We start from the raw sequence: 57,241 nt of genomic DNA, 5'->3' as shown, positions 1-57,241 counted from the left end.
GGGTATTATCTGCACACATGAGCCCAGGTAGTCACCGGACCTCTCCTTGTTGATGACAGAGAGGTAAACCTTACCTGTGGTTATGTTGGCCTCACCTGGGAGGTCTGCGTCCAGAAAGCGCTCATAGTGACCCAGGTCAAGGTCCGTCTCCATACCGTCATCTGTAACAAAGACCTCACCGTGCTGGTAGGGGTTGAGGGTCCCCGAGTCCCAGTTGAGATAGGGGTCTATCTTGATGGCTGTCACGGAAAGCCCGTATGATCTCAGTATCCTCCCAATTGATGCTGCTGTTATCCCCTTTCCTATAGAACTTACAACTCCTCCTGTTACAACAATGTATTTGGCCAGATGAACCAACTCCTCATTGGTTGAATAAGATTAATGGATAGTCTATGTGTCTTTGAGTGAATAAGATTAATGGAATAGTGTATGTGCCTCATCAGTATTAAAAATTCGTGCCCTGAAGCCGGAACCTAGAGGGTTTTCATGACCTCTATGAGTCTGTGGCCCTCCCCGAGACCCAGTGAACCCTCCCTGACAGAGAATTCATCGTATGATTTTACACCATCAGGTACAACACCATCACCTGCAAGTATGTAGGGTACAGGGTCAGGTACATGGGTTTTAACCTCAACGGGTGTCGGGTGGTCCGGGAGCACGGATATCCTGCAATCGTATTCTGTCATGGCATCAAGTATCCTTCCCAGTACGAAGTGGTCTATGTTCTCTATCGCCTTTATCTTCTCCTCAACGTCACCTGCGTGTCCGGCCTCATCGGGTGCCTCCACATGGACAAAGAGGAAGTCGTATTCCTCAAGGGCATCTGCTGCGTACCTGCCCTTGGCCCTGTAGTCGGTGTCAAGGTAGCCTGTTGCGCCGGGGACATGGATGTTTTCAAGGCCCGCGTATACGCCAAGGCCCTTTATGAGGTCAACGGCTGTTATTGTGGCCCCCTTCAAGCCATATTTTTCAGCGAATGGTTCCATTGATGGCCTGGTGCCCTGTCCCCAGAGCCAGATCATGTTTGCCGGTCTCTTTCCCCTGGCCATCCTTTCATGGTTGACCCTGTGTGACTCAAGGACCTCCCTTGACCTGAGCATGAGATCCCTTATATGGTCGGCCTCCGGTGACCCACCTGGGATGTGCTGGTCCACGGGTTCACCCACGATGTCATGGGGGGGTTCGACTCGCACATCGGCATAACTGGAACCGGTGATGACAAAGAGGTTCCTGTAGCTCACTCCAGCATAGAATCTTCCCCTGGTTTCAAGGTGGGTGTTGAGGGCATCTATGAGCTCTGCCGCATCATCTGTTTCAATGTGGTCGGCGTTAAAGTCCACTATCCTCTCATCTGCGTTTATCAGGTTGCACCTGAATGCAACGTCCTCAGGGGAGAGCTCCACACCTATACTTGCAGCTTCAAGGGGTCCCCTCCCTGTGTAGTACCTCCTGGGGCTGTAACCCATTATGCTGAGGTTTGCCACATCTGAGCCCGCCTCCATACCCTCCGGCACCGTCCTGAGGAGTCCGCATGCGCCTTCCTCTGCAAGCTGGTCCATGTTGGGTTTATCCGCAACCTGGAGCGGTGTCCTGCCATCAAGTTCATCAAGGGGATAATCTGCCATTCCATCTCCAACAAGAATAACATACTTCATGATAATCACTGTAGGATTAAAACGTAATTTCATTACTGCTGGGATTAAAATCATTAAAATATTATCTTGTATCTCTGTGCCTTCGCCATATGGTGAGGGTGTCTGTTAGCATTGCCGAGGCTGTCTCCAGGGATCCGGCCCCCCTCCCAACGGCTGTAACCTCACCTGCAAGGTCTGTCCTGAGGGTTGCCATGTTGAGTGTCCCGTCAACAGCGTAGGGGGACCCCATCCTCACGAGCCTCGGGCCCACCTCCAGTGTATCATCTGATATCTCAGCGATGAGCTTTATGAGGTAACCCTCCTGGGCCGCCAGTTCAATGGCCCCCTGGGTTATGCCTGTGATACCCTCCACACTGACATCCCTGAGGGTGCATGGCCTCCCCAGGATTGCATTGGCAAGTATCACCGCCTTGCATGCGGCGTCTGTACCCTCAACATCCTGTGCAGGGTTGGTCTCTGCTATACCAAGCTCCTGTGCCTCAAGGAGGGCCTGCTCATAGGATGAACCCTCTGAGGTCATCCTAGATAGTATGAAGTTTGTGGTGCCGTTCAGTATCCCTATAACCGATTCTATGCTGCAGGATGTGAGGGTCTCCCTTGCAAGGTTTATTATGGGCATTGCCCCCCCAACTGATGCCTCAAACATGAGCTCGGCACCGGCCTCTGAGGATAGCTCCATGAGTTCAGAGTAGAAGAGTGCCAGGTGCCCCTTATTGGATGTTACAACGTGTTTACCATCCCCGAGGGCCTTCATGAGGAGTGATCTGCCTGGTTCACCATCCGTTATGCTGGTGGGGGTTGCCTCAACCAGGCAGTCATATTCAACCTCATCCAGGAGTTCAAGGCCGCTCATACCCTCAACTCCCATGGGGTGTCTGCCGACACCATCCATCTTCTTGTGTCTGAGGATTTCAGCTATATCAATACCGTTTCCATCATGAATTGCCCCTGATGAATCAGCAATCCCGGTAAAGGTTAGCTCCAGACCATACCTTTTCTTGAGGTATTCAGCCTTGAGCTGGGCCGCCCTGAGGAATCCCTGACCCACCGCTCCAAGACCAACCAGACATATCCTCACTCTCATCACCCCTAGACCTCTGTTATGAGGAGGAGGTCATGCCTGCTGGCGGCCTCCTGGATCCTCTCAAGGACCATTTCCCTGGTTCCATGTTCGGCCTCAACGGTTATCCTGGCTGACTGTCTTTCCCCGGACATTCTGAGTGAAAGGTCAGATACAGAGGCCCCCCTGACGCTGTTTATTGCCTCCACAGCCTCATGGAGGTCTCCCTCTGAGATTTCACCTATGAGTATGCTTGTGAATTTCTCCCTGAGGGGGGCGCCGTCCATCTCGATTATGTTAACACCCCTCTCCTGGAGTTTGCTGATGGCAGCGTCAAGGGTTTCCCTGTCACCCTCCACCGTGAGCTGTACAGGTACCATAGGCCCGTATTCACGGTCCCTTTCATGTATAACCGTCACTATATTGGCACCGGAGCTTCCCAGGGGCTCCAGTACGGATAAAAGCTGGCCGGGGGCATCCCGGAGTTCAATCACCAGGTTTAACCGCATCCTTAACACCTACTGGGTCCATTCACCCCTCTCAACAACTATGTTGCCGTCCTCATCAACCGGGGCGTTTCTGAGGATCTTCTCAGGGTCGGTCTTCTCAACCTCATCCTCGCTTGTCCTGTTAAGGTTATCGACGATGTAATATGTTTCCTCAAGTTCAGGGACGTCTTCAAGTGCCCTTGAGAATTCCTCGAGGATCTTCTCAGCCTCTTTCTCTATCTTCATGCAGGATTCCTCCTAGTGATGGGTAATCGTGAATGTGAACATATGAGTCTACTATTGATGTGCAGTGATATAAATGCTTAGATCCAAGACACGACAAATTTAGAGAGGCGAACCCCTGATGGGATCATCGCTGAACGACCCCACCTTCATTCATGAGTCTCCTCAGGAAGGACTCATGGTCGAATCCAGGGAGCACCCTCCTTCTAAGTATTCTATCAATACCTGAACCGTACTGGGCTGCCTTCTTGGGCCTTGTTGCAATGTACTCAGGGACTCCCATCTCAGCCGCCACCTCCCTGAGTATGTGCTTTCTCATCTCATCATCGGGGCCAGTTATCTTGAAGCAGGTGGGGACCCTGAGGGCTAACTCTATAACCTCCAGGTCAAGGAAGGGGACCCTGAGTTCCACCGAGTTTGCCATTGTAACAGCGTCATCCCGTTCAAGGTTGACATGGTAGATGTTTTCCAGGTCGCGCGTCAGCGCCTCTTCAAGGTTTCCATCCTCAAGGAGCCTCCTGTAGCGGTGGTACCCTGCGAAGAGCTCATCGGCTCCCTGCCCTGAAAACATGACCCTGAAGCCTGCAGCCGACGCCTCCCGGGATGCAAGGTAGAGGGGCATGGCAATGGCGATCTGCATGGGATTGTAAACCTCAATCGCAGCGAGGACATGGGGGAGTGCATCCCTCACAGCCTCCTCTGTAACCTCAATTACCTGGAGGTCCATGCCAAGGTCCTCTGCTGCCCTTGATGCGAATTCAACATCCGCCGATCCCTGTGTGCCCACGGTGTAGAGGGTGATGTTCAGGTATTCACTGAGGAGCGCCGCAAGGAGGGTGCTGTCCACACCACCTGAGAATACAAGTGCAGCCTTCTTAAGTCCGCGGGTCCTCTTTTTTACCGATCCCCTGATGGCAGATTTCAGGAGACCTTTAAGTTCATGGGGGCTTTCGGTGCATTTTCTTGGCTGGGGGAGTCCCCGTAGCTTCACCATCCTCCCATTTATGATGGCATGACCCGGTGGAAGGCTTTCCACGTTCCGCAGACCTATACTCCATAGGGCCTTTCTCTCCGAGGCAAATGCCTCCCCTGCATAATAGAGGGGCTTAACACCCACAGGGTCCCTCACCGCTGCAAGGTTCTTTCCATCGGTGTAGATGAAGGCGTAGTCCCCGTCAAGTTCACTGACTGCAGATCGGATTGCATCCTCAAGGTCGCCGCCGTGGCCCTCTATGAGGTCCAGTATGATGTGGGCATCACCCCCTCCAGATGTGGGCTCATGACTGTAGATTTCACCGTTGAAGACCAGAACACCGTCACCTGCAACCGGCTGGGGTCCGCCCACTATTGAGAGGAGGTTGTGGCCCAGTGCAATGTCCTCTGAGGGAGGGGCCTCAAGCACATCCTCCCCCTCACCGGTTTTTATAGTGATCCTGCCGTCATGGTAGAGGCCCCTTGCATCCGGGCCCCTGTGTCCGATGGTGTTGAGCATTGCAGCGACCCTGTCCCTGGCGCCAGCTCCCCTGAACCCTGCTATGCCGCACATTGATTTCACTCTGGGGGCTTCAGGCCACCTTTTCACCGGCCTCTGGTCCCGGCTTTACTGAGTATATTTCCTCAACAGTCATGAGTATGGCGGATTTTGGTTCAAGTTCTGTCATGACGTTCTGGGCCCATTCAACGACCATGTCAAAGTATTTGCCTGATTTGAAGATTTCAACTGTTCCCTTGAACTGGTATGGGCATTCCCTGGCGTTCTGTGGTATCAGTGCCATCTTTGGGTTTTCATGGAGGTTTCTTATTGTCTTCTTCATGTAGTTGTCTGCAATGAGGATGGTCTTCTCATCAAGTGGCCTTGCGAATCCTATGGGGACCACGTTTGGTGTGCCCTCCTCATCGGCGGTTGCAACAAAAACGAGTTCCTTTTCGATGGCATCCATCATCTCACGACTCATCATATAATATCACCATTTACCTATTACTCAATGATCAGTAGATAAAGTTAACCCCGTTCTTCAGGATTGCTATTGTGCCCCTGAATACGTTTTAAACCGTTATGAGACGTTATATAGGCCTATAAAGCATCAAGCTCCTTTCTAATGCCTCCTGAATTGAGTGTGCCCCCTGAGGATTATATGGGCCAGACGCCATGGCACGATGAATCACCTCTGGAGAGCCCATATACTTAAAATGGAATCCCATTAAAATCCGGCTGCAATATTAGGTTCTATATGTGCCTTTCAGCTGGATAAAGGATTGAAAATTGTCATTCAGCCCATTCTGGAGATGGAGAGAGCATATTCATCTATCATGAAAATAAAAAGATTTCATAAAGCCTATTTTGATTTAAAAGGTTCATATAAGGCTTTTTTGAGTCAAATAAACCAAAATATTTATATATAACCTTAAATTCAAGTTTTTAATGTCACAGTGACCCTACCGGGCACTGTGGATTGGAGGCGGTAAAATTTCGGTAAACATGAGACTGGTGTGCATGCTCACTGCATGCATGCTCCTCATGAATACAGCAGGATATGCAGTGGCAGCTGATGATACAGCCGAGGTTGAAATGGAATCTGGAGAGTCACTGGATCAGTGCTCAAATTTAAATGAAAATTGCAGTAAAGAGCTGGTGGACAGTGACAGCGACGGCACATTGCCTAGCGGGGCCGATCATCTGAGTGCAGATAACACCGAGCCCCCTGTTTCAGTGGACAGAGAAGTGGATACACCTAATAACACGACAAAACCTGTAGTGGCAGATGCAGACATGGAAAACGCCAGTGGCAATTCAGGCAGCCAGTTCCAGGCTGCAGGTGATAATTCAGGTGTGAACCATGCGAACATACTGAGCGCTGCAGTTAACCTCAGGAAGTACATTGAAACCTACGGTAAGCTGCCATCAACAGTATCAGTGGGAAGCCAGAAGCTGACAGTTGCACAGTTCCTTGACCTGATGTTAAAGGACCTCCTTAAAAGTGCAGGGAAATCAGCTTCACTCACAGTGCGTTCAGTGAAAGCCGCGCCGAACCCATCAGGGTCAGCGACGGGGCAGCTTTCAAAGTCAGCCTACATCAAACTTGCAGAGAATGTGCTGAAGTTCATAAACAGTAACAGCAGGGCACCCAACTATGTGAGTTCTGCCATCGGCAGGGTATCCTGTGATAACCTCATATACGCGGTTTCAAGGATCCTTGCATTTCACGCTGAAAGTGGCAGACTCCCCAACTACGTCACGGTGAAGAAGATCAGTGCCACATCAACGACCCCATCATCATCACTTAAGAAGAGACCTGAGAATGACCCATACAGCGGTGAGGGCACCTCCCGGTACCTTTCGGCAACAGCAAACTGCCAGGTGAATGACCCGGCAATAAGGTCACTGGCAGCCAGCCTCACCTCAGGTCTCAGCTCTGCATGGGACAAGGCAACAGCGATATTCAACTGGGTACGCGACAGCATCAGCTACAGCTTCTACTACAACACAAGGCACGGTGCAACAGGGACACTTAAATACAGGACAGGTAACTGTGTGGATCATTCACACCTCCTGGTGGCCCTCTTCAGGGCTGCAGGGCTCGCTTCCAGGTACGTGCATGGTACATGCACCTTCACCTCAGGTAACACCTACGGCCATGTCTGGGCCCAGGTACTTGTGGGTGACACCTGGTACGCTGCAGATGCCACGAGTTCACGAAACAGTCTCGGCGCTGTATCAAGCTGGAACACTGCAACAGCAAAGATTAAGGGAATATACGCAAGTCTTCCCTTCTAGTGGTTTTTAAACCACTATTTTATTCTTTTTTTAGTGATCTGATTCGAGTTCTGAAAATATATGGCAGTACATCAGTACCTTGCAATAAGCAGACTGTTCACAAAAAAATATGGTTTGAATAGCCTCAGTACCTTGCAATAAGCAGACTATTCACTAAAAATAATAATGATTCTGAATAGGCCTCAGTACCTTGCAATAAGCAGACTATTCACTATAACAAAGAGCGAGAGGCCCATATCACCCACAGCAACCGCGACCCAGAGGGGTACCGAGCCTGTGACAGAGAGGACTGCAAGGGATAGTTTAACAGTAACCGTTAAAGCGGTGTTGATCCTCACGGTGCGGATGGTCCTCCGGCTTAGATCCATGAGTTCATCTATCCTCTCAAGGTCATCCTCCACAAGGGTTATGTCGGCTGTTTCAAGTGCAACATCCGACCCCCGGACACCCATGGCTATCCCCACATCTGCAGCTGCAAGGGCCGGTGCATCATTAACACCATCACCCACCATTGCAACGGGTCCCCCTTTTCTGACCTCATCAATCACCTTCATCTTATCCTCAGGGAGAAGACCTCCATGGTAACTTTCAACTCCAAGTTCACCTGCAACCTCAGCTGCAACCTCCTCGCTGTCCCCTGTCAGCATCATGACCCTGATTCCCCTGTCCCTGAGTTCTGAGATTGTCTTACTGGCGGAATCCCTGATTTTATCTGCGAGGGTTATCCTCCCTGCTATTCCCCCTGGCCCCTGAAGGTAGACTGTGGTCCCCTTACCTGGACTGGCACCGACAAGTTCAGGGCTTCCAATGGTGTACTTCACCCCGTTGATGTAGCCTGAAACACCCTTCCCGGGCATGGACTCAAATTCACTGACCTCATCTGTTTCTCCATGGTAGGAGTCCACTATGGCCTCTGCGATGGGGTGACCTGACCTCCTCTCAAGGGAGGCTGCGATCCTGAGGACCTCCTCCCTCCTCTCAGCGGGTTCAACCGAGGTGACCCTGGGGGATCCCTCTGTGAGGGTTCCGGTTTTGTCGAAGATTATGTTTCTCACCGAGGCCATTGCCTCCAGAAACTCCGAGCCCTTGATGAGTATACCCCTTCTTGCAGCGGCGGTCATCCCTGAGACCATTGCAACCGGTGTTGATATGAGGAGTGCGCATGGACATGAGATTACAAGAAGGACAAGGGCCCTGTACACCCATGTCCCGATGGATCCCCCCATTATGATGGGAACCGCTGCTGTTAGAACCGCGAGGGCTATGACAGCCGGGGTGTAGACTGATGCGAAGCGTTCTATGAACCTCTCCCTGCGGGACCTTCTGGTGGCAGCCCTTTTAACGGTTTCAATAACACCTGCAAGCACCGTGTTATCTGCTTCCCTGATAACCCGAACCTCCAGGTATCCGTCAAGGTTCTGGGTACCTGCAAATACCTCACTGCCCTCCTGGACAGTTATTGGAAGGGACTCCCCTGTTATATTTGACTGGTCCACCTTTGACCTGCCCCTGATGACTGTTCCGTCGAGTGGAATGGTTTCACCGGGTTTTATACCGATTATTGATCCAGCAGTCACCTCCTCAACCTTAAAAATTTTCTCCCCATCACCGAGGACCCTCGCTGTTCTTGGCCTGAGTCTTACGAGCGATTCCACTGATCTGTGGGATCTTCTGTGGGCGTACTCCTCAAGGTACTCTGCAATATTATACAGGACCGTTACCAGGGCCGCCTCTGTATAGTCACCAAGCGCAAGGGCACCGGCGACTGCTATGAGTATGAGGAAGTTCACTGTGAAGCGTCCCCTGAGGACTGATCTGATTGCTGAGGGGAATATCCTGTAGCCGGCAGCCGCCACTGCGGCAAGTAGCAGTGGGATTGATATCAGACTGCCTGTGAAGCTGAGGATGATCCCTGCTATTAGGAGTGTGCCTGATGCTGCGATGACCTTTATATCTTTATCCCCCTCCTCCGGGGAGCATGAGCTGCATTCACATCCCATACAATCACCTGAACATATGAATACACATTCATATGTATTCATATTATATAAGTGTTCCTTAATATCGGTGATGCCATAGGTGTCAGGACAAAAACCTTCGAGTCCTGAAGGGAAGTAATGAGATAAAAAAAAGAGAGGGATTATTTCCTTGCCCTTGCAATCTTCCTTGCAATCACAAGTTCACCGATGGCTATCAGACCGACAAAGAACTTTTCAAGGCCACCTGTAGCCCATATGGCCTCGCCAAATGTGGAGTTCCTGATCCTCTCCTCGTACTCCTTAGGCTTGATCCTCTTACCAGTGCGCCTCCTTGTGATGATTGCAGCGGCCTCCATGAGTTCGTCCCAGCTAACACCCTTGAGTTCACGGTTCATTGCCTCGAATATCTTGGAGACCTTGATCTCATAGAGCTGCGAGAGGGTCTCAACGATGTCAAAGGACCTCACAACACCGACAACCCTTCCCTCATCGTCCAGTACAGGGACACTAACAAGTTTGTGGTGGGCTGTTTCAAGGACCGCCAGCCGCGCCGGGTCGTTCTCATTGACGTGGACTATCCTCTCAGGGGGCTGCATAACGTCGGATACAAGTTCAACTCCATCCCTGAGCCCCCTCATAACATCAAAACTTGTAACCCATCCAACAAGTTTTCCCTCATCATCCACAACTGGTGTTGTGAATTTCCTTGTCTTCTCCATCTTCAGGGAGACATCAACAACCCGGTCCCCAGGGGAGACGGCTATAAACTCCTTATCCATTATCTCCTTAACTTTCATCTGACAACCTCTCCAGTTTAAGTGCTGCCACAGGACACTTAGACGAACAGACCTCACAGAGGATACATTTATCTCCATCAACAATAACTTCCCCATCCTCGATCCTTATGGCGCCGGTGGGGCAGTTCTCCTCACATACAAGGCACTCAACACATGCATCCTGATCAACGATGAGCCTGCGGGTCTCAATGACAGGCCCAAGTTCCCTTTCAAGTTTTATGGCATCTGAGGGGCACACGTTGACGCAGGCACCACACCCTATACAGATGGACTCATCGACCGCTGCAGTTTCCCCCACCCTTATTGCGCCTGTGGGGCAGAACCTCTCACAGGTGCCGCAGGCTGTGCATTTGTCTGTAACCTGAATATCCCTCATGCGGAGTTTTCTGTGGGGAATCCTCAGGTATTCAAGGTTGTATGTGACATCCTCATCAATGGTGGCTGTGCTCTCAACAACATTTATGCATCTCACGGGACAGGTCTGGGCACATATCTCACATTTAACACAGTTATCGAGTATTCTGGCGGCCCGTGAGGCAGATGAATCTGATATGGCGTCAACAGGGCACTCCTCAACGCAGAGGTTGCACCTGACGCACTTTGGTGTTATGTCTATGAATTTATCACGAACACTGCACCTTCCAAGTTCCACCCCGACTTCCTCAGGGCTCTCCTCAAGGTCCATCGACTTCAGTGCAACGTCCCTCTGGAGATCATCAAGTTTCTTTTTAAAGACAATATCCATGATACAACCCCGGTATTTGTTCAATCCTTAAAGAGATTAACATGATCCTCCTCTATTAGTTTAAACATGTTCACTTAAATTATTTTCCAGAATCGCCGCGTGTATTCGAATTGACATTCCCCCTGAGGTATCCCTCCAGAACCTCAAGGGCCTCCCTCCCTGGGAGGGACGATGTGGCACCGTAGCCCTCTATGCACCTTGATGCCAGGTAGTTTCCAAAGAGGCATGATACCTCAAGTCCATGTCCTGAAAGCCATGCATAGAGGAAACCTGCATTGAATGCATCCCCGGCGCCTGTTGTATCCCTGCAGGTGGTCTCGAGTGCCTCAACCATCACCTCGGAACCATCAAATGCCCTGACACCCTCAGAGCCCATCTTCATGACAACCACGTCAACACCCAGTTCAGCCGATGCCCTGGCAGGGTCAGGGGATCCTGTCATGAGCTCCAGTTCCCTCCGGTTGATCAGGAGGATGTCTGTCCTCTCAAGGATACCCTCAAGTTCAGATGCACCCCGCTCCGCATAGAGGTGGCCCGGGTCGAGGCTCACTGTCACAGAGTCATCGATGACCTCCAGGACCTCCCTCTGGACCCTGATACCTGATCCTGCAAAGGATGTGAGGTGCAGTAGCCTGGTTTTCAGTGCCTCCTCCTGGACCTCATCCATGCTGAGGGTGTCGTTAACCCCGGGGTCCACGTAGAGTGCCCTGTTTCCCTGGGGGTCAACGAATCCCATGACCCGGCCGCTTCTTCCCTCATCTGAAACGGCAACGTAATCTGCCACACCCTCCCCCTGCAGGTTCTCCCTGAGGATGGAACCCTCCCTGTCAGCTGCGACCTTGCCTATGAAGGCCGTCCTCAGGCCGAGCCTCGCAAGGCCTATTATGGTGTTGGCTGCTGATCCACCGCAGGACTCCACTGTATCGCGGACAAAGGTCTCCTCGTCGGGTCCTGCTATCCTCTCAACCATGTGGAGCTGGTCCATGTTAAGGGCCCCGAGGCCCACTGCATCAAATAACATCAGAGAACACCGTGAAGGTCTATCCTGTGGTCCCCCAGTTTACCATCATAGTTACCTGCTGACACCATGAGGACGCCGTCGTAGCGGCAGACAGCCTCTATACCCGCCCTCATGGCCTCCTCAAGGGCCTCCAGGGACAGGCCATTTATGACTATCTCAGGTATGTACCCGACGCCCTCAGGGACCCTTGACTCATCACCCAGCAGGTCCTTCAGGCTTGGACAGTAGGGGTGGTTGGTTGTGGGGCCTATCCAGGGGTAATTGGTCTCAGGCTTGGAGGCGGCCGAGCAGATATCGAAGGGTGTTACAACACCCTCAACCTCACCTATGGCATTTATGGCAGCCCTTCCGGCCTCAAGGACGGTTTCAGGGTCCCTGCACATGTACCAGAAGTTGGCTCCCATGATCGCATCCCTGTAACCCAGCTTTGATTCAATCTTAAAGTCCGGAACCGCTATTGGGATGTTTATCATTTCACGCCCATCAAACTCCTCAATCCACTCATAACCGTCCCCGCAGTGGCCCACATGCTTCATCATATCCATGTACCCCTCGGGGTCGGGTGTGGAATCGTAGAGGGCTGTGAATGGCTTCACAAGTATGTCCTGCCTGATCCTGTAGGAGAGTTCAACCTGGAACTTCTCCAGGTCGGGGAGGGCGTAGTAGAACTGTACAGTGGCCCCTGGCCTCCCATCTGGTGTTTCATCACCTGAAAGGAATGATTCAACGCCACCCTCAACTCTCCCTATGACCGCACCTGGGGTTGCAGTTGAATCGTAGGCCGCCCTCCTTACGGTTTCCATGTCACGGGCCGTTATGGTGGCCCTCACACACCTTCCGGTGAAGGCCTCTGAGAATGTATCCTCGATCACCGTTCCGTTAATCTCCATAATCAACACCTGACGATCCATTCAGCCCAGGGAGCCCACATCCTCCCCTCTGATCCTCTTCCTGACTGCGAGGCTCTCCTCAACGAGTTCATCGGTATCATCCACGGGTGTGATGGTGGGGTAGGCGTCCCTGAAGATGTTCTCGAATCTCTCGGCAACCCTGAAGTCCACCCTGAAGGATTCAAGGGCCCTTTCAGGATCATCTGAGTAGGCCTTAACGAACTCCATTACGTAGTTTCTCCCGAACCTTGAGTGGAGGTCCACGAGTGGCAGGAGCGCCCTTGCGTCCTGGGATATGACGGCCACCTCTGCCTCCCTGAGGGCATAGCTGTTGCCGTTGAATGAGATGGGTATGCCCTTTCCCCTGAGTTCCCTGAGGGGCTCGACGTCTGTTATGCTGTCACCCACGTACATGGCCGCCTTCTCTGTTAAACCAAGTTCAGAGAGTATCCCCCTGAGGGCGACCCTCTTACCGTCCCCACCAACAGTCCTGACCTCATCAAGGAGCCTCCCTATCCTCATCTCCGGTATTTTCTGGAAGAAGATCTCATCCAGGTCCTGGAAGTCACCATCAATGACTTCCTCCCTGAGTTTCATGAGCATCTCCCTTTCATCATCCCCTATCTGGACGTTGAGGGTGAGGGTGGTGTGGCGGGTGTTCTCAATGGGAAAGCCTGTGCGCCTGCAGAGGGCCTCTATGTAGTGCCTGTAACTTGTGCTTATGATGTAGGATGGCATGAGCTGCATGGCAAGCTCGAGGGTCTCCTCTGCCCCGGGTACAAGTTTGAGGGTCTCCTCTGAGAACTCAATGAGCCTCTCATCGGTGACACCATAGGCCACCAGGAAGGGTACTATGAGCTTCAGGGTGTCCCCTGCATTGTAGCCTGGCCTCTTTATCTCATCTGCCAGTATGTCATCAAATTCGCTGACCTTCCTGAAGAACCTGTCACCTTCGGGCATGAAGTGGGCCGCGGCCTCGAAGGCATTGTCGTTCAGTGAAACCGGGCCCTCGCAGTCTGTTACAAAGACCCTATTCAAGATTATCATCCTCCAGGTTAAGTTTCACTGCGGTGACCGGGCATATATCCTGGCATTCACCGCAGAGTATGCAGGTTTCATCATCAACCTCCACCTCACCATCCAGTGCCATGGCATCAACGGGGCAGTGGTTGACGCAGACGCCGCACCTCTGGCAGATGACATGATCCACCTCCACTGAACCTCTTCTTGGCCCCCTGAGTATTCTCCTCTCAAGGTATATCCTGCCATCGGATGCCCTGAAGCCCTCCTCTGTTATTTCAATCGCGTCAACAGGGCAGACTCCCCTGCAGCGGCCGCAGAAGACGCAGCCATCCTTTATCTCAACAGGGGCTGGTGTTACCGGTTCTATCACTCCAACCGGGCACTCATCGATACATAGTCCGCACCCGATGCACCTATCCTCAAGGACCCTTATGCTTCTCTTTGGCTTTGTGAAGTCCACTATATGGTTGAGTTCAAGGATTTCGAGGTCCGAGTCAACGAGTTCCTCTATACCGTCCCTTATCTCATCTGTGACATCCACCCTGAATTCGGGTTCATCCCTGGTGAACCTCCTCTTCACGCTCCTCAGAACCGAGTCTATCCTTCCAAGGTTCCTCACGAGTTTCTCTGATTCCCTCTCAAGGATTTCCCCTGCTATCTCCATGTTATTGAGTTTTGAGAAGTTCTCGTAGGCCCTCTTTCTGGAGGAGTACTTTATGGCTGCTGATGGGCAGACATCCATGCACTCCTCACACCTTGCACAGTATGACGGGTCTATGTAGGGGAGCCTGTTGATCTTACCCACCTTTATGGCGCCCCTGGATGGGCAGACCCTGGTGCAGGTCATGCATCCTATGCAGTCCCTCTGGTTAACCACAACGGCCTTTCCACCCACCACAGACCTCGGGAGGATCTCACCGTATTTTATGGCCTCTGTGGGGCATGCCCTTGCACAGTAGCCGCACCTGACGCATTTATCCTCGTCTATCTCACTGTGAACTCCTGTCTCCCCTGATGAAGCCAGGTGTATTGCCCCTGTCCTGCATGCGGATACGCAGGCACCGCAGCCACGGCAGATCCTGGGGTTTATCACAGGGACGTTCTCCCTTATGGGCTCCCCGAGGATTGTCTTCATCTTTATGGCATCGTAGGGGCAGGCCTCCCTGCAGAGGACGCAGCCAAAGCAGCGGTCATCGATTTCAACCTCCCCTGTGTCCGGGTCGATGTGCACGGCATCCACGGGGCATACATTCAGGCAGGGCTTATCAGGGCAACTCCTGCATTTCTCATGGTCGATTTCATAGTCAACGTCAACTTCCCTCAGGGGCTTTACGGGTTTTGCTGCAGCTGGAATGTTATCATCTCCTCATCACTTTACAGAAGCGCCGCAAGTTATTATGATTCTGATGTTATCATCTCCTCATCACTTTACAGGAAGCGCCGCCGGTTTTATGGTGATCCTGATTACCTCTTCACCGTTGGACTCGTCAATGAGGAACCTTGCAACGTAGTACCCGGCAACACCGAATGGGCAGGTCTGGTAGCATGTGCTGCACCTGAGGCACCTTTCAGGGTCCCTTACGACTCCCTCATCCTCCGAGTAGGTTATGGCACCTGATGGGCACTCATCGACGCACAGTCTGCACTGAACACACTTCTCGGGGCTCCATGTTATGATCCTCATCTTCAGGCGATCCGTTATCATCTCGAGGATGTCCCTGGTGATCTCCTCATCGGGCAGAATCTCAAGGGCCCTCTCAAGGAGGGGTGCCAGGGGTTGGTTCATCCTGTAGACCTCACCGGCCCCGAGTTTCTTTATATCATCACTGCGCTCCTCGATGGCCGCCTCCAGTTCATTGACAGCCAGGTTTATAACCATCTTCTGCTCCTCAACGTATGCCACGTGTATCCTCTTGAGGGCGCCCTTCACGGGACACTTCTCGAGGCAGTCACCGCATGCTATGCACCTGCTCTGGTCAATCTCGACCCTGCCGTCCTCCTCAACGATGGCGTCAACCGGGCAGGCCTTCAGGCATTTCTTGCAGCGTATGCAGAGGTAATCGTCTATCACGTAGAGCTTCTCGGAGGGTACGATTGTGAACTCTTCCCTTATGAGGTGGTTTTCACCGCATTCTATGGTCTTGGGGTCGGTTGGGCAGACCTCGGCGCAGAATCCGCACCTGATACATGCCCCCTTCACTATCACCGGGTAGGTCAGGCCCTCCTCCTCAGAGGTATCAGTATCCCGGACCAGTTTTATGGCGCCAGGGGCAGGGCATGCTGTGGTGCAGGCTCCGCAGCCTATACAGTACTCCTTATGTACTGTGGGGAAATCCCTGAACCTTTCGGGTTTTTCAAGGATCTCGTGTTCTGTATGTGCATTTGCAAATTTCTCTGCCCATGATTTACGGGCAAACTCGTAGAGGTACCATATTACAGAGGACATAGGACATCAACATGATCAATTTTTTAGAGCATTATCTCCCTCTTTCCCTCATCTTCATCCAGGACCACGACCCTCTCTGCACATGCTATGCATGGGTCTGCACTGGCATAGGTTGCAACGGCATCTGCAACGGTTGCAACGTCCCGTAGCATGTACTTTGCACAGGCGTCGATGTTCATGATGCTGGGGGTCCTTATGGAGATGTTCTTTATGAGGTTGCCGTTGGTCTCAATCATGTAGGCCACCTCGCCACGGGGTGCCTCGTTTCTCCACTCCCCGTAGCCCGCCTTCACATCCACCTTCCTCCTCACAGGACCGGATGGGATATTGTCTATCACCTGCTTTATCAGGTCAATTGAGACCCTTATCTCATCGAATCTGTTCATGACCCTTGCAAAGTTGTCTCCCTCGTCCCTCCAGATTGTCCTGAAGTCCAGGTGGTCCCGGTAGGTGGGGTGGTCCTCCCTGAAGTCATACCTTATACCTGAGGCCCTTCCTATGGGCCCCACTGCACGGGCCTTCTCTGCCTCCTCCTGGCTCATGTAACCCACGTCCCTTGACCTGAGCCCTATGAGTGGCCCGTGTTCGAACATTTCAACGTAGCGGTCGAATTCCCTTTCAAGGTCCACTATGATCTCCCTTATCCTTGAGAGGTGATCCTCTGAGGCGTCCATCCTCACACCCCCCACAACGTTCCAGCCCATGTTGACACGGTTACCTGTGAGTAACTCGATGGCATCCATGACAGGCTCCCTGAGGGCCAGCATGTACATGAACATGGTCTCATGGTCAAGGGCCTTGAAGTAGGTTGAATTTGCGATGAGGTGGCTCTGTATCCTGTCAAGTTCGTTTGTCAGGGCGCGGAGGAACTGGGCCCTCGGCGGGGCCTCCACCTCAGAGATGGCCTCGAAGGCCTCTGCGAAGGTCTGTGTGTGTATGTATGAGCATATCCCGCAGACCCGCTCAGAGAGGTATATGGCCTTCTGCCAGGTCTTGTTCCTCATGACCCTCTCTATTCCCCTGTGGACGTATCCGTACTCTATCTCGGCCTTAAGAACCTTCTCACCCCTGGTCTTCACCTTGAGCCTTATTGGCTCCTTGTAGCCGGGGTGCATGGGTCCGAGTGGCAGTATCATCTCTTCCTCCCCCTCTCTGCTATTGCATCGGGTGCCACCGATAGTATGGCCTCAAGTATCTCAGATGGTCTTGGAGGGCAACCAGGGACCTCGGCGTCCACCGGTATGAAGTCGGAGACCGGTGCATAGACGCTCCCACCCTCCTGGTTGAACACGTCCCCTGAGATGGGGCAGTTGCCCAGGGCCACCACTATCTTTGGCTCAGGTGCCTTGCTGTATATCCTCTGAAGCTTCTCCCTCCACTGCTCTGTAACGGCACCGGTCACCAGTATCACGTCAGCCTCCCTGGGGTTCTGGTGGACGTATATACCATACTGTTCAAGGTCATATCTGGGTGAGAGGAGTGCAAGGACCTCTATGTCGCAGCCATTGCACCCCCCTGTATTCACAAGACACACATGGATTGATGTTTTCCTCAGAATACTTTTAAGGGCATCCAACATTTCTTTACCTCTACATCTACTCTTTTATGATCACGTTAATCATTAAGGTCGTCCAACATTACCTCTTCTATTATCACGTTAATCTTCGGCTCGGAGTATCTCATGGAGCCTCCTCTTCCCCTCGGCAAGGGCCTCCCGGTATTCGGTTCCCGCAAGGATCATCTCGGTTATCTCATCCTTGAGTGTTTCTGCATCTTCAGCATCCACGATCTCCATGACATCCACGAGCCAGCAGAGCTGGAGGTCACTGTGCAGCCTCTCCTTTATGCACCTTGGCCTTGCAGACTCGAATCTGGGGTGGAGGGCCTCAAGGCTGGACATGTCCAGTTTATCCATGAGTATCTCCTGGAACTCCTCCAGGTCAAGTTCAAGTTCCCTAGAGAGTGGTTTCACAACATCCTCCTGCCACCGGTAACTTTCAATTATCCTCCTCTTCATGAGCCTCATGAGTTCTCCTTCATCCATAACTACCACCCCGGGGTCCCGGCCAGGAGCCATATGATGAATGCCACCGCAGCCCCAGTGACCGTCTCGTATCTACCATACCCTGGCCTCATACCGGCGACCAGGGCCACCATGAAGAACCCCGCTGTCCTTAAAAGGGGGGTGAAGGGTGCCAGGGCCGCATTCACAAGCACAGCCCACCCCACGAGGGCCACTATAAGTGCCAGTGGGTCTATTTTTTCCTTCACAAATGGCTCCCTGTACTTCCTGTAACTTAAGAGTAAACCGATTACCGAGCCAGCGATAAAGGAAACCGTGTATACCAGGTACATTTCATACAATGTTATCACCAGTGATTGATTATACCGGTCTGTAGAGGACCAGGAATGAAATTATGAAGAGTGCCAGTACCGCGAAGAATGCAACCCTTTCAAGTTCCTCTGAGAGTTCAGAGAACCTTTCACTGCCAGACATGAGCAGGAGAACCATGAATATTGCTGCAAGAACTGTGACCGGCATTACAGATATCCCCTGCATGATGGCTGCAAGCAGGCTCACGATTATTACTCCACCTGCAACAAGTGCCGTGAGTACCGTTAGACCTTTCTCCATTAAATCCCCTCTCTAATATTACTATCACATTACGAGCATAAGAATGATGGACCCTGCTATACCTACAAATGCCAGGATGACCTGTATGGCCACAGAGTGGTTGGGGTTCAGCATGGGTGTTGTTGCGTTTATGAATGCCGTCACCGCCGTGATTATCACCATTCCCAGGATGTAGAGCGGCAGGCTGAGTCCCCCAACGAATACCGTGAGGAATATCCAGAGGAGCATGTACCATGCTATGGACTCTGAGATCATCAGGTAACCCCTGAGGACCCCGAAGTGCTCTGTCTCATACCCTGATATTATGTCCTTACCCTTGGTTATGGAGAACGGTGAGTAGGGTGCCTTTGATAGTATGAGGACAAAGAACATCATGGCCGCCAGTGGGAGCTTGAGTAGGAGTGGCCCGTGGATGCTCTGGTAGCCTATGATGTCAGATATTATCATCGTCCTGGTCTCCAGGTATATGATGGCGAGCACCGCGAATAGCGGGAGTTCGGCTGCAGCAGAGAACACTGCACGGACACAGCTGAGCTTACCGTACGGTGAACCTGATGATGATCCTGCATTGTGCTCAACGATCTTGTGGAGGGCGTATATCCCGAAGAAGAGCAGCAGTGACCCCTCAAGCACAGGCCCCACGATAACCGCGCTCACCCAGATACCGCAGAGTGTCGCCGCTATCGCCACATAGAATGGCATGGCAGCCGTCCTGGGGAACGATGACTCCTTTATGTAGAACTTGAGGGTGTGGAGGAGGTGCTGTATGATAGGTGGGCCTGGCCTCCTCTGTATCCTAGCCATCACCTTCCTCTGGAACCCCAGAAGCAGGCTCCCCACCAGAAATGCTATTGTAACGTTAACTATGATATTGCCCATCAGATTCATCTCATCACCGCAAAGTGAATGATTCCAGCAACGTTAACTATGATATCGCCCATCAGATTCATCTCATCACCGCAAAGTGAATGATTCCAGCAACGTTAACTATGATATCGCCCATCAGATTCATCTCATCACCGCAAAGTGAATGATTCCAGCAACGTTAACTATGATATCGCCCATCAGATTCATCTCATCACCGCAAAGTGAATGATTCCAGCAACGTTAACTATGATATCGCCCATCAGATTCATCTCATCACCGCAAAGTGAATGGTTCCATGATCATCAGTACCCTATGAATGGTTCGTTAACCCTCTCATCAGCCTCATCCTTCTCTGGCTTAGCCATGGAGAGTATCCCTATCGATAGTATGAAGACCGGAATGAGGAATATGGCCACACCATAAACCACCCATGACGGTGGGTTGAATATGAGGGCATAGATTATCCCGGCTCCTGAGAGTATGAGTGCAGTAAGGCTTCCTGCTTTAAGTTTATTCATTATCTCACCTTCAGAGTGCAACTATCAGTAAAACCTCAATTGCCCTCACAATCACAAGGAGGGAGCTGAGGTGTATTATGAGTATGAATGGCGAACCCGGTGTTCGGAACATCTCCGCCTTGGTTGCATAGAACGGCGCAACACCGGTCTCACCGATGACCCCCATGAGAAGGAGGAGGGTTGCGAAGCTTATCATCTGGTTTCCGCCGATTTTTGAGAGTTCAAGGAGACTCAGTGTACCGGATGAACCAAGCACCATGGCCGCGCCCCCAAAGAGGGGGAGTGAGGCCATCATGGCTATGAGTCCATACTGGAATGCCGCGTCAAGCACATCCACCTGTCTCACCGCTGAGACTATACCGATGTTCACTATCCCTATGAGTGCCACGAAGAGTGTGAAGTTGAAGAGGTCACCTGTAACCATCGCACCTGCGGTTGCAAGTCCGCAGACGATTGCAAGGAACCTTCTTATCCTGAACTCGGCGGTGTCAACCTCAACCCTCCGGTTACCCAGTGTCCCGAACTCTGTCTCAACCTGGGTCTCTGTCCGGCTTATTGCTATGAGGAATGTGAATATGAGGACAGATGCGAACATGAAGAGGTTGAATGGTGTGAGGTAGAGCACTATGTCCCCGAAGGGTATCTGGCCCAGCAGCTCACCGCCAAGGGACGCTATATCCATCATTCATCACCCCCTGCTTCCCTGATCTCCTCCCTCGCAAGGACCCCGATGAGGCCCATCTTGCTCGCCACCTTGATCAGTATACCGCAACCTGAGAGGAATAGGGCCGGGAGCCAGAGCTGTGGTGCCGTGAAGAATATTATGAAACCTGCAAGCCAGAGACACCAGGTTATACCTGAGACACCCGCTATGCCATTCCACTCAGCCACTGGCAGGCCACGGGCCTTTCTGGTTGCAGCGTAGAACAGCACACCTGCACCTGCAACCGCACCACCAGTGAAGCCTGTGAGGAACACGCCGTAGGCTATGAGTACAAGGGCCAGGAAGTTGGGGGCTGTTCTGAAGACCTCAAGTTCCATGGGGACGTGTTCAATCTCCTCCACCTCACCACGGATCCTCATCTCCCTTGAGATGAGTATCTCTGAGATGGCCATTATCTCCGCCAGTTCAACCACCAGCCCTGGGAGTATAAGGGCCTCTGCCAGGTCGGTTCCAACCGCTGCAACGATGACTAGCATGGCTATTCCCACTATATCGGTGATTATGAGTGCGCTGAGGTCATTCTTCTGGAATGATATTCCGAGGAGCGCTATGAATCCTGCTATGAGTCCCGTGTAGACCGCAGGGACGAAGAGTGAAACTGTGAATTCCGGTACCATCATGGTTTACGCCTCCTCACAGTGAAGTTAAGGGCGACCCATGACGCTATGGTGAATGCCATCATGAGTATGCTTGACTCGAGGACCGTGTCAAGGCCCCTGGTGTAGTAGAGTATCTCATCTATGAGGCCCCCTGGGGATGAGTATATTGAGGTCCCGAAGTAGTAGGTGAGGCCCTTTATGGCTATCGCTATCGGTGAGAGGTAAGCCGTGATCTTACCCAGGTTAACCTCAAACTGGGGGTACTGGGACTTCACGTCACCGGGTTCCTTGAGCGGAACCCCGCCGCGGTCGTAGGGTGCCAGGGGGTCCTTGCTGTTAATCTGCTCCTGTGGAAGTGGCCTCGGGTAGAGCTGGTTCTCATTCAGTGTTAATGGAACCAGGAACCCCACAAGGAGCACGAGTCCAAGTGAGAATGCGAATAGACGGGGTATCCTCTTGGGGTTTGCCAGTTCGTTGAGGATTCTTCCAAGGCTCATCCTTCCACCCCCATCTCCTCGAGCCTTATAACGGCCCTTAGGAGTACCAGTGTCATGATTGTTGTGGCCGCGATGAAGGTGAGGAGTGCCAGTGTGTGGTTGTAGGTGAGGAATATCAGTGAAACACCAACCGCAGGTATCTCGGTGTTCAGTATCCTGACGATGGGGTCCCTTACACCGGGACCTGCGACGGTTGCAATGGAGCCTATTATTACAAGTGCGGCCCCTGCGTAGAACCATATCTGGGTTTCAAGCAAGTTTCCCACCCCTTAAATCCAGTACATGAACATCAGACAAGATCCTCACCCCTCGCTACCCTCACATCAGAGTAAACATGAACATCAGACAAGATCCTCACCCCTCGCTACCCTCACATCATTTATTCTCATAACAGCCATGAGCAGTATCACCGTTGATATGGGGTCAAAGAGGGCCGCTGCCATGGCCACGTCAAGGTATCTGGCCGCCGCAAGGACCATCACAAAGCCCCCCTGCAGCAGAGAGAACATTATTATCTTATCAAGGGGCTTTGGAAGTAGTATGATGCCTGCGGCACCTGTGAATATCACAAAAATTCCTGTGTTTGTAAGGTTAATGAGGTCAAGCGGATTCATAAACATCACCAGCCAAATCTTCACCTAATCCCTTAATGAAGTCAAACGAATTAATAACCATCACCAGCCAAATCTTCACCTAATCCTCGATTAATATTTCCTCCCCTACACGGTCAAGGGTATGTGCAATAGCATTGGATGTTATGGTTGATGCCACGAAGTAGACAGCTGCAAGGATAGCCCCAAATGCCGTTCCAATGTAGAGGGCAATCATTGCAGATATCCCGAAACCCATTGCATTGAGGTAAAGCAGCCTCTCTGCCCTGTCCTGTGCTAGAAGTGCCCTCAATGCCATGAGAACAACTATTATCCCTGTTATCTGGAGTAACATGATCAACACCTTCTATTCAAGGTCTGTGTACCTGTCCATCCTCCTGGCTATGGCGCCAAGGAGCCTTGATGATCTCCTGTGGTTCAAACCCTGTATTGTGGTTATCGCAATAACCATTCCCACAATAAACATTTCAGGTTTCAGTCCAGCGAGCGATGAGATTGCTATTATGACTGTAATTGAAAGTGCCCCTGTCGTACCTGCATATCCAGGGTCTGCGCAGAGCCTGTTACCTATGAACACCAGGAGCGCAGCTATAAGGCCGCCCTCAGGTATACCCATGAGGTAACAGCCAATTGCCCCCAGGAGTGTGCCTGCAGATGCGTCAGGAGAGCAGACTATGTTTCCCTGGAAGAAACCCCCTGCGAGGTCTCCCCCCCTTTTCATTATATCCCTTCCAATGTAATCGGCCCCCCTGACACCTGGTTTCTCGGGAAGGCCCATCCATGTATCTATGATAACAAAGTTCAGCCAGGATACCGCTGCTGCAACTGCAACTCCAACAAGTTCATTCATCACAAGTCCTCCGGTCTGGGGAATATGTCCTCAAGGAAGTAGGCCGTCATGAGAGCTGCCAGAACCCCTGAAACCACGCCAAGATCGACCCCGCCATACATACCTGTGACACCAAGTTTTATACATATAGCCACAAGACCCATGGCAATTATGGGTGCCGGGAAGATGGCTGATGGGGTCCAGGAATGTCTGGCCGGTCTTTCAGGTGCCAGAGGCAGCCCCAGTATCACTGAAATGATTATTGAGGAAATAATGCCTGTTATGTAACCTGAAAGATATGTAACATGAATAATCATGATAAAAGAATAATAATCCAACATATATAAATCTTTTTAAAAACCGATTTCGGGTATTCAAGAGGAATTTTAATACGATTTTTGCTGTTTTTAGGAGAGAATGCCTCTGTACTCCTCCAGATTATGTAATAAAAATTTGCTTAAACAATAGCCACTTTAGTGACATATTTCACGATAAACTGTAAGTTCATGTGAAACAAGAGAAACCTCCAAGAGAAAAATGGGGTGATCTGTATGGGCATCCATCTAAAAACCCTCGCTGTCCCTGCACTGCTCTTAATCCTTCTCACAAACCCCGTGAGTGGGGCTTCAGCAGTGCAGGAGGTCCGGGTAACCGTACCCGAGAGTGTGGAGATAATGGTCCTCTGGAAGGGAGAGGAGGTCGGAAACTCATTCACCCTCACAGCCACAGTGGAACCCGGAAAAGAATACACCTGGCCCGGAGGACCCCAGGGACTCCAGATAAAAGACCTATCCAACGTCCCCATAGACCTCTACATAAAAGCAGAAGGAGACCTCCAGGGACCAGAAACCATACCCATACAGAACCTCAAATACGCCAACTACGGCACAAACCTCCCCAAAACACCACTCACAACAACCTACACACCTGTTAGAAGGAACTGGGTGGTTAAATCTGAGGATGAATCATTAATACCCGTGGACCTTCACCTCACGGTGCCACCTGGAACAGCCGCCGGTGTCTACTCTGTGAGAATATATCACATAGCTGTTAAATCACCGGGTGAGCCCTAAATAACTCTTTTTTATTAATGAAAACATTTTATAGCCTGCAAATCACGCAGATGAACCTTTTTTAGCATAACATTGATGACGATGCCCACTGGACCAGATTTAACTCCATGAAAATACACAACCACAGAAAAATTAATAATAAATTATAGGGGAAAACTTAATAAATAAATAATTACAGACATATATAACGGTGGGGGGATCTTCTGATGTCAGATTACAGCTGGATGGGGGTTCTTTTTATACTGCTGCTTCTACCCATCCCCTTCACAACAATGGGCGCAGTGCAGGAGGTCCGGGTAACCGTACCCGAAAGTGTGGAGATAATGGTCCTCTGGAAGGGAGAGGAGGTCGGAAACTCATTCACCCTCACAGCCACAGTGGAACCCGGAAAAGAATACACCTGGCCCGGAGGACCCCAGGGACTCCAGATAAAAGACCTATCCAACGTCCCCATAGACCTCTACATAAAAGCAGAAGGAGACCTCCAGGGACCAGAAACCATACCCATACAGAACCTCAAATACGCCAACTACGGCGTAAACCTCCCCAAAACACCACTCACAACAACCTACACGCCGGTCAGGAAAAACTGGACCGCAAGAGATGAAAGAAACGCTGTTGTCCCGGCTGACATCTACCTCACAATTCCTCCCTTCACCGCGCCGGGGGAATACAGGGTCAGAATATACCACCAGGCTATAAAATCAGCCACGTAACCTTATTTTAATCTGCATCACCATCTGAACTGAAATATGTCTTCTTAAGCGCACATGTGACAGACATGAAAATATTTATCAGTCCACGACCCAAATAAATAGTCCAATCAGCATACGGGAGAATCTCAGTTGAAGTTCAGGCGGGAGATCATATTATTAATTGCAGGTATAGTATCAGCGGTCCTCATAAACATGCCATTATTTCATCTCAGGGTTCTTGGAATAGCATCATCCATAGTGGTGTCAGGTTACACCATACTCATCATCACAGGCTTCGACAGCATTCTGATCACCCCGGTGGCAGGAATGCTCCTCATCACACTCAACGCCCTCATCCTTAATTACACGCCCCTCAGAAACTCAAGAGCACTTTATGCACTCCCCGCCATAATTATACCCCTCATTGCTCTTATAATCCGCCTGAGAAAGAAGGATGCCCCTGAGGAGGATACCCAGACAAGAACCGCAAGGGAACTTGCAAGAAGGTCTGGCAGAAAACAGAGCGAACGGCATGAGGAAGATGAAGTCATCAGGCTCGGTCTCTCCTCAAGGGACCTCCTGATTGCAGGTATCATATCATCCTCAACACCCATCCTCATACACCTCATACACCTCAGGCATGTGAGGTTCATCCTTGCACTCATCCTCATAGTAAGCACATCCTATCTGGTGGCATCAGCCTTCCTAACAGGGCTGAGGGAGAGGAGAAGACTTAAGCAGGTAGGATTAATAGCCCTCTTCGCCTCCATCCTGACACCCCTATCATGCTTACTTGTACCCAGGGGCTATGGTCACATATTCCTTGGGGTCACAGGTATACTGGCAGCCCTTGCAGCCTACATCAGAAGGTCCAGACAGAGGATAAAAATCATAGAGTCCCTTCAGCAGTCAGAAATGGACATCCTGGAGAAATATGGGTTAGTGGAGGATGAAATCACCCTTGAGATGCCTGAAATATCAGATGAGGACCTTTATGTGGGTGACCCCTCCCTCATAAAGAAAAGGGCCCTTAAAATGAGAAAAATAAAAGAATGGGCCCCTGAAAAAATCGAAGGTGATGATGTTGAAGGGGAACTCAAAAAGGCATTTTCAGGACATGAATTCCCATCAGAACCTGAAAAAACCACATCCATCGGTGGTTTCAGTGACCTCGCAGTTCTATCCATCCTGAGTATCCTTACCATCATCCTTTTGAGGGGCGGTATCGCTGAGGCACTCTTCTACCTCCAGGTGCTCTTCATCCCGGGCTACATACTGATTTCGGCCATCGCACCTGAAAGGGTTCAGCTCAGTATCCCTGAGAGGCTCTTTCTTGCATTCTCCACGAGCATCATCATGACATCGGTCATCGCACTCCTCATGGGGGGAGAGGTTACATTCAAACCACTCCTCGCAAGGACAGTGGCAGGCCTCAGCCTTGCACTCACTCCAGCCGCATTCATAAGGAGGTGGAGGCGCGGTGAACTCGCCTACTCCGCTGATATAAGGAGGATACCATCACCCCGTAACCTCTCAAGGGACGGTAAGATCTCACTATTCCTCTCCATCATACTTGTGGCGCTAATTGCGGTAACGGTCTACATAACCCTCAACCCGGCACCCTCTGAGAGGTTCACGGAGTTCTACATCCTGGGGCCCGGGGGGAAGGCCTACGGGTACCCCGAGAACCTCACAGCAGGTGAAAGTGCCAGTGTAATTGTGGGTGTGGTTAACCGTGAGTACCGCAACGAGACCTACCTCATGGTGGTGCGTGTTGGCGGAGATATTTTAAGGAATGAAACCATAAGGTTGAGTGATAAGGAGAAGTGGGAGAGGAAGATAAACTTCACAGTTACAGAGACCGGGGAAAACCAGAAACTGGAATTCCTTCTATACAGGTTGCCTGATAAAAGGAAGCCCTACCGGTCTCTTCACCTATTCATTAACGTCAGGTAGTGCATGATCATGAAGGGCATGGATGTTGCTGTAACAGGAGGACTTGGATTTATAGGCTCACACCTCACAGATGAACTCCTCAGAATGGGAAACAGGGTCACTGTAATCGATGACCTCTCAAGCGGGAAGAGGGAGAACCTCATGTACCCCAAACATGAAAACCTTGAGATCATAGAGGGGAGTATCAATGAGGTGGACCTTGATTCTGTATTCAGGGATAAGGATTATGTGTTCCATCAGGCCGCCCTTGCAAGTGTCCCTGAAAGCGTGAGGGACCCCCTGAGGTGCCACAGGGTGAACGCCACAGGAACCCTCAGGGTGCTTCTCGCTGCCTGCAGGGCCGGGGTCAGGAAGGTTGTGAATGCCTCAACCTCAGCTGTCTACGGGAACAACCCTGAAATGCCACTCTCTGAGGACGCAAGGCCCATGCCACTCTCACCCTACGCGGTATCCAAGGTCACGGGGGAGTACTACTGCAGTGTTTTTGAGGACTATGGCCTTGAAACCGTTTCCCTCAGGTATTTCAACGTTTATGGGCCCAGACAGAGGCCTGACTCCCAGTACGCTGCCGTCATCCCCAGGTTCATTGACGCCCTCCTCCAGGGCAGACAGCCTGAGATCTATGGCGACGGGGAGCAGAGCCGTGATTTCATCTATGTGGGTGACGTTGTGAGGGCCAACATCTTCCTTGCAGAGTCAACTGAAACCGGCGTCTTCAATGTGGCTGGTGGAAGTGCGGTTACCGTTAACCGGCTCTTCGACATAATATCAAGAATCCTTGGGTCAGATTCAGAGCCAGTATACCTTGATGAAAGACCTGGTGATGTGAGACACTCCCTTGCAGACACCTCCCGGCTTGAGGCTGCGGGCTTCAGGCCAGATGTGAAACTTGAGGAGGGACTCATCAGAACCGTCGAGTGGTTCAAAGGATGAAACTGAAATCTGAACCCTCTGAAATGGGATTGAAATGAGTCATGCCAGAACCCTTGCAAAAAATACCCTCTTTCTCCTCACAGCCACCATCTTCACCAACCTCGCGGCCTTTGTATGGAACGTCTACCTTGCAAGGTACCTCGGCACAGCAGGTTTCGGTATACTATCTGCGGCACTTGCCCTCACAGGCATATTCAGCATACTGGCTGACCTCGGGATGGGGACCTACATTACAAGGGAGATTGCAAGGGACCCTGCTGGTGCCATGGAGCTTGCATCGGCGGGGCTTGGTAACAGACTGCTCCTTTCATTGATGGTTCTTGTTATGATAATCCTCCTACCGCTAACAGGTATCTACAGGGGCACTGCTGCTGCAGTTGTAATGTTCATAGGAGGGTACATGCTGGTTAACTCATTCAGCGCATTCTTCAACAGCATGTTCCAGGGCTTCCAGCGGATGGAGTACCAGACGATCTGGAACATCCTCAACAGTTTATTCATTCTTGTCGGAGTGCTCACCGTGATCTGGCTGGGCGGAAGTGTTATACATGTGGCCATCGCCTACCTCGTTGCAGCGGTTCTCTCAGTTAGCTACTCTGTTTTCATATTCACAAGGAGGTTTTTCAGGCCAGGTCTGGCTTTCAGCCGGGAATTGATCGTTAATGGACTGCCTTTCGGCGTGACCAGCGTTTTTTTCCTCATCTATTTCTGGATAGACTCTGTCATGCTCTCACTCATGAAGGGTGATGTTTCCGTTGGTCTCTACAGTGCACCCTACAGGCTTCTTACAGTCATAAGCTCGCTCTACACTGTATACTTGCTGGCAGTCTTCCCCATTATGTCCAGGTTCCATGTTGAGAGCTCAGATTCCCTGAAATTCACCTACAGGAGATCCGTGAAGTACCTCATGATACTGGCGGTCATTATAATATTGATGGTATTCGTCCTTGCCGAGCCCCTGATAGAACTGATCTTCTCATCGAAGTACCTCAGTTCTGCCCCTGCTCTGCGGATCCTCATAACCGCAACTGCATTCATGTTTCTAAACGGGATAACCTCAAACCTTCTGGGCTCAACCGAAAGACAGACAACGGTTACCCGTGTCACAGGTGCTGGGGCGATCTTCAATGTAACCGTTAACCTTATACTTATCTCCAGATTTGATTTTCTGGGGGCAAGCGCTGCAACGGTGATGACAGAATTTCTGATGATGGTCCTCTTCATGAGGGCTTTAAGGGATACGGATTACGGGCTATCCTGGAAGGATATCATGGAGGGCTGGCGAATTCTTATTCCGGGCGCGGCCTCTGCAGTGATACTAATGGCCCCTGTGAACATTATAATGAGGGCCACCCTTGCCCTGGCGGTTTATGTGGCTGGAATTTTCTTAACAGGGGCCCTCGACCACATGGACAGGGCCATAATCAGGTCAATAATCAGGGGCTGATACCTTCTTCATGTTTTTGTTCAGAGAAGAACTGTGCAGCGTTCATTTGATATTCATCATAGTTCTTACATGCCACCAAAACCCCTAAGGGCGTGCAGTGTTCATGTTTTAATATCAAGTATGTATGACCTGACCTCATCGAGTATGTCCCCTGCGTAGTATGATGAGAGTATAGCCCCCAGTGCAGTGACCGACCAGAAGGATATGAGGCGATCCACGATGGCTATGCTGCCCGCAAGGAAACCTGGAACACCAAATAAAACAAAGAGTCCCGCCATTGAAACCTCCATTGAACCCATACCCCCCGGGAGGGCTGATAGTATCCCTATGAGGTTTGCAAGAAGGAATATCATGACAACCGCTGAGAATGCTATCTCAGCACCGAATGACAGGAAAACAAGGTACAGCCTCAGGCACTCCATGAGCCATGATAGAAACGAGAGGCCAAATACAACTCCAAGTGCCCCGAAGCTGGAGTAGGACCTTGTATAACCGATCATATCCCTTATACCTGAGGTGAGCCTGGTGTAAAGGTTTTCCAGGGTTTCCTCCGAGACCGGAAGTCTTTCAATGACCCTGTGTATTCTATGGTAGATCCTCAGGCTCTTCTCCTCCCTCCAGTTGACAAGGTATATCATGTAGGCTATGATGGCCGAGAGACATGCGCCAAAGAGGGCTATTATTCTTATTTTCGGCACGAATACTGCGGCGCCAAATAAGAGGAATCCTCCTATTCCCAGGTCAAAGAACCTCTCTGTTAAACCGGCAGAGAGACCCTCAGATAGGTCTATACCATTCAGTTTCTTGCCTGCAACCGCATTCATGACCTCCCCGGCACTCCTCATGGGACTGAGGTTACCTGCAAAGAGGCCTATGGACTTCACAGTGAAGTTTGTTCCAATCTTCCAGGGCTGATCTATCAGAAAACCCCACCTGAGCCCCCTCACAGCCACAACGGCAAGGTGAATGAGAAATGCCAGTGCTATGATTCTCCAGTCTGCCATGCAGACTGCCCTCAGGACCCTCAGGGGACCCATCCATACTATGAGGGCCAGAATGAGAAGCACACTGAGTATAAAGAAGTAAATTTTTTTCATGGAACCATCCCATGCCCCTTTATACAGTCCTTTGTCCAGATCAGGTCCCTGTCGCCGATAATCTCCTGAGGAAAAGTCTTATAACGAATCTTATGTACTGTACCACGTCAGCAGCACCGATGTATGACTTCTCATCACCATACTTGCATGTTACCGGGACCTCGGCTATTCTGAGGCGGTGCCTTGATGTTTCACATATCGCCTCGGATTCATATACATAGTCATCGTAGGGTATGTCCACTATCAGGTGGGCGTATTCGGCTGAAATTGCCCTGAAACCGCTCTGACTGTCGGTTATACTGTAACCGGTTGCAAGCCTCAGTATCCACGTTGTTATCCTGTTTGACAGCTGTCTGTGGAGGGGCATGTTATCATGGTTGCTCTCTATGAACCTTGAGCCGATTATGAAGTCACCACCATTAACCGCCCCTGCAAGGCGCGGTATCAGTGATGGGTCATGCTGTCCATCAGCGTCCATGAAGACGATAACATCACAGGAACCCCTCAGTGCCTCGCTTATACCTGTTTTGAGGGCCGCTCCCTTACCCCTGTTTTCAGGGTGTCTCACCACCCTTGCACCTGCCATCTCTGCAAGTTTCCCTGTCTGATCCGTGCTCCCATCGTCCACCACTATAACATCCCCATGTTCAAGGGCCCCCCTCACAACCGACTCCACGGTTCTCTCCTCATTGAATGCGGGTATAACGGTGACTATCCTCATTCAACCACCATTTTCCACAAGTCTCTTCAGTGTCTCCTCGAACCTGTCTGTTATGGTCTCCCAGTCGTTGGATTCAACAAATCTTCTGCCCTTCATTCCCTCCTCATGGAGTCTGTCTGCCAGTTTCACGGCAACCTCAAGGGTTTCCTCTGGCCTCTCGATGTAGTGTATGCCGTTACCCTCACCGAACTCCATGAAGATACCTGGGAGCCTTGTGGCTATCACAGGTTTTGCCATTGCAAGGTACTCATAGAGTTTTATGGGCACTATGTCCTGCATTATCTCCTCATCAATGTATGCTGGCAGTATGCAGATGTCAGAGGCTGCAACGAAGCATGGTATCTCTGTATAGGGCTGTCTGCCTGTGAGTATGAGGCTTTCAAGGTTGTTCTCATCCCTTATCCTCTCAAGGTCAGCGTAGGCATCGCCATCCCCCACCACCATGAGCTTAACGTTGGGGTACTCCTCACGTTTCTCTGCCATTGCAGCCGCAAGCTCCCTGAGCCCTGAGAAGGTGTAGAGGAATCCCATAAAGAAGAGGAGGATGTCTGAATCCTCAACACCATACCTCTCCCTTATCTGGGAACCGTCGAGTTCAGGGTCGAACTCGGAAAGGTCTATTCCCGCGTCTATCACCGCTGTCCTCCCGGCGCCAAGTTCAACTGCAAGCTGGTCCAGTTTCCTGTTTATGGTGAGGACCATGCTGGAGTTCTCAATCGTCTTCCTCATGAGAAGCCTTCCCACTCCCTGAAAGGCCCTCTCAGGTATGAGGGTGTAGAGGACATCTATGAGGTAATAGACAAAGGGTATCCCCCTCCTCTTTGCCTCCGCAGAAGCCAGGTATGAGTTTATAAGGCCGAATCCCACAATGACGTCCGGCTTGAATTCCCTGATCTGTCTCCTTATTTCCCTCCCATGGGTGAATGGTATTGAGAGGTAGTCAAGTACAGGGAACTTCAGGTGCCCCGGCCTTATAACGTCCACACCTGCATCCTCCCTGACCTTATGGACTCCCCTGTAGACCATTCTGGGGTTCCATACCCCCCCTGAGTCGTCCTTCCTCCAGTCGATGGGGTAATCTATGACCCTCACCTCATGGCCCCTGGCAGATAACCTGTCAAAGAGGTGGTGCTGCTGGTGGGGATTCCTCTCTATCCAGTCAGATTCCTGTACAACGAGTATCCTCATAGGTGATCAGTCCGGTGGATGGGATGGTTCTAGAATTCGGCGCTCTTCTTTATGAGTTCCCAGTTTTCCCTGAACCACTCATGGGTCCTCTCAAGCCCCTCCCTGAAGGAAACCTTTGGCTCATAGTCCAGGAGCCTCCTGGCCTTCTCTATTGATGATAGCAGCCTTGTCTTGGCATCCCAGTCCCTTCGGGGCCTGTAGACAACACCTGCAGGGTTCTCTGTCAGTTCATTTATTATGGTGGCCATCTCAATGACCCTGTGCTCCCTGCCTGATCCAAGGTTTATCGCCTCACCTATGGCATCCTTTCTCACACCCATGGCCATGAGTCCACTCACGATATCCTCAACGAAGGTCCAGTCCCTTGTCTCTGAACCGTCACCTGTAATTGGGAGTGGCTGCTGATTCATGGCCCAGTAGAAGAAGTTTGGTATGACGTTCCGGTACTTTCCTGGCACCTCACCGGGGCCAAAGACGTTGAAGAACCTTGCATTGACTATGGGCATGTCATAGAGGTTGTGGAAGTAGTTGGTGTAAAGTTCCCCCAGGAGTTTCGTGACCTGGTATGGTGTGTGCAGTGATATTGAGATGTCATGTTCCTCGAAGGGTATCTTTGAGTCCAGTCCATAGACACCGCAGCCTGATGATGAATATACGAACCTTTCGACGCCCACGAGCTGCGCATACTCCAGTACCTTGAGTATTCCAAGACCGTTCACCAGGAGGTCCTTCTCAGGGTTGTCCACACTGTTCTGGTTGGCGAAGTGTGCCGCCAGGTGGAAGACGTACTCAGGCCTCTCCTTGAATACGCGTTTGAGGACCTCATCGTCCAGTATGTCACCCCTCACAAACTCTATGTTCTCATGTCCGGGTATGTTCCACTCGTAACTTGATGAGAGGTTATCCAGTATGATAACCCTTGCCCCATTCTCTGCAAGGTGCCGTGAGAGGTTGCTTCCGACACAGCCGGCTCCACCGGTTACAAGTACACATTTACCATCATAAGCCCTGAATTCATCCATAAGAATCACCTTCCATTTTGGTCATCTGTAGTGGAGGATCATCCTCCTCACAGAGTCAAGTATAATGCCTGTGAACATGAAGAATGTGCCAAAGAGTGTGAGCATGACCGCCACGATTGTCGGGCCCATATTCACGCTCACACCGGTTATGTAGTCCCTTATGAATATAAGCGCCAGCACCGCGCCTGTGATGCCTATCAAGAGGCCGGGGAGGGTGAAGTAGTAGAGGGGCCTTTTGAGTTCAATGTCCCCTATGATCCTTAAGAGCACCGAGACACCGTGGCTTATGGGGTTCCTGGTGGACCCGTCAACATCGTACCTAACACCAACCTCCACCTCCACTATCCTGAGACCCGCCTCGGCTGCATCTGAGAGCATCTCACTCTCAACCACAAAGCCGGGGTCCCTGAATTTGAAGTGGGGTATGCTTTCTGCTGAGAAGGCCCTGAAACCGCTCTGTGTGTCGGTTATTTCAAGGCCGGTTGCGAGGTTGGTGGCCCTGTCAAGTATCCTCTGGCCCACCCTCCTGTATCTTGGAGTGTTCTCGTCCCTCCCGTGCAGGTAGCGGCTTCCGTTTACAACATCAGCCTCACCCCGCAGTATGGGCTCCACGAGTTTCGGTATCTCAGCGGGGTTGTGCTGGCCGTCAGCGTCAAGGGTGACCACCACGTCTGCATCTGCAGCCTCAAAACCTGTCTTGAGGGCCGCGCCCTTACCCATATTCTTATGGTGCCTTATCACCCTCGCCCCCGCCATCTCGGCCACATGTGCGGTCCTGTCACTGGACCCATCATCAACCACTATAACCTCATCCACATGCTCCCCTGTGAGGAGCGCCACTGAACCTATGGCGACCTCCTCATTGAAGGCAGGGATCACAGCAGCTATCCTCATCTTCAGTCCTCTATCCTGTAGTACCATTTCATCCATTCAACGGTTCGCCTTATACCCTCCTCAGGCGGGACCTGTGGGTCGTGTTTGAGGTCCCTCTCAGCCTTTGAGAAGTCCATTGTCTTGACCTTTGTGGTGAATGGTTCTGACTCCCTGTAGGTGACTATTGAGTCATCTATACCCACGGCCTCAAGGACCATGTCTGAGTACTCCTTTATGTCGTGTTCCCATTCCCTGCGTCCACCCACATTGTAGACCTCACCGGGTATGAAGTTGTCCACTATATTTGCAAATGTCCTCACAGAGTCCTCCACATAGTCTATTATTCTCTTGTGTCCCTTGTAGACCGTATAGGGCTTCCTGTGGAGGGCATGGTAGATGAATATGGGTATGAATCCCTTGTAGGGTGAATACTTCTCATGGGGGCCGTAGCAGTTCACCGGCCTGACACGGACTGTCTCTGTACCGAACATTGTGGCCGAGTTCATGCACATGAGTTCACCGGCCCACTTGGTGATGGCGTAGTCGTTCATCTGGTAGGTGTCACTTATGGGGTTTTTGACCATCACATCCTCACTCATGACACCACTGTAGTCGCCGTAGACCTCTGCAGAGGAGAAGAAGATCATCCTGAAGCCCAGTTTCTCCTGCATCCTCAGCATGTGCTTTGTACCTATGACGTTGGTCTTCCACAGGTTCTCATAGTAGTCCTCACCGTTCCACCTTCCGTACTCAGCCGCCAGGTGGTACACGTAGTCAAATTTATCGTCCTCAAATATCCTTTCAACCTGCCTGTACTCCCTTACATCGGCCCTCATGTAGTCCTCACGTTCGGTGTGCATGAGGTCAACCGCCAGGACCTCGTGGCCCCTTTCTCTGAGTTCGTTGACAAGGTTTGTACCTATGAATCCGGCGCCGCCGGTTACGAGTATCCTCTGAGTCTCCATATCAGCATCACTCCTTTTAATGAATGATTCCATATCAGAATAAGTCTGTGTCCACGTCAAATCTGAACTAATATTGATCCACGTCATATAAATACTTGAAGAGATGGTCAGCCAGTGGGCTCTGTGACCCGTGACCCACCTGAAATAAGAATAAGGAAATGGATGGGTCCACATCCCCCTTTATTACACCTAAAGATTTAATCCCTGGAAGAACAAACCTACCACACTCAGGGTCTGATCTTCTCTGCGATTGCAATTCCACCTCTGGAATATATAACCCTGTATCCAGCTGGTAGTTGTGTTCGTTCTGTGTTGAATATATAGTAATCAGGGCTCTAGAGGCTGTCAACACTGTATCCTGGGTTTATTGACGTTGCTGATCCCGTTGCAGTACCCGTGAACTGTTTTATAAATGGGAAGGGTGTTTTAATGTTTCTGTAGAAGAAGTATCCGAATGGGAGATACAGTAGGAGGCCCAGTGCGATTCCCTTCACAGTGTCAGATAACTTTGACCTCATGTGGGGATCCGTGAATATTATGAGGGCCAGGGGAATGATCATGAGCCCCGCAGTGTACCTTGTGAGGAATGCCGCCATTGCAACCGGAAATGCAGGATAGTAGAAGCGGCTGTCGCGTCTCCTTCCAAGAAGGGCCAGGTTAGACCGCCCATATGGAGAGTGCTATTGAGGGCACATCCAGGGCCCCTGTGGCAGCCCAGGATAAAACAACACAATGAAGGATGCGAAGTAAATGCTTCCTGCAGGGCTCTCCAGTTCACTGAATCTGATCCTCAGGAGGAGGTGCATTCCAATGACTGCGGCGACGTAGAATGCAGATACAACTGCAAACACAACCTTCTCACCAGCAAATCCCGGCCTGAAAAATATGGAGATTACAGCCGGGAGGAACGGTGGAAGGTAAGGTACATCACTGAGTCCAAGGTGGGCCATCTTCATTGCGTTGTTAACATAGAGGAAGATGTTCAAGTAGTATATCCCTATACTGCTCTGAATTTCAAAAAGAATTAGAGCTTATATTGCCACAGCCGTAACGCTGCAATAATCTTTCTGTCGCCTGACATTAATTACAACCTGTCTATTGTTTTTAACTTAGTGCCCATTTGCCAGATATCACAGCATACTACTTATGATCGGCCACTTGCCGATAAACATCCTCAAACACCGCTGATATTAATTCAGGGTCAAATTTTTTTGCTGATGGATCAAAAAGATTTCTTTTTTCTAAGACGTTTCTTATACCCCTTCGCAGGCCTTTCACTGATGGTTCTGTAATAATGCCATCATGTTCATCCATCCATTCAGAGATCCCGCATCGGGACGTTACAACTGCTGGGGTACCGCAAGCTATTGCTTCTGCTGCAGCGTTCCCAAAGGATTCATATTCTGAAGATGATGGAAGTACAAATACGTCAGCATCAGTGTAGACCTCAAATTTGTCCGTGCCATAAAGTGGCCCTGTGAGAATTACTCTTTCCTCAAGTCCAAGTTCTCCTATAAGTTTCATCAACCTCCTCTCGTAGTGGTCATCTGGTCCTGTTATCACAAGAACAGAACCCTCATTGATCTCACTGAATGCCCTCAGGAGCATTTGAAGTCCCTTCCTCTCATGAATCCTTCCCAAATAGAGTATGATTTTCCTATCCTCAAGTCCCCATTTTTCTCTAAAAGCCCCCTTCAATGGTTTCTTAGGTATCTCCACAGGGTTGGGTATTTTTATAATGGATTCAGGTTTCAGTTTAGGGTAAACCTGGCGGTAAAATTTCGATTCTATATCTGATGTTGCTATGATTCTGGAAGCCCCGTACATTACCCTGTTACCTGCTATTAAATCAAATAATCGTTTAAGTGTTCCTCTTGACATGGTAGGCACTGATCCATGGGGCTGAACGACGTATGGGACATTCCTATTCGCTGCCAGCGTCGATACAGCCACAGCAAGAAATGTTCTATGCTCATGTATATGTACAATATCAAAGCTATCAATCTCCCTTCTGGCGGTGAGTGGTAGCTTAAGGGGAAGGGGAAGGTTCATATTTCCAGCAAGGTACAGGGATAGATTCCTGAAATAGTATGTCCTTATACCATCAACATCAACAGGTACATCTGTCGCTACGGAAAGACGTCTCTTGAATCCATCTGTTGTGTAAACCGTGACATCATGACCCGCTGCAACCTGCCTTGATGCTAGATCATAAGCTGAACGTGGAGGACCACCCGCCTCCCATGATGGCTTAAAGTATGGTGTAACATGAAGTATCTTCAAGATTAAAGCCTCCTACTGAAGCAGAGATGACTAACAGATAACCATCACAATACAGTTAAATAGTATGCAACATAAAATGGGTTTAAGTTATTCTTCATTTAAAGATTTCTGAAAGGTGATTTTTATTAGGGTTGTTATTCTTGCTGCGGGTGTTGGGAGCAGACTGGGTCATGGAATCCCAAAGGCACTCGTTGAACTGGCCAATGGTAAGACAATAATCGACCAGCAGATAGAGAACATCACAAAGATAACCGAACTGGAAAACATCAGAGTAGTCCTCGGATACAAGGGCCATCTCCTAGAGGAACAATACCCCGACCTCGAATTCATCTACAACCACCGCTACGCAGAAACAAACACATCCAAAAGCCTCCTCATCGGACTGAACGGCATAGACGACGACGTAATCTGGATGAACGGAGACGTGGTCTTCGACCCCCAGATACTGCAGATGATCATGGAAACCCCATATAAAAACCTCATATGCGTTGACAACAAAAAAGTCGGAGAAGAAGAGGTCAAATACAGCCTCAACAATGGAGGATTCATAAAAGAACTCTCCAAAACCGTCAGCAACCCCCTGGGTGAAGCCGTGGGAATCAACAGAATTGGCCGGAACACCCTGCCACAGTTCATTCAAGCCCTAAAGGAATGCGATGACCAGGACTACTTCGAAAGGGGCGTTGAAATACTGATCGAAAGGGGTGAAAAATTCAAACCCCTCAACATCGGAGAAAGGTTCTGCGTGGAGGTTGACTTCCCGGAGGATCTCAAAGAGGCAAAAAGATACTTCAGGGAGACCCACAGATGAAGGTCACAGTTATAGGAGCAGGAAGCTTTGGAACAGCCATATCACAGGTCCTAGCTATAAACACCGAGAAAGTCCATTTAATGGCACGCAGACCCCAGATCGCTGAGACCATAAACAAAAAACATGAAAACACAGCATACCATCCAGGAGTAAAACTCAGGGAGAACATAGAAGCAGTCCTCATGGACAGAAATGAAATTATAGACGAATCCGAATACGTATTCCTGGCGGTGCCCTCAGGCAACCTCCGAAAAATACTGAGATCCCTCGAGTCCAATCTGGAGGATAAAAAGATCGTATCCTGCATAAAAGGAATAGAACATCCCAGCCTGAAACCAATGTCCTCCGTCATCCGGGAAGAGACCGGGTCCGCCACAGTCTTCAGCATATCAGGACCCAACTTCGCAGATGAACTCATAAGAGGCATAACATCAGGCATAACCATTGGGGCCGACGCCAGCTACGCAGATGAGATTTCAGGGCTTCTCAGGGCCCCCGGCATCATCCTCGATCACTCAGAAAACATTGAGGGTGTTGAGTTCTGCGGGATACTCAAGAACGTGTACGCCGTTGCCATGGGAATACTTGATGGGCAGATAACCGGTGAAAATCACAGGTACTCTCTTCTAACACTATGCTTCAGGGAGATGACCCATATACTCAATGAGATGGGTTACGGCGAACTTCATGACAGGTTCTGTGGATTCGGAGATTTTCTGCTAACAGCATCAACCGATAAGAGCCGTAACAGAACCCTGGGCTTGATGCTGGGTAAGAAGATGAGGCTCAGTGAGGATTCAACCATAACCATCGAGAGCCTCCGTTCAATAAAGGCCATAAGGGAACTTACAGATGATATTGACCTTCCAGTGCTTGAAATGGTCCACAGGACCATGGATGAACCTGAAAAAGTCAACATCTACATAAGGGAGTTTCAGGATAGAATCTTTAGAGGCATGGAGTTCTAAAAAGGATCCTTTATGAAAACGGAGGACGTGGGTGTGCAGGGAATATGAGATTCAGGGATCTTATCAGGGCTCTTAAATCAGAGGAATACCGGGTCCTGGCTGAGAACTTTCTCTCACTTTCAACCCTCCAGGTCCTTGTGTACATACTGCCCTTCATCACACTTCCCTACCTCACAAGGGTCCTGGGTGTCTATAATTATGGTCTTGTTAACTTCGCCATTGCATTCAACACCTACTTCCTGATACTAACCGATTACGGCTTTAACCTCTCTGCTGTCCGTGAAATATCCATGAACCGGGACGACCCCGAGCGCATATCTGAGATATTCAGTTCAGTCATGATAATCAAGGGTGTCCTTGCAGTTATCAGTTTCTCCATACTCCTTGCCCTTGTATTCATGATCCCCCGGTTCACGGCCACGTGGCCCATATTCATCTTCGCATTCGGACTTGTAGTGGGGAACGTTATATCACCCACCTGGTTCTATCAGGGCATGGAAAGGATGAAGTACATAACCCTCCTCAATGTCCTCACCAACGTTATATTTGTCGCCGCCATCTTCCTTTTCATAAAGAAATCCTCGGATTATCTCTATGTACCCCTCTTTCAGGCCCTCGGCACAATCACTGCGGGGGTGATTTCCCAGTGGATCATAAGGACAAGGTTCAATGTCAAATTCCATTTACCTCCATGGAGGACTGTGTATGAGGCCTTCAGGGACAGCACCCAGTTCTTCCTCTCAAGGGTATCTGTTTCTGTTTACACTAGCAGCAATTCGTTCTTTCTTGGACTGTTTGCAGGTAACACGGCTGTGGGTTATTATTCTGCAGCTGAGAAACTGTACGTTGCAGCCCAGGGTCTTTACAGTCCCCTTATGCAGGTGACATACCCCTACATGGCCAAGACACGCAACAAGATATTCCACCGCAGGGTGCTCAGGTATTCCCTTATCCTGAATACCATACTATGCGCAGGTATAATTATCTTCGCCCCAACCATAATAGGAATACTCTTCGGAGCCCAGTACATGCCAAGCGTCAATGTCCTCAGGCTCCTTGCCGTGGCCCTCATGGTGGTGATACCCTCAATTCTCCTGGGTTACCCATTCCTCGCGGTACTGGGGCAGCAGAGGTACGCCAACGGCAGCGTCATGATAGGATCAGTAGCACACCTCCTGATGCTCCTTGCAATATCCCCCTTCATAAACATCTACCTGGTCGCAGGTCTCGTTATAATAACAGAAACCATAGTCCTCAGCATCAGAATCTACGGAATCAAAAAACACAACCTCTGGTAACACCAGATGAATTACAAGAAAAAATATTTTAGTTATAGTAATTATCAATCCTCGCCCCGCAAAACAGTCACAACATCCTCCATATCAATCAAAGTTTTAGTTATAGTAATTATCAATCCTCGCCCCATACCAGTTTGTAGACCCTCTCTGATGAGCGGTCATCCTGGTACTGGTTCACCAGTTCATTTATCATCCTGCGTTCATCACGGTAGTAGTTCTCATCACTGATGCACCTTTCAAGTTCAGCCAGGAATTCACTGAAAGTCCTGACCTTTGGACCGGGGGTCCAGAACTCAAAGGGCTCAAGCACAAAACCCCTTGTCCTGCGGTACTCCTCAAGGTCAGGAACAGCAAATACAATGGGCCTATCAAGGAGAAGAAAATCAAAATAAACCGAAGAATAATCAGTCACCAGAACATCAACCCCACCCAGAATATCATAGAGATCAGCATGTCTTCGCGCAAGTTCATCGCTTTCTATAAGCAGAACATTATCCATCTTTTTGAAGAACTTTCTGGCCTCATCCTCCTCGAGGGGGTGAAACTTCACCAGAAAAAGTATATCGTTTTCCTGGAGGAATCTTGAAAATTTATCCGCATCAAAATCATGAAAATTGAGATGATGGGATATTAAATTGCCGTCGTCTATGAATTCCGATGATCTGAATGTCGGTGCAAAGAGGATGATGGTTCTGTAGGAATCCGGGTTCACAGCCAGGATCTCTGAAAGTCTTCCCGACCTGAAGAGTTTATCATTTCTTGGCTGGCCCGTTATGTGTATACGGCGGGCGTCCTGGTTGAAACAAGCCGCCAGAGCATTCTTCATAATCGTCGAAGTCGCGATTAGATAGTAATTCTCATCATCAAAACTGACCGGGGGTTTGAACTCCCTTCCATTGGTTTCGGTGTAGGCCATGGCCTTGAGTGGCATGCCATGCCAGAGATTGACATACCTCTGCCGTGAAACACGTATCTCAGCCATCCTCCCATGTGTTGATACTATAGTCCCTGCCCTGAGTATTCTAAAGAGTGCCCTCAATGAGTGACGCTTTTCCTGTTTTACATGAGGGACGTCTGCAGGTTCATCAACGATCCATACACACTCTTTATCCTCAGTTTCCTTTATAAAATCAAAGAGGGCCATGCTGTTACCTGAAAAATCAGGTGCACTGTCAAACACGATCATTCTTTTATCTTTCGGTATCATTAAATTTATGATCTTAAGTAAGGGTGTCACCATACTATCCTCCTGCATTCTCAGAATAAATAACATGATTTACCTGATCATATCAATAAATACAGTTATCTAAAATACAGTTAGATGCGTTGACTGATTCACCTATAAAAATCTTTGACTGAGGGAGTATATGAAGATTGCAATGATAATACCCTTTGACCCCTCCACAAGGGGTGGTGTTCTGAGGGCTGTTAAATCCCAGGAAGTGGTCTACAGATACCTGGGGGCTGAAGTTGAAACCTTCTATGCATCAGAACTTGATAGAACTGATCTCAAGGGCTATGACATCATCCACGTCCATGGTCCGCTCAAGGTAGGGGGTCTTCTTAAGATCCGCAAAAGCGGCGTCCCGGCTGTGCTAACCGTGCATGGATGGGTCATCAATGAGGCCCTAACTGCACTCAGAATGGACCCCATTGGCAACCTCCACTATATCCTCCGGCTGCTAAACTGGGCGCTCCACATGCTCATATTTATACGCATAGTTTACAGGGGCAGAATAACAACTGTTTCAGAGATAACAAGGAAAATGAACCATCTGGATGCTATTGTTATTCACAACGCACTCATCACACATGAGATTGATGAAAAGGTTTCCAAATGTCAGGAAATTGGAAAAAATTGCTTAACAGCAGTTACATATGTAAGTATAGGCGGATCCAAGGTCAGCAGCATCCCCAGGCTGGTGGAAATTGTTGAAAAGGTTAACAGAAAGACATCAAAAAGATTGAGGCTCCTCGTATTTGGCGATGCCCGCGGATACGACACAGATAATGTGAAATTCATGGGTTACCGTGATGATTTTCTCTGCTACCTGAAATCAGCTGACATCATGATTCTGGGATATGAAATGAGTGAACTCGGGTACGCCATCCTTGAAGCAGGGTACCTTGGAGTTCCCATTGCAAAGTTCAGGGGCGAATACGAGGAACTTGAGGACGGTGTTCATGGCATAATAGCAGATGACGAAGATTACATGGTCCAGAGGCTGAGAGAATTCACAAAGGACCCCTCAATAGGTTCTGCGTGGGGTGAGAACCTCAAGGATTACATAATAAAAACAAGATCCGTGGATGTTATAGGAAACAGGTGGAAGCCGCTGATTGAGGAACTCAGACAATCTTATCAAGGAAACTGAACCATCTTTCCTTTACAGACCCTGAACTGAAATCCATAGACCTCTTTCGCGCCCTTCCAGAGTAAAAATCAAGGATATCTCTATCAGATAACAATCTGCTGATAGTTTCAACCCATACATTCTCCTCCCTGGAAAGTTTATCATGAACACCCCTTTTTCTACCGTCAAATGAAGGGAGCAAAACGCCGTAATCTGCAAATTCCGTATTATCTGTTTTGAATAAAGGATCTGAATTAGGGGCCAGTATTTCCCTTGGTCCGCCACAATCCGCGCTTGCAACAGGCACACCCAGAGCCATTGCTTCAATTAGGGCCATCGGAAGAGCCTCCCTCAATGAGGGCAGCACAAAAAGATCTGAGTGTCCAATGAATCCATAGGGATCCCTCTGAAATCCCATGAAATAAACATCATAATCATCCGGCTGGCCACCTGTGAACGTTTCAAGACCGAGACCCCGTGCCAGCCTATGAAGATACCCCCGGAGTTCCCCATCACCGAGTATCATCAGTTTAAGCTGGGGCATTGTTTTTTTAAGCTCTGAAAAAACCCTGAGAAGATGCCATTGCCCCTTGGCATAAGTTAACCTTCCTGCTGTTACAATAACAGGGTCTCTGAAAACATCATCCCATCCCTCTGGCATGCTCATCCTATCCGCCAATTCACAGACAGGTACAGAGTTTGGTATGACTGATATAAGATCAGGATTTATTCCATAATGATCTGTGAGATCACAAGCAGATTCCTCTGAAACGCAGACAATTCCCTCAGCGCGTGGGTAGATAATCCTCACCATGGTCTTCACGATCCTCCCATATATGTCAGCAAGGTTTTCATTTCTTGAAAGCACGGTATGGTGGTTAACAATGGGTCTGTCAGCTGTTGCTGTGAGTATGTTCTGGATGCCCAGGGCCTCTGAGATGGATATGGAGACGTCAAGTTCAAGTTCAGATTTGATTCTTCTCAGAGCCCTCAACCTGTTTATGAAAAGACCCGCCCTAGTGATGATGCCATGCTCCTGTGAAGCTGCTGGAACATCCAGAACATGGAAGTCTCCACTCCAATTCTGGAGGGGCTCATGTCTGTACACAGTGATTATGTGCACTTCATGACGCTCTGAGAGGAGGTGAGACAGGTTGGAAGCTGCTCTGGCCGCTCCGCTGTCATCCAGTGAAGGGATTATGATTCCTATCCTCATTCAATCACCCCATACCAGTTTGTAGACCCTCTCTGATGAGCGGTCATCCTGGTACTGGTTCACCAGTTCATTTATCATCCTGCGCTCATCACGGTAGTAGTTCTCATCACTGATGCACCTTTCAAGTTCAGCCAGGAATTCACTGAAAGTCCTTACCTTCGGACCGGGGGTCCAGAACTCAAAGGGCTCAAGCACAAAACCCCTCGTCCTGCGGTACTCCTCAAGGTCAGGAACAGCAAATACAATGGGCCTATCAAGCAGAAGAAAATCAAAATAAACCGAAGAATAATCAGTCACCAGAACATCAACCCCACCCAGAATATCATAGATGTCCGTGGCTGGATCAAGGACCTGAATATTTCCCGCCTCATCGGCTCGAAATCCATTATCAAGAGGGTGGAGTTTCACCAGGAAAACTGCATCATGTTCTCTGAGGAATTCCCTGAGCCTATCCTCGGCATAATCCTCCAGGGAGAATATTGATGCATCCTCACCCCCATCCCTGTAGGTGGGTGTGTAGAGGATCACTTTTCTGAAATCATCCCATGGAGACTTTGAGAGTGTTCTGAAGAGTTTATCATTTCTTGGCTGACCCGTTATGTGTATACGGCGGGCATCCTGATTGAAACAAGCCGCCAGAGCATTCTTCATAATCGTCGAAGTCGCGATTAGATAGTAATTCTCATCAGTCACCCCATCCAGGAGTATCGAGGGATCCGTTTCAGCATAACCCATTGCCTTAATTGGCATGCCATGCCAGAGGTTAACGTAGACCTGATTTTCTGACCTTATCATGAGGTGGTAGCCGTGTGAGGTAACAATGTACCTTGATCTCAGGAACTGCCAGAACTCTGGAATGGTGTTTCTCACATACTGTGGGGCATCAAACCCATCTTCTGGTTCATCAACAACCCATATCATTCTGTAGTTCTCATTGCGTGTTTTCATATACCTGTAAAGCTGGGCGGGATTGTCTGAGATACTGGGTATGCTTTCAAACAGTATCTGATCGTCTCTTTTTGGTATAACGTGATTTAAAATGACCATGATTGATCTAAGTATCCTTCCTATCAGTGAATTCAGCAGAAAATTCACCAGAGACTCATAGAATGACATCGTATTCCTCCACCTAAAAACCGTAAAGATATATTTAGAGGTACCTTTATATACCCATATACCACCTCATTTTATGTACAAGCCTTGAAGATGTGTGGAGGATGAACATCTACAGCACCCTCTCTGTACTGGCATTTGTATCCTACCTCATAATGGGGGCCTACCCTCTGAAGAGAAACCGGGGCAACCTGGAGTGGAGCTTCCTTTTAATAGCCCTTGCCATGGCCTGGTGGGCCCTCACACTATCAATCTTCTACATGGCATCCTCAGTGGAACAGGCGCTCCTGATGTACATCCTCTCAGGGGTTGCCCGTATCCTGATGCCTGCAATCTTTCTCAACTTCGCTCTGGTGCTCTCTGCAGGTGAGAAAAAGATAAATAAGGCCACATCATTCATAACCCTGATTCCAGCCTTCCTTTTCATCTACCTCCTCCTCAAGACTGCACTCATAACACCCGTAATAGTGTCCGATGGTGGCCTCTGGAACATACAGCTTGAGAAGAACGGGATCTGGTGGCTGCTCTTTGAGATCTACCTTGTGGGGTACTTTGCAGCCGCTGTGTCCATAATATGGAACCACGCAAGGACAGCCCCATCCTACCGTGAGAGGAAGATGTCCACCATAATATTCATGACGTCCTCCCTCAGCCTCATTGCATGCTGGGTGCTCAACTCCTTCCTTCCCTCTGTTGGAGTGCACGGCATTCAGGCCCTCAGCCACATAATATCCCTCCTGGCCACAGGGGGTATAGCCTACGCCCTGCTCCACTACCCACCCATCACCATAAACCCATCACTCGCAGGGGAGAGCATAATAGATAAGGTCACGGACCTTGTTGTTCTCCTGGATTCCCAGGGAAGGGTTATCAGGTTGAACTACAGGGCCATGAAGGAGCTTGGGGTTGAATATGCAGATGACTGGAGGTCCCTGGTTGCACCTGAACACCATGAGGTCCTTGAAGCAGAATTTGAGTGTATAAGGCAGAATGCCACTGGAAAGGGTGACTACCACCACAGGCCAGTCACAATTGACTACATCACCTCAGGGGGGAGGAGGATACCTGTAAAGCTCTTCATATCACTCATAAGGGAGGATGCCGACTCAATCGGGTACTCCCTGGTTGCCCAGGACCTCCGCCACACACTCAGGCTCAGGGACAGGATAGAGGAGTCGAGGGAATCTGAGAGACTCACCAGAATGAGGCTACACGAGTTCAGGGTCATCAATGAGGCTATAACCCTTATAAACCACAGTGAAAGCCCTGAGGAGCTCTTCAGGAACGTCTTCAGCCTCACCCACGAACACCTATCCCTTAAAGAGGGGCAGGCCTACATCATGGAGGATGGTAAGCCGGTTCCTGCTGAGGGGAATGATTATGAATTCCAGGACACTGACCTCAAGGGCATCCTTGAGGGTCTCTCAGCTGAAAATGTCTTCGTGGATGATGGGATAGTTGCAGTTGCCATTAGACACGGGGACGACCTCCCGGGATTCTTCGTGTTCAGGAACGGTCGTGACCCCGATGAATACGAGGTTAAGCTCCTTGAGACCATTGGGGCCGAGGCAGCATCCACACTCAAACGGATATTCTACCAGAAAAAACTCCTGAAATCCCTTGAGGAGAAGGAACTGCTGCTTCGTGAAATACACCACCGGGTCAAGAACAACCTCCAGGTTGTATCAAGCCTTTTGAACCTTCAGAGCAGTTACATAAAGGACCCCCAGATTGTGAGTACCCTCAAGGACAGCCAGGGGAGGGTGATGAGCATGTCCATGATACATGAGAAGCTCTACAGATCAGAAAACCTCTCTGATATAGATGTGCGGGGCTACATTGAGGGACTTGTGAGGAGCATCATGTTCTCCTACCAGAAGCCTGATCAGAGGGTTGATGTGAGATTCGATCTTGATGATGTTAAACTGAACATTGACACCATAATGCCCCTGGGTCTTATAGTCAATGAACTTGTGACAAATGCCTTCAAGTACGCCTTCCCCAACGGAGATGGTGAACTCCTTGTCTCCCTAAAAAGAAGGGGTGACCGGTTCGTCTTAAGGGTTGCTGACAACGGCGTGGGCCTACCTCCTGACTTCAGCCTTGATAACCTCAGAAGCCTTGGCATGCTCCTTGTGAGGAACCTCACAGGCCAGCTGGATGGGACACTTGAGTACACCTCGGGCAGTGGTACAGAGTTCCAGATAGAATTCTCAGAGATAAGGTACGCCGAAAGGTTTTAAGAGCCATCCTATTTCTACTGATTTTATTGATAAGGTACACCAAAAGGTTTTAAGGACCATTATCTGATGATCCACTGATTTTATTGATTCCTTAAAGGCGTATATGTCTGTAAAGGTCGCTGAATTTTATTTTTACTGGAAAGGCGTGAAAACCGTTCAGAATCATATCAAAATCTATAAATAAAATCAGAAAGAAAGATATATCTCTGCAGGATTCCTTCCTGCATCTGGAGGCGATAGTATATCCCGTGGTATGCAACTCCTGTGCGTGCTCTTCGCATGCATGGTGTTACTCAATACCGGAGAGATCTATGCCCAGAACACACAAGGTGAAGAAGCACTGCTTCCTGATAACATGACACCGAAAACCTGCAGTACAGTTATGGAGAAGAACTCCACAGCGGCAGAGATCAGGGGCAGCCTGGAGAATACGAGTAAAACTCCAGCCGCTGCAGCGGGCCCATCAGTCTCACGGGCCGATGTTGAGGACGCTGCAGTCCGTGTCAATGCCTTCATTGCAAAGAACAGGCGTCTACCCCTCACGGTGGAGGTGGGGGATGTGAAGGTGAATCTGGCACAGTTCCTGCAGCTCGAATCACAGTACGTCCTCAACAGGACACCCTCAGTGAACCAGGTACAGGTACCGTCAGAAACATCCGGAACCGTGCTCAAAGGCTCAATTTACCTGAAGGACTACCTTGAAGTTGCAGGCAGAGTGCTCCAGAGTGGAGGCGCGCCTGGATACATCAGCTTCAGGGACCAGAAGATAGGATTCCAATCTCTTGTGTGGCTATTTGCAAGGGCAATTAATTTTAAAGTGACAAATCAACGCCTTCCAAATTACATCAGACTCGACACACTGAATTCTGTAAAGTCATCCACCCCTGCCAGTAACAATTCCGGCAGCAGCGATGCTGCCAGTGGCAACTCAGGGTTCACAAGGGAACAGATACTTTCCGCGGCAAAATCACTGAAGATATACATTGACCAGAATCAGAGCCTACCCGGGTATGTGCAGGTGTCAAACCAGAGGCTTGGTATAGCCCAGTTCCTGCATCTAATGGTTAAATGCCTCAACCAGATAAATCTGGGGAAGAACACCCCTATAACACCGGTTAACGCCGGTGAGGCAGCAAACCCTGCAGGGGATGCTACAGGTACCATAAAAAGGGACGAGTACCTGAAGATCGCATCCGTGGTTCAGGGGTTCATGGAAAGGAACCAGAGAGCCCCAAACTATGCAGGTTCAGGTAAAGGTAGAATCTCGTATGAGAGCCTTGTATACTCAGTTTCAAGGATTCTGAGCTTCTACAGCAACAACAGGAGACTTCCAAATACTGTGACCGTAACGAAGCTGGCGTCCTCACTGAAGAACCGGCCAGAGAACGACCCCTACATGGGCGAGAGTACAGGGAAGTACCTTGCATCATCGGCCAACTGTCCTGTGGATAACGAGAAGATAAGGTCCCTCGCAGCCAGCATTACCAGTGGACTCACATCAACATTTGCAAGGGCATCGGCCATCTTCTGCTGGGTTCGTGACAACGTGAACTACAGCTTCTACTACAACACAAGGTACGGTGCCCTGGGGACACTTCAGAACAGGACAGCCAACTGTGTGGACCATTCACACCTCCTTGTGGCCCTTGCAAGGGCTTCAGGGATCCCTGCAAGGTACGTTCATGGTACCTGTAACTTCACATCAGGGAACACCTACGGTCATGTGTGGGCCCAGCTCCTTGTTGGCGATACATGGTACGCTGCAGATGCAACGAGCTCAAGAAACAGCCTTGGAATTGTAAACAACTGGAACACTTCCAGCGCAGTGATAAAGGGCATATACGCGAGTTTACCATTTTAAGGGTGAAAAACCCTTATTTCTTTTTTTAAAATGGCATTACCACTAAAAAGAAAATCTCTCATCAAAGATGGGTAATTTAAGAACAAAATCCCCGTTTCTCCTTCAATCAAGACTTACAGGTTAAATACTCACTGGTTGAGGATGAGGATGTCCACATGGCCCCCCAACTTTTAATCAGACTTATAGGTTAAATGCACACTATATAGATAAGAGCATTGGATCGTCATAAAACAGGGTGTTATCATGGAGGTTCCACTAATCAGGGAGATAGTCATCATATTCAGCCTTGCGCTGATTGTCCTAATTGTGCTGAACCGGGCTAAACTTCCAACCATACTGGGATTCTTTGTAACAGGGGTCATAGCCGGTCCCTCGGTCCTTGGCCTCATATCCTCTGGCAGCATAGAGAGCCTCGCAGAACTCGGTGTCATACTCCTGCTCTTCACCATTGGACTCGAAATGTCCCCTGAGAGGTTCGGTGAATTCAGAAAGACTGCCCTCATTGGCGGTACACTGCAGATAGGACTCACAGTACTGATAGTGGCATTCCTCACGCTGATACTTGGATTGGACCCTGGAAAGGCGGTATTCATGGGTTTTCTGATCGCCCTGAGCAGTACCGCGGTTGTACTGAAGGTCCTCCAGGACCTCCATGAGACAGAGACACCCCATGGCCAGGCCTCCCTGGCCATCCTCATATTCCAGGATATCGCTGCGGTGCCCATGATACTCACCATACCATTCCTTGCAGGGGCCGGTGGTTCGACACCCCTTCACACCCTGCTCACAGGGGGAGCTGTGCTCACCGGGACCTTCCTCTCTGCCAGGTGGATCGTCCCCAGGCTTTTTGATGTCGTTGCAGCCACAAGGAGCAGGGAGATATTCCTCCTCACCGTGATACTCGTATGTGCATCTGTAACCTGGCTCACAGGGAGTGCAGGGTTATCACCGGCACTGGGCGCCTTCCTTGCAGGCCTCATCGTTGCAAATACAGACTACGCCCACAGGGCCCAGGGGACCATACTGCCATTCCAGGAGGTCTTTCTGAGTTTCTTCTTCGTATCCCTGGGAATGCTCCTTGATGTGGGGTTCTTTATCGGGCATCTGCCCCTCATCATCCTTGCACTCATTGGTGTTATGATGATAAAGCTTGCCCTCAACAGCTTCGTGGGCTTCATCATGGGGTTCTCAGCAAGGGTTGTGGTGCTAACAGGGGTTGTCCTTGCACAGATAGGTGAGTTCTCATTCATACTCTCTGAGTCAGGTCTCAGGTACGGCCTCATGGACCGCTTCACATTCCAGGCCTTCCTGTCGGTTTCACTCATAACCATGGCCCTAACCCCCTTCCTCATATCCCTCTCACCCAGGATCTCAGAGAGGATCATCCAGGCGGATATCCATCCCAGGATAAAGAACGGGAGGAGGTACAGTAAACCTGAGGTCAACCTTGAGGACCACCTTATCATCATTGGTATGGGCATAACCGGGAGGAGGCTTGCAGAGACCTCTGAGGACCACGGCATACCCTACATAGGCATAGACGTTAACCCTGAAACCGTCAAGAGGGCCCGGGATGAGGGCCTCAACGTATACTATGGGGACGGCACCCACGTGGGTGTCCTCAGGCACTTCAATGTCCCGGAAGCCGCAGTTATGGTGGTGGCCATTGCAGACTACCGTTCAACGGTCCACGCGATCCATGAGGCCAGGGCACTGAATGAGAGGATGAAGATAATCGCCCGTATAAGGGGATTTGAGAATACAGAGAATTTATACACTGCAGGGGCAGATGTCGTTGTCTCAGAGAAACGTGAAGCAACAGAGAGGATATCCGGGGAGATATTCAGCTGCTACAGTGGTGTCTGTGAACTTGAGGAGTGAGCGCCCATTTGAAGGTACTCTGATCAATGCCTGGAACCGCTGAAGACGTCACAGTAGCTTCCTGGGGGATTTAAGGACAATTCCCTGGGGACCATGGGTTCATGCACCCGAAAATACGCCCTCTTTAGAGCTCTAAAGTTGAATCGGGGCCTTCATATCTGTCCCCCAGTTAATCACGTCGTGCTCAGACCACACCAGTGCATGACCCGGAAAAAAAGACGTCATAGTGTTTATTTTGATTTGAAAGGCTCTAATATTGTTTTTTTCCTGATTTTAAACCACAATGTTTATATACAATGCAGTTTTTAAGAGTGTATGTGGGGTTTCCGAAACCCCAGTGGAGGCGGTAAAATTTCGGGAAAACTGAATCTACTGATAGCCCTAGTTATGGTGCTATTTCTGGGCTCAAATGGAGCAGGTGCCGTTGAGATACCAGATAACGGGACACTCAATGGGACAGAAACCAGCAATAACCTGACATTAACGGAAGGTGACAACCAGACATCAAATGACACAGGTAACCAGATATCCGCCCAGACAGAGGAAACAGACACCCCCCATGGGGCCATCTGGGTTAAGGCCTACGATATGGGGAGGGTGAACCTCACAGAACTCAAAAAGATGGGTATAAAGGATGTCTTCCTTGAGCAGCTGGCCTTCAATGACGCCAGGTTCAGCAGGAACCTCACCTCGTTCCTCGGCAATGCATCAGAGCAGGGGATACGCGTGAGCGTCTGGGTGATCTGCCTCAAGGATGCCAGTGGAAAATGGGTTGACCCAACCGGAAGATACGCCTACAACGTTACAAAGACAAAAAAGGTCACAGTAAAGGAGCCATACAGGTACTACTACACCGTAACAGTGAAGAAGGCCTACACCAAGTACGTGAAACAGAAGTACAAGGCATGGTACAGGTACAAGGGTAAACTGAAATACACCTGGAAGTACCGCTACGTTAAAAAGACATACTACAGGTACGTTAAGGAGACAAGGTACACCATAAAGTACCGTACAGTTACAAAAACAGTTAAGACCACTGAAACAGTGTACGGCTACAACAGGACCTACGCAGAGAACTTCATAGATAACCTGACAAAGCGCACCCTCTCATACATCAGTGTACCCGGTGTTGGTGGGGTGCACCTGGACTACATCAGATATCAGGGAAACGCCTACCAGGTCCCCAATTCCACAGAAACAATAACTGGAATAGTTAAGAGGATAAGTGAAGCCATAAAATCCGTGCACCCGGACCTGCTCCTATCAGCGGCGGTGATGCCGGAGAAGGCCTCAAACGCCTACTACTATGGACAGGACTACACAAAGCTTGCAGAGTACCTGGACGTCCTGGTGCCCATGGCCTACAGGGGTAACTACAATTCAGGGACATCATGGATACGGAATGTGACGGCCTACATCAAGAGCAAAAGCCTCAACGCCCAGGTCTGGACCGGAATTCAGACCTACAGATCAGAGAATGATGTAACACCACTGCCTGCAGATGAACTCAGGGCCGATATAAACGCGGTTCTGAGTGGTGGTGCAGACGGATACGCCCTCTTCAGGTACGGCCTGATAGACAGGGAGTTTCTGGGTGTAACACCATCCACAAACGCAATGCCCTCTGCCGCCAATTCAGTAACCGCAGAGATGTTAATGGATGCCGCCAGCAGGTTCAAGAGTTTTGTGGAGTCAAACTACAGGCTCCCCAGTTACGTGAGTATAGATGGAGTTCAGATCAAAAACTCTGAGTTCCTCTACCTGCTGGCAGGGTTTCTCACAGGAGCTGACCTGGAAATCAGGTCATTCAGTGAGGGGTCAAACACAACCCTAGTGGCAGCAGGGACAATTCAGAGGGATGGATACCTGAGGATCGCATCGGACGTCTGGAACTACATGTCAGCAAATGGCAGGGCTCCGTCAAGCATATCATCCAGTGCCGGGACTCTGAGCTTCAATACACTGGTTTATCTGCTATCGAAGGTCGTTGCATTTGAAAAGGCAAATGGAAGGCTGCCAGACCATGTGACCATCGACAGTTCAATTTTCAGGGGAAAGTACCTTGCATCATCAGCAAACTGTCCTGTTTACAATCAGGAGATAAGGTCACTTGCAGCGAGCATAACAAAGGGTCTTTCATCTACACTGCAGAAGGCAACAGCCATATTCAACTGGGTGCGTGACCATATAGACTACAGCTTCTACTACAATACAAGGTACGGTGCCACCGGTACGCTGAAAACCAGGACCGGGAACTGCGTGGACATAACACACCTCCTTGTGGCCCTCTCAAGGGCGGCAGGTATACAGGCAAGGTATGTCCATGCCAAGTGCACATTCCTCTCAGGTAACACCTATGGACATGTATGGGCCCAGTTATACGTGAACGGAAAGTGGGTAAACGCAGATGCATCAAGCAACCTGAACTCCCTTGGAGTCATAAAGAACTGGAAGAGTGCAACCATAAAGGGCTACTATGCAGAACTGCCATTCTAAGGAAATCAATTTTTTCTTTTTTTATTTATCAGCTACATATCCTACCAAGACAACTTACCTTATCAGCTACATATCCTACCAAGACAACTACCTCAAATTCTACGAACATACTCAAGTTCCCTGAACTTCAGTGATACAGCTGTGCCGCCATCAGAGATTATCTCAAATTCACCCTCAAGCTGATCAGCCAGGGCCCTCATGAGGGATAAACCCACTGTACCCTCAGGGACCTCACCCATACCCCTACCATTATCCTCAACTGTGAGGTGCATCACATCACCTGGATCAATACTTACACGGATCATGCCCCTACCATCAGGGAATGCATGCCTTATGGAGTTGGTGACGGCCTCATTGATGAACAGGCCCAGGGGTATTGCGGTCTCCAGGTTCAGCCTCACATCTGCATCCACCTCAAAGTCCACCCCGTAGACCGAGTGGGCGCTTATCAGCCTCTCAATCAGCCTGGTTATGAAGTAGGACATGAGAACACCTGAGAAGTCGCCACTGTCATAGAGGGTCTCATGGATGATTGCCATCGCCCTCACCCTGCTCTGGGCGTCCATCAGGACCTGGCGGGTATCCTCGTCTGCATTCATTGCCTGGATGTTCAGGAGGCTTATTATGATCTGGAGGTTGTTCTTGACCCGGTGGTGCACCTCACTGAGGAGGGCGTCCCTCTCCATGAGTGTATCCTCAAGGGACCTCTTGGCCACTATGAGGTCTGTTATGTCTGTGAGCGAAACTATAAACCCTGCATATTCACCGCCCTGAAACCTGGGGACCATCCAGCCTGTATAGTGCCTCCCGTTGATATCCATCCTGTCAATTATCACCGGCCTCCCTTCGCCGCTGTACTCAGGAAGCTCCACCACTCCCAGCCTCTTCATCGACGTGTTCTGGTATATGGTGTTTCCCTCAGCGTCGACCACTGCAACTGCCTCTGCCAGGTTCTCAAGAACGTCCCTGAAGAATCGCTGGGTCCTCCTGAGGTCCCTCCTGTAGGCCTCCCTCTTCATATCAATCCTGTTGAGTTCCATCGCTGCGATTATGACAGAGATTATTATGAGAGACGCCGTCATGCCCATGAGGAAGACTTCACCAAAGCCAGGGAACACGTAATCCCTTATCCTGAGGGTTACAAGGCCCAGAACGGTTATACTGGCTATCATCATGGGCAGTATGAGCCTTACTATGTGGCCCCCAACAAATGATGCGTGGAGGGGCGCCATAACCCCCCTTTCAGGGTAAAGGGCGAGTATGGAGGTTGCTATAAGTATGTGGAGCACCGCAGTGTAGAGTGCCATGAGAAAGTACTCTCCATAGACACCGAGGCCCGCCGCGTAGCCCACAAGGACACAGTAGGAGATCACACCAGCCGGGAAGGTGATGATCTGGGCCGCGCTGAACCTTGAGGTTGAGAAGAGGAGCAGGACAGTGGCGTATATGAGGAAGAGGGCCACTGTTATGATCCTTGAGTTATAACCGTATTCAGCACCCTGAATGTAACCAGAAAGTGTCAGAAGGTAGAATACCAGAAGGAAGGTCCCTGTAAGTATCGCCGGGAGCCTGAAGTCCCTTGATAGGGCTATGAGGGAGGCTGCGAGGGGTATGAAAAGGGCCGCTGTTACCGGCTGGGTGGGTGGGGACCCCAGGACACTGCCCATGAGATGCTGGTTACCGGTTGCCCAGCCTGCAAGTATGAGGGTGGATATCACTATTACCGTTGCGGAAGCAGAAACTGAGATCCTCCTTGCAAAAAGAACAGAATCAGACCACTCCATATTCAACCCCCAAGATTATTATCGCCCACATTATTAATAAAATCTTCGAAGTGAATTATTAATTGAGGTAAGTATTTATTAACATTCAGTGAAAAAGTTATACTTGGGGGTGACTTACCAAATGGGGTAAGTATTTATTAACATTCAGTGAAAAAGTTATATTTAATAGGTTTTCCAATACTATTATGTGGTTGGGGGTTAACATATGAAGCGTTTCCTCTGCCCTCTCTGCAGGGCCAATGTATCATCCGGGCTTCATGGAAGCCACCGGGAACGGTTTTACTATCTTATATGCCCATCATGCGGTGCAAGGGTGTGCCTGAACGATGGAAGGATCCTCTGAGATCTGATAAAGCAGCTGAAAAGTTTCAAGGTCGATTTGGCTTGAGGTCCAGTCCATGAAAAACTGTCATGGGCCAGGAGAACACCATGCTAAAGGGACTCATGCAGTTATTTAATCAATGAGTAACATAAGGTCAACTGGTGAAATCCATGAAAATATGGGCAGGTATCCTCCTCCTTATGGTCCTCATGGTCCCCTCAGGAACAGCCCTCAACAACCCTGTCCTTGATGAACCGGGCTACGGGATGATAACCGAGAGCCACGGTGAGGGAAGCCAGAGGTACTGGATCTTCAAACCATCAAAACCAGGAAGTTACCCTGTGGTGGTATTCATCCATGGCTGGGCCGCCACAGAGCCCCTCTTCTACATGGCCTGGATAAGGCACCTTGTGAGGGAGGGGAACATCGTAATCTACCCCCGCTACCAGAACCTTCTCGATACAACCTCAGATGCCTTCACCGATAACGCCGCATCTGCAGTTGGGGAGGCCCTCAGGAGAGTCAGGAAAGAATGGAACGGTGAACTCTTCCTTGCAGGGCACTCAGCAGGGGGTATAATAGCCCTCAACCTGGCATCCCGGCAGGATATACCTGACCCTGACGGTATCCTGGCTCTGCAGACAGGGGACTCTGAGGGGGGCAGGAAATTCGAGAACCTCAGGGGTATACCCCAGGACACGCTCCTTGTGGTTATGGCCGGTGACAGGGATAATATAACAGGGACTGCGGACTCCTACAGGATAATGAGGTCCACGCCCCAGATACCCGGGGACAGGAAGCTGTTCCTCCTTGTGCGCTCAGACCGCAACCTGGTGGCTGATCACCTGTCACCACTTGCGGTTTCAGATGAATTCGGGGTGCTGGTGGACAACCTGGACTACAGTGGCTACTGGAAGGTCCTGGATATGATGATGGAACTTGCACGTGAAAATAAAACCCTCGCGGATGCCGATACCGGTAGACTCCTTGGTATGGGTAGCTGGGGTGATGGTAGACCAGTCAGGAGGATGGAGATTGTTGAATACTGATGGAGGTTTCCCATGGACAGGAGGATTCTGATAGTTGCAGGTGTTATAGCTGGACTCATAATCGTCACGGTACTGGCGGTTGAGGTATTCGATGAGGCCATATTTGCACAGATACCCTACAGTTACACCTCATACACATCAATCCCGGCAAATAAGCCGGGTGAGGGCTCCCTGGGGGGTTACTACTCAA

General features: G+C 50.0%; 60 protein-coding genes (2 of these 60 only partly in view). 17 read left to right on the top strand and 43 right to left on the bottom strand.

Translation table 11 applies throughout. The annotated features are described in order from the left end of the window. From pyrG to AB9H23_RS02685, 7 genes are all read right to left on the bottom strand, one after another. Positions 1–357, bottom strand: partial view of a glutamine hydrolyzing CTP synthase gene (gene pyrG / locus AB9H23_RS02715; RefSeq protein WP_370005420.1) — the 5' end (the start) only. It extends 1,248 nt beyond the left edge of the window; the window shows 357 of its 1,605 coding nt (coding positions 1–357); its start codon is at positions 355–357; its stop codon lies off the left edge, out of view. Between the two features lie 116 nt (positions 358–473). Continuing rightward, positions 474–1,655: a cofactor-independent phosphoglycerate mutase gene (locus tag AB9H23_RS02710; protein ID WP_370005418.1), complete on the bottom strand. Its 1,182-nt coding sequence runs from the start codon at positions 1,653–1,655 to the stop codon at positions 474–476. A 61-nt stretch (positions 1,656–1,716) separates the two neighbouring features. Then, the gene (locus AB9H23_RS02705) at positions 1,717–2,739 is read right to left on the bottom strand and encodes a homoserine dehydrogenase (RefSeq protein WP_370005416.1); all 1,023 of its coding nucleotides are present in this window, start codon (positions 2,737–2,739) and stop codon (positions 1,717–1,719) included. A 5-nt stretch (positions 2,740–2,744) separates the two neighbouring features. Next, entirely contained in the window at positions 2,745–3,224 is a 480-nt protein-coding gene (locus AB9H23_RS02700) for an allosteric regulator of homoserine dehydrogenase (protein ID WP_370005414.1), read from the bottom strand. Positions 3,225–3,233: 9 nt separating this feature from the next. Then, on the bottom strand, positions 3,234–3,449 hold the full coding sequence (gatC, locus tag AB9H23_RS02695; protein WP_147670876.1) for an Asp-tRNA(Asn) amidotransferase subunit GatC: 216 nt from the start codon (positions 3,447–3,449) through the stop codon (positions 3,234–3,236). 124 nt (positions 3,450–3,573) lie between these two features. Beyond that, on the bottom strand, positions 3,574–4,992 hold the full coding sequence (locus tag AB9H23_RS02690) for an asparagine synthase-related protein (RefSeq protein WP_370005411.1): 1,419 nt from the start codon (positions 4,990–4,992) through the stop codon (positions 3,574–3,576). A gap of 19 nt (positions 4,993–5,011) precedes the next feature. Next, complete coding sequence (locus tag AB9H23_RS02685) at positions 5,012–5,404, bottom strand: pyridoxamine 5'-phosphate oxidase family protein (RefSeq protein ID WP_147670878.1); 393 nt, start codon at positions 5,402–5,404, stop codon at positions 5,012–5,014. A gap of 521 nt (positions 5,405–5,925) precedes the next feature. Here AB9H23_RS02685 and AB9H23_RS02680 point away from each other — a divergent pair. After that, complete coding sequence (locus AB9H23_RS02680) at positions 5,926–7,221, top strand: pseudomurein-binding repeat-containing protein (RefSeq protein ID WP_370005409.1); 1,296 nt, start codon at positions 5,926–5,928, stop codon at positions 7,219–7,221. A gap of 182 nt (positions 7,222–7,403) precedes the next feature. Here the strand turns inward: AB9H23_RS02680 and AB9H23_RS02675 are convergent, their stop codons facing one another. The 23 genes from AB9H23_RS02675 to AB9H23_RS02565 all read right to left on the bottom strand — a co-directional run bounded on the left by AB9H23_RS02675 (position 7,404) and on the right by AB9H23_RS02565 (position 23,719). Next, positions 7,404–9,221, bottom strand: coding sequence for a heavy metal translocating P-type ATPase (locus tag AB9H23_RS02675; RefSeq protein WP_370005407.1), 1,818 nt, complete (start codon positions 9,219–9,221; stop codon positions 7,404–7,406). Positions 9,222–9,361: 140 nt separating this feature from the next. Then, positions 9,362–9,997, bottom strand: coding sequence for an HPP family protein (locus AB9H23_RS02670; RefSeq protein WP_370005405.1), 636 nt, complete (start codon positions 9,995–9,997; stop codon positions 9,362–9,364). Then, positions 9,987–10,742 (bottom strand): 4Fe-4S binding protein, encoded by a 756-nt coding sequence (locus AB9H23_RS02665; RefSeq protein WP_370005403.1) that lies wholly within the window; start codon positions 10,740–10,742, stop codon positions 9,987–9,989. Before AB9H23_RS02665 ends, AB9H23_RS02670 begins: the two co-directional genes overlap by 11 nt. A 79-nt stretch (positions 10,743–10,821) precedes the next feature. Then, complete coding sequence (locus AB9H23_RS02660) at positions 10,822–11,763, bottom strand: carbohydrate kinase family protein (protein WP_370005401.1); 942 nt, start codon at positions 11,761–11,763, stop codon at positions 10,822–10,824. Next, entirely contained in the window at positions 11,763–12,653 is an 891-nt protein-coding gene (locus AB9H23_RS02655; protein ID WP_370005399.1) for a formylmethanofuran--tetrahydromethanopterin N-formyltransferase, read from the bottom strand. The genes AB9H23_RS02660 and AB9H23_RS02655 overlap by 1 nt, the downstream gene beginning before the upstream one ends. Positions 12,654–12,674: 21 nt before the next feature. Further along, a complete protein-coding gene (locus AB9H23_RS02650) occupies positions 12,675–13,700 on the bottom strand; it encodes an energy-converting hydrogenase A, subunit R (RefSeq protein WP_370005397.1) in 1,026 nt (341 codons plus the stop codon). Continuing rightward, on the bottom strand, positions 13,684–14,973 hold the full coding sequence (locus AB9H23_RS02645; protein ID WP_370005918.1) for a 4Fe-4S dicluster domain-containing protein: 1,290 nt from the start codon (positions 14,971–14,973) through the stop codon (positions 13,684–13,686). Before AB9H23_RS02645 ends, AB9H23_RS02650 begins: the two co-directional genes overlap by 17 nt. 126 nt (positions 14,974–15,099) lie before the next feature. After that, positions 15,100–16,122, bottom strand: a complete 1,023-nt coding sequence (locus AB9H23_RS02640) for a 4Fe-4S binding protein (protein ID WP_370005395.1) — start codon at positions 16,120–16,122, stop codon at positions 15,100–15,102. A gap of 23 nt (positions 16,123–16,145) precedes the next feature. Further along, the gene (locus AB9H23_RS02635; RefSeq protein ID WP_370005393.1) at positions 16,146–17,258 is read right to left on the bottom strand and encodes a nickel-dependent hydrogenase large subunit; all 1,113 of its coding nucleotides are present in this window, start codon (positions 17,256–17,258) and stop codon (positions 16,146–16,148) included. Then, positions 17,255–17,701, bottom strand: coding sequence for an NADH-quinone oxidoreductase subunit B family protein (locus tag AB9H23_RS02630; protein WP_237779551.1), 447 nt, complete (start codon positions 17,699–17,701; stop codon positions 17,255–17,257). Before AB9H23_RS02630 ends, AB9H23_RS02635 begins: the two co-directional genes overlap by 4 nt. 78 nt (positions 17,702–17,779) lie before the next feature. Continuing rightward, positions 17,780–18,166: a DUF1959 family protein gene (locus AB9H23_RS02625; RefSeq protein WP_370005391.1), complete on the bottom strand. Its 387-nt coding sequence runs from the start codon at positions 18,164–18,166 to the stop codon at positions 17,780–17,782. Between the two features lie 2 nt (positions 18,167–18,168). Further along, on the bottom strand, positions 18,169–18,477 hold the full coding sequence (locus AB9H23_RS02620; RefSeq protein ID WP_370005917.1) for an energy-converting hydrogenase subunit EhaL family protein: 309 nt from the start codon (positions 18,475–18,477) through the stop codon (positions 18,169–18,171). A gap of 28 nt (positions 18,478–18,505) precedes the next feature. Next, entirely contained in the window at positions 18,506–18,757 is a 252-nt protein-coding gene (locus AB9H23_RS02615; RefSeq protein WP_321211876.1) for an energy-converting hydrogenase A, subunit K, read from the bottom strand. A 24-nt stretch (positions 18,758–18,781) separates the two neighbouring features. Further along, positions 18,782–19,645, bottom strand: coding sequence for a respiratory chain complex I subunit 1 family protein (locus tag AB9H23_RS02610; RefSeq protein ID WP_370005389.1), 864 nt, complete (start codon positions 19,643–19,645; stop codon positions 18,782–18,784). A 281-nt stretch (positions 19,646–19,926) separates the two neighbouring features. After that, positions 19,927–20,142, bottom strand: coding sequence for a DUF788 domain-containing protein (locus tag AB9H23_RS02605; protein WP_321211874.1), 216 nt, complete (start codon positions 20,140–20,142; stop codon positions 19,927–19,929). Positions 20,143–20,152: 10 nt separating this feature from the next. Continuing rightward, entirely contained in the window at positions 20,153–20,824 is a 672-nt protein-coding gene (locus AB9H23_RS02600) for a proton-conducting transporter membrane subunit (protein WP_370005387.1), read from the bottom strand. Further along, positions 20,824–21,486 (bottom strand): EhaG family protein, encoded by a 663-nt coding sequence (locus AB9H23_RS02595; protein WP_321211873.1) that lies wholly within the window; start codon positions 21,484–21,486, stop codon positions 20,824–20,826. Before AB9H23_RS02595 ends, AB9H23_RS02600 begins: the two co-directional genes overlap by 1 nt. Further along, positions 21,483–21,962: a DUF2106 family protein gene (locus AB9H23_RS02590; RefSeq protein ID WP_321211872.1), complete on the bottom strand. Its 480-nt coding sequence runs from the start codon at positions 21,960–21,962 to the stop codon at positions 21,483–21,485. The genes AB9H23_RS02595 and AB9H23_RS02590 overlap by 4 nt, the downstream gene beginning before the upstream one ends. Then, positions 21,959–22,219 (bottom strand): EhaE family protein, encoded by a 261-nt coding sequence (locus AB9H23_RS02585; protein ID WP_321211871.1) that lies wholly within the window; start codon positions 22,217–22,219, stop codon positions 21,959–21,961. The genes AB9H23_RS02590 and AB9H23_RS02585 overlap by 4 nt, the downstream gene beginning before the upstream one ends. Before the next feature lie 84 nt (positions 22,220–22,303). Continuing rightward, positions 22,304–22,576, bottom strand: a complete 273-nt coding sequence (locus AB9H23_RS02580) for a DUF2108 domain-containing protein (RefSeq protein WP_321211870.1) — start codon at positions 22,574–22,576, stop codon at positions 22,304–22,306. A gap of 79 nt (positions 22,577–22,655) precedes the next feature. Then, positions 22,656–22,907 carry a DUF2109 family protein gene (locus AB9H23_RS02575; RefSeq protein ID WP_013295605.1) on the bottom strand — a complete coding sequence of 84 codons (252 nt, stop codon included), beginning with the start codon at positions 22,905–22,907 and terminating at the stop codon, positions 22,656–22,658. A 12-nt stretch (positions 22,908–22,919) separates the two neighbouring features. Continuing rightward, the gene (locus tag AB9H23_RS02570) at positions 22,920–23,423 is read right to left on the bottom strand and encodes a hypothetical protein (RefSeq protein WP_370005385.1); all 504 of its coding nucleotides are present in this window, start codon (positions 23,421–23,423) and stop codon (positions 22,920–22,922) included. Then, positions 23,423–23,719, bottom strand: coding sequence for an energy-converting hydrogenase A subunit A EhaA (locus tag AB9H23_RS02565; protein WP_370005383.1), 297 nt, complete (start codon positions 23,717–23,719; stop codon positions 23,423–23,425). Before AB9H23_RS02565 ends, AB9H23_RS02570 begins: the two co-directional genes overlap by 1 nt. Positions 23,720–23,953: 234 nt before the next feature. Between AB9H23_RS02565 and AB9H23_RS02560 the strand changes: the two genes are divergently transcribed. From AB9H23_RS02560 to AB9H23_RS02540, 5 genes are all read left to right on the top strand, one after another. Then, a complete protein-coding gene (locus AB9H23_RS02560) occupies positions 23,954–24,475 on the top strand; it encodes a hypothetical protein (RefSeq protein ID WP_370005381.1) in 522 nt (173 codons plus the stop codon). 206 nt (positions 24,476–24,681) lie between these two features. Next, positions 24,682–25,191: a hypothetical protein gene (locus tag AB9H23_RS02555; RefSeq protein WP_370005380.1), complete on the top strand. Its 510-nt coding sequence runs from the start codon at positions 24,682–24,684 to the stop codon at positions 25,189–25,191. A gap of 129 nt (positions 25,192–25,320) precedes the next feature. Continuing rightward, positions 25,321–27,126: a DUF1616 domain-containing protein gene (locus AB9H23_RS02550; protein WP_370005378.1), complete on the top strand. Its 1,806-nt coding sequence runs from the start codon at positions 25,321–25,323 to the stop codon at positions 27,124–27,126. Positions 27,127–27,135: 9 nt separating this feature from the next. After that, positions 27,136–28,059 carry an SDR family oxidoreductase gene (locus AB9H23_RS02545; protein ID WP_370005376.1) on the top strand — a complete coding sequence of 308 codons (924 nt, stop codon included), beginning with the start codon at positions 27,136–27,138 and terminating at the stop codon, positions 28,057–28,059. 34 nt (positions 28,060–28,093) lie between these two features. After that, complete coding sequence (locus AB9H23_RS02540; RefSeq protein WP_370005374.1) at positions 28,094–29,506, top strand: flippase; 1,413 nt, start codon at positions 28,094–28,096, stop codon at positions 29,504–29,506. 101 nt (positions 29,507–29,607) lie between these two features. Here AB9H23_RS02540 and AB9H23_RS02535 read toward each other — a convergent pair whose 3' ends face one another. The 9 genes from AB9H23_RS02535 to AB9H23_RS02495 form a co-directional block, all read right to left on the bottom strand. Beyond that, a complete protein-coding gene (locus tag AB9H23_RS02535; protein WP_370005372.1) occupies positions 29,608–30,603 on the bottom strand; it encodes a UPF0104 family protein in 996 nt (331 codons plus the stop codon). Between the two features lie 40 nt (positions 30,604–30,643). Then, entirely contained in the window at positions 30,644–31,324 is a 681-nt protein-coding gene (locus tag AB9H23_RS02530) for a glycosyltransferase family 2 protein (protein ID WP_370005370.1), read from the bottom strand. After that, positions 31,325–32,512, bottom strand: coding sequence for a glycosyltransferase (locus AB9H23_RS02525; protein WP_370005368.1), 1,188 nt, complete (start codon positions 32,510–32,512; stop codon positions 31,325–31,327). Positions 32,513–32,541: 29 nt separating this feature from the next. Beyond that, positions 32,542–33,534: an NAD-dependent epimerase/dehydratase family protein gene (locus AB9H23_RS02520; RefSeq protein ID WP_370005366.1), complete on the bottom strand. Its 993-nt coding sequence runs from the start codon at positions 33,532–33,534 to the stop codon at positions 32,542–32,544. A gap of 21 nt (positions 33,535–33,555) precedes the next feature. After that, positions 33,556–34,428, bottom strand: coding sequence for a glycosyltransferase family 2 protein (locus tag AB9H23_RS02515; RefSeq protein WP_370005365.1), 873 nt, complete (start codon positions 34,426–34,428; stop codon positions 33,556–33,558). Between the two features lie 2 nt (positions 34,429–34,430). Beyond that, a complete protein-coding gene (locus AB9H23_RS02510; RefSeq protein WP_237779528.1) occupies positions 34,431–35,372 on the bottom strand; it encodes an NAD(P)-dependent oxidoreductase in 942 nt (313 codons plus the stop codon). Between the two features lie 335 nt (positions 35,373–35,707). Continuing rightward, on the bottom strand, positions 35,708–35,968 hold the full coding sequence (locus AB9H23_RS02505; protein WP_370005363.1) for a hypothetical protein: 261 nt from the start codon (positions 35,966–35,968) through the stop codon (positions 35,708–35,710). A gap of 84 nt (positions 35,969–36,052) precedes the next feature. Continuing rightward, positions 36,053–36,358: a hypothetical protein gene (locus tag AB9H23_RS02500; protein ID WP_370005361.1), complete on the bottom strand. Its 306-nt coding sequence runs from the start codon at positions 36,356–36,358 to the stop codon at positions 36,053–36,055. Between the two features lie 154 nt (positions 36,359–36,512). Continuing rightward, on the bottom strand, positions 36,513–37,655 hold the full coding sequence (locus tag AB9H23_RS02495; RefSeq protein WP_370005359.1) for a glycosyltransferase: 1,143 nt from the start codon (positions 37,653–37,655) through the stop codon (positions 36,513–36,515). A gap of 115 nt (positions 37,656–37,770) precedes the next feature. On the opposite strand from AB9H23_RS02495, the gene AB9H23_RS02490 reads away from it, so the two are divergent. Genes AB9H23_RS02490 through AB9H23_RS02480 form a run of 3 tightly spaced genes read left to right on the top strand, consistent with a single transcriptional unit; the run spans position 37,771 to position 40,732 of the window. After that, the gene (locus tag AB9H23_RS02490; protein ID WP_370005358.1) at positions 37,771–38,466 is read left to right on the top strand and encodes an NTP transferase domain-containing protein; all 696 of its coding nucleotides are present in this window, start codon (positions 37,771–37,773) and stop codon (positions 38,464–38,466) included. Continuing rightward, positions 38,463–39,434, top strand: a complete 972-nt coding sequence (locus AB9H23_RS02485; RefSeq protein ID WP_370005356.1) for an NAD(P)H-dependent glycerol-3-phosphate dehydrogenase — start codon at positions 38,463–38,465, stop codon at positions 39,432–39,434. The genes AB9H23_RS02490 and AB9H23_RS02485 overlap by 4 nt, the downstream gene beginning before the upstream one ends. Before the next feature lie 44 nt (positions 39,435–39,478). Next, positions 39,479–40,732, top strand: a complete 1,254-nt coding sequence (locus tag AB9H23_RS02480) for an oligosaccharide flippase family protein (RefSeq protein ID WP_370005354.1) — start codon at positions 39,479–39,481, stop codon at positions 40,730–40,732. A gap of 112 nt (positions 40,733–40,844) precedes the next feature. Here AB9H23_RS02480 and AB9H23_RS02475 read toward each other — a convergent pair whose 3' ends face one another. After that, complete coding sequence (locus AB9H23_RS02475) at positions 40,845–41,918, bottom strand: CDP-glycerol glycerophosphotransferase family protein (RefSeq protein ID WP_370005352.1); 1,074 nt, start codon at positions 41,916–41,918, stop codon at positions 40,845–40,847. Positions 41,919–42,099: 181 nt separating this feature from the next. Between AB9H23_RS02475 and AB9H23_RS02470 the strand changes: the two genes are divergently transcribed. Next, complete coding sequence (locus AB9H23_RS02470; protein WP_370005350.1) at positions 42,100–43,107, top strand: glycosyltransferase; 1,008 nt, start codon at positions 42,100–42,102, stop codon at positions 43,105–43,107. Here the strand turns inward: AB9H23_RS02470 and AB9H23_RS02465 are convergent. After that, entirely contained in the window at positions 43,082–44,302 is a 1,221-nt protein-coding gene (locus AB9H23_RS02465) for a glycosyltransferase (protein WP_370005348.1), read from the bottom strand. The genes AB9H23_RS02470 and AB9H23_RS02465 overlap by 26 nt on opposite strands. Further along, on the bottom strand, positions 44,303–45,418 hold the full coding sequence (locus AB9H23_RS02460) for a CDP-glycerol glycerophosphotransferase family protein (protein WP_370005346.1): 1,116 nt from the start codon (positions 45,416–45,418) through the stop codon (positions 44,303–44,305). It lies immediately after the preceding gene. A gap of 101 nt (positions 45,419–45,519) precedes the next feature. Here AB9H23_RS02460 and AB9H23_RS02455 point away from each other — a divergent pair, with 101 nt between their 5' ends. The 4 genes from AB9H23_RS02455 (at position 45,520) to AB9H23_RS02440 (ending at position 53,896) form a co-directional block, all read left to right on the top strand. Further along, positions 45,520–47,658 (top strand): histidine kinase dimerization/phosphoacceptor domain -containing protein, encoded by a 2,139-nt coding sequence (locus AB9H23_RS02455; RefSeq protein WP_370005344.1) that lies wholly within the window; start codon positions 45,520–45,522, stop codon positions 47,656–47,658. Between the two features lie 253 nt (positions 47,659–47,911). After that, positions 47,912–49,519 (top strand): pseudomurein-binding repeat-containing protein, encoded by a 1,608-nt coding sequence (locus AB9H23_RS02450; protein WP_370005342.1) that lies wholly within the window; start codon positions 47,912–47,914, stop codon positions 49,517–49,519. Between the two features lie 243 nt (positions 49,520–49,762). Beyond that, the gene (locus AB9H23_RS02445; RefSeq protein ID WP_370005340.1) at positions 49,763–51,400 is read left to right on the top strand and encodes a cation:proton antiporter; all 1,638 of its coding nucleotides are present in this window, start codon (positions 49,763–49,765) and stop codon (positions 51,398–51,400) included. Positions 51,401–51,787: 387 nt separating this feature from the next. After that, positions 51,788–53,896 (top strand): pseudomurein-binding repeat-containing protein, encoded by a 2,109-nt coding sequence (locus AB9H23_RS02440; protein WP_370005339.1) that lies wholly within the window; start codon positions 51,788–51,790, stop codon positions 53,894–53,896. 92 nt (positions 53,897–53,988) lie between these two features. On the opposite strand, the gene AB9H23_RS02435 is transcribed toward AB9H23_RS02440, so the two are convergent. Then, complete coding sequence (locus tag AB9H23_RS02435; RefSeq protein ID WP_370005337.1) at positions 53,989–55,680, bottom strand: sensor histidine kinase; 1,692 nt, start codon at positions 55,678–55,680, stop codon at positions 53,989–53,991. A gap of 205 nt (positions 55,681–55,885) precedes the next feature. On the opposite strand from AB9H23_RS02435, the gene AB9H23_RS02430 reads away from it, so the two are divergent. The 3 genes from AB9H23_RS02430 to AB9H23_RS02420 form a co-directional block, all read left to right on the top strand. Continuing rightward, on the top strand, positions 55,886–56,023 hold the full coding sequence (locus AB9H23_RS02430; protein ID WP_370005335.1) for a hypothetical protein: 138 nt from the start codon (positions 55,886–55,888) through the stop codon (positions 56,021–56,023). Between the two features lie 149 nt (positions 56,024–56,172). Continuing rightward, complete coding sequence (locus AB9H23_RS02425; protein ID WP_370005333.1) at positions 56,173–57,051, top strand: alpha/beta hydrolase; 879 nt, start codon at positions 56,173–56,175, stop codon at positions 57,049–57,051. A gap of 12 nt (positions 57,052–57,063) precedes the next feature. Then, positions 57,064–57,241, top strand: the 5' portion of a protein-coding gene (locus tag AB9H23_RS02420) for a hypothetical protein (RefSeq protein ID WP_370005331.1). 440 nt of this gene lie beyond the right edge of the window; the window shows 178 of its 618 coding nt (coding positions 1–178); it begins with the start codon at positions 57,064–57,066; its stop codon lies beyond the right edge, outside the window.

Origin of the sequence: Methanothermobacter sp. KEPCO 2, from assembly GCF_041228365.1 — an archaeon.
Classification (GTDB): domain Archaea; phylum Methanobacteriota; class Methanobacteria; order Methanobacteriales; family Methanothermobacteraceae; genus Methanothermobacter; species Methanothermobacter marburgensis.
Note: the sequence above shows the minus strand (reverse complement) of the source record. Positions and strands in the feature narration are given on the sequence as shown.

Bases quoted from the DNA above. Each gene is read 5' to 3' on its own strand.
- AB9H23_RS02710 (WP_370005418.1), bottom strand. From the start codon at position 1,655: ATGAAGTATGTTATTCTTGTTGGAGATGGAATGGCAGATTATCCCCTT.
- AB9H23_RS02705 (WP_370005416.1), bottom strand. From the start codon at position 2,739: ATGAGAGTGAGGATATGTCTGGTTGGTCTTGGAGCGGTGGGTCAGGGA.
- AB9H23_RS02700 (WP_370005414.1), bottom strand. From the start codon at position 3,224: ATGCGGTTAAACCTGGTGATTGAACTCCGGGATGCCCCCGGCCAGCTT.
- gatC (WP_147670876.1), bottom strand. From the start codon at position 3,449: ATGAAGATAGAGAAAGAGGCTGAGAAGATCCTCGAGGAATTCTCAAGG.
- AB9H23_RS02690 (WP_370005411.1), bottom strand. From the start codon at position 4,992: ATGTGCGGCATAGCAGGGTTCAGGGGAGCTGGCGCCAGGGACAGGGTC.
- AB9H23_RS02685 (WP_147670878.1), bottom strand. From the start codon at position 5,404: ATGATGAGTCGTGAGATGATGGATGCCATCGAAAAGGAACTCGTTTTT.
- AB9H23_RS02680 (WP_370005409.1), top strand. From the start codon at position 5,926: ATGAGACTGGTGTGCATGCTCACTGCATGCATGCTCCTCATGAATACA.
- AB9H23_RS02675 (WP_370005407.1), bottom strand. From the start codon at position 9,221: ATGGGATGTGAATGCAGCTCATGCTCCCCGGAGGAGGGGGATAAAGAT.
- AB9H23_RS02670 (WP_370005405.1), bottom strand. From the start codon at position 9,997: ATGAAAGTTAAGGAGATAATGGATAAGGAGTTTATAGCCGTCTCCCCT.
- AB9H23_RS02665 (WP_370005403.1), bottom strand. From the start codon at position 10,742: ATGGATATTGTCTTTAAAAAGAAACTTGATGATCTCCAGAGGGACGTT.
- AB9H23_RS02660 (WP_370005401.1), bottom strand. From the start codon at position 11,763: ATGTTATTTGATGCAGTGGGCCTCGGGGCCCTTAACATGGACCAGCTC.
- AB9H23_RS02655 (WP_370005399.1), bottom strand. From the start codon at position 12,653: ATGGAGATTAACGGAACGGTGATCGAGGATACATTCTCAGAGGCCTTC.
- AB9H23_RS02650 (WP_370005397.1), bottom strand. From the start codon at position 13,700: ATGATAATCTTGAATAGGGTCTTTGTAACAGACTGCGAGGGCCCGGTT.
- AB9H23_RS02640 (WP_370005395.1), bottom strand. From the start codon at position 16,122: ATGTCCTCTGTAATATGGTACCTCTACGAGTTTGCCCGTAAATCATGG.
- AB9H23_RS02635 (WP_370005393.1), bottom strand. From the start codon at position 17,258: ATGATACTGCCACTCGGACCCATGCACCCCGGCTACAAGGAGCCAATA.
- AB9H23_RS02630 (WP_237779551.1), bottom strand. From the start codon at position 17,701: ATGTTGGATGCCCTTAAAAGTATTCTGAGGAAAACATCAATCCATGTG.
- AB9H23_RS02625 (WP_370005391.1), bottom strand. From the start codon at position 18,166: ATGGATGAAGGAGAACTCATGAGGCTCATGAAGAGGAGGATAATTGAA.
- AB9H23_RS02620 (WP_370005917.1), bottom strand. From the start codon at position 18,477: ATGTACCTGGTATACACGGTTTCCTTTATCGCTGGCTCGGTAATCGGT.
- AB9H23_RS02615 (WP_321211876.1), bottom strand. From the start codon at position 18,757: ATGGAGAAAGGTCTAACGGTACTCACGGCACTTGTTGCAGGTGGAGTA.
- AB9H23_RS02610 (WP_370005389.1), bottom strand. From the start codon at position 19,645: ATGAATCTGATGGGCAATATCATAGTTAACGTTACAATAGCATTTCTG.
- AB9H23_RS02605 (WP_321211874.1), bottom strand. From the start codon at position 20,142: ATGAATAAACTTAAAGCAGGAAGCCTTACTGCACTCATACTCTCAGGA.
- AB9H23_RS02600 (WP_370005387.1), bottom strand. From the start codon at position 20,824: ATGGATATAGCGTCCCTTGGCGGTGAGCTGCTGGGCCAGATACCCTTC.
- AB9H23_RS02595 (WP_321211873.1), bottom strand. From the start codon at position 21,486: ATGATGGTACCGGAATTCACAGTTTCACTCTTCGTCCCTGCGGTCTAC.
- AB9H23_RS02590 (WP_321211872.1), bottom strand. From the start codon at position 21,962: ATGAGCCTTGGAAGAATCCTCAACGAACTGGCAAACCCCAAGAGGATA.
- AB9H23_RS02580 (WP_321211870.1), bottom strand. From the start codon at position 22,576: ATGAATCCGCTTGACCTCATTAACCTTACAAACACAGGAATTTTTGTG.
- AB9H23_RS02575 (WP_013295605.1), bottom strand. From the start codon at position 22,907: ATGTTACTCCAGATAACAGGGATAATAGTTGTTCTCATGGCATTGAGG.
- AB9H23_RS02570 (WP_370005385.1), bottom strand. From the start codon at position 23,423: ATGAATGAACTTGTTGGAGTTGCAGTTGCAGCAGCGGTATCCTGGCTG.
- AB9H23_RS02565 (WP_370005383.1), bottom strand. From the start codon at position 23,719: ATGATTATTCATGTTACATATCTTTCAGGTTACATAACAGGCATTATT.
- AB9H23_RS02560 (WP_370005381.1), top strand. From the start codon at position 23,954: ATGGGCATCCATCTAAAAACCCTCGCTGTCCCTGCACTGCTCTTAATC.
- AB9H23_RS02555 (WP_370005380.1), top strand. From the start codon at position 24,682: ATGTCAGATTACAGCTGGATGGGGGTTCTTTTTATACTGCTGCTTCTA.
- AB9H23_RS02545 (WP_370005376.1), top strand. From the start codon at position 27,136: ATGAAGGGCATGGATGTTGCTGTAACAGGAGGACTTGGATTTATAGGC.
- AB9H23_RS02540 (WP_370005374.1), top strand. From the start codon at position 28,094: ATGAGTCATGCCAGAACCCTTGCAAAAAATACCCTCTTTCTCCTCACA.
- AB9H23_RS02535 (WP_370005372.1), bottom strand. From the start codon at position 30,603: ATGAAAAAAATTTACTTCTTTATACTCAGTGTGCTTCTCATTCTGGCC.
- AB9H23_RS02530 (WP_370005370.1), bottom strand. From the start codon at position 31,324: ATGAGGATAGTCACCGTTATACCCGCATTCAATGAGGAGAGAACCGTG.
- AB9H23_RS02525 (WP_370005368.1), bottom strand. From the start codon at position 32,512: ATGAGGATACTCGTTGTACAGGAATCTGACTGGATAGAGAGGAATCCC.
- AB9H23_RS02520 (WP_370005366.1), bottom strand. From the start codon at position 33,534: ATGGATGAATTCAGGGCTTATGATGGTAAATGTGTACTTGTAACCGGT.
- AB9H23_RS02515 (WP_370005365.1), bottom strand. From the start codon at position 34,428: ATGAGGATAGCTGCTGTGATCCCTGCCTTCAATGAGGAGGTCGCCATA.
- AB9H23_RS02510 (WP_237779528.1), bottom strand. From the start codon at position 35,372: ATGGAGACTCAGAGGATACTCGTAACCGGCGGCGCCGGATTCATAGGT.
- AB9H23_RS02505 (WP_370005363.1), bottom strand. From the start codon at position 35,968: ATGGCGGCATTCCTCACAAGGTACACTGCGGGGCTCATGATCATTCCC.
- AB9H23_RS02485 (WP_370005356.1), top strand. From the start codon at position 38,463: ATGAAGGTCACAGTTATAGGAGCAGGAAGCTTTGGAACAGCCATATCA.
- AB9H23_RS02480 (WP_370005354.1), top strand. From the start codon at position 39,479: ATGAGATTCAGGGATCTTATCAGGGCTCTTAAATCAGAGGAATACCGG.
- AB9H23_RS02475 (WP_370005352.1), bottom strand. From the start codon at position 41,918: ATGATCGTGTTTGACAGTGCACCTGATTTTTCAGGTAACAGCATGGCC.
- AB9H23_RS02470 (WP_370005350.1), top strand. From the start codon at position 42,100: ATGAAGATTGCAATGATAATACCCTTTGACCCCTCCACAAGGGGTGGT.
- AB9H23_RS02465 (WP_370005348.1), bottom strand. From the start codon at position 44,302: ATGAGGATAGGAATCATAATCCCTTCACTGGATGACAGCGGAGCGGCC.
- AB9H23_RS02460 (WP_370005346.1), bottom strand. From the start codon at position 45,418: ATGTCATTCTATGAGTCTCTGGTGAATTTTCTGCTGAATTCACTGATA.
- AB9H23_RS02455 (WP_370005344.1), top strand. From the start codon at position 45,520: ATGAACATCTACAGCACCCTCTCTGTACTGGCATTTGTATCCTACCTC.
- AB9H23_RS02450 (WP_370005342.1), top strand. From the start codon at position 47,912: ATGCAACTCCTGTGCGTGCTCTTCGCATGCATGGTGTTACTCAATACC.
- AB9H23_RS02445 (WP_370005340.1), top strand. From the start codon at position 49,763: ATGGAGGTTCCACTAATCAGGGAGATAGTCATCATATTCAGCCTTGCG.
- AB9H23_RS02440 (WP_370005339.1), top strand. From the start codon at position 51,788: ATGGTGCTATTTCTGGGCTCAAATGGAGCAGGTGCCGTTGAGATACCA.
- AB9H23_RS02435 (WP_370005337.1), bottom strand. From the start codon at position 55,680: ATGGAGTGGTCTGATTCTGTTCTTTTTGCAAGGAGGATCTCAGTTTCT.
- AB9H23_RS02430 (WP_370005335.1), top strand. From the start codon at position 55,886: ATGAAGCGTTTCCTCTGCCCTCTCTGCAGGGCCAATGTATCATCCGGG.
- AB9H23_RS02425 (WP_370005333.1), top strand. From the start codon at position 56,173: ATGAAAATATGGGCAGGTATCCTCCTCCTTATGGTCCTCATGGTCCCC.